Annotated in this window: 53 protein-coding genes (2 of these 53 cut by a window edge); 31 read left to right on the top strand and 22 right to left on the bottom strand. The window is 39.6% G+C overall.

Features of this window, described 5'->3' with window-relative positions; all coding sequences use genetic code 11:
• Positions 1-54: the end of an octaprenyl diphosphate synthase gene (ispB, locus tag H5118_RS04940; protein ID WP_024596483.1), read on the top strand. 918 nt of this gene lie to the left of the window's left edge; only the last 54 of its 972 coding nucleotides appear in the window; its start codon lies off the left edge, out of view; the stop codon is at positions 52-54.
• A 247-nt stretch (positions 55-301) separates the two neighbouring features.
• Here ispB and mdh read toward each other — a convergent pair whose 3' ends face one another.
• Positions 302-1,234 (bottom strand): malate dehydrogenase, encoded by a 933-nt coding sequence (mdh, locus tag H5118_RS04935; RefSeq protein WP_002957751.1) that lies wholly within the window; start codon positions 1,232-1,234, stop codon positions 302-304.
• 225 nt (positions 1,235-1,459) lie between these two features.
• On the opposite strand from mdh, the gene argR reads away from it, so the two are divergent.
• On the top strand, positions 1,460-1,927 hold the full coding sequence (gene argR, locus H5118_RS04930) for a transcriptional regulator ArgR (protein ID WP_002957753.1): 468 nt from the start codon (positions 1,460-1,462) through the stop codon (positions 1,925-1,927).
• A gap of 7 nt (positions 1,928-1,934) precedes the next feature.
• On the opposite strand, the gene H5118_RS04925 is transcribed toward argR, so the two are convergent.
• Genes H5118_RS04925 through H5118_RS04910 form a run of 4 tightly spaced genes read right to left on the bottom strand, consistent with a single transcriptional unit; the run spans position 1,935 to position 6,568 of the window.
• Positions 1,935-2,834 (bottom strand): Dyp-type peroxidase, encoded by a 900-nt coding sequence (locus H5118_RS04925; RefSeq protein WP_182747983.1) that lies wholly within the window; start codon positions 2,832-2,834, stop codon positions 1,935-1,937.
• Positions 2,835-2,882: 48 nt separating this feature from the next.
• Entirely contained in the window at positions 2,883-3,932 is a 1,050-nt protein-coding gene (locus H5118_RS04920) for an ABC transporter ATP-binding protein (RefSeq protein ID WP_182193971.1), read from the bottom strand.
• Complete coding sequence (locus H5118_RS04915) at positions 3,933-5,564, bottom strand: iron ABC transporter permease (RefSeq protein ID WP_182747981.1); 1,632 nt, start codon at positions 5,562-5,564, stop codon at positions 3,933-3,935. It lies immediately after the preceding gene.
• Positions 5,564-6,568, bottom strand: coding sequence for a Fe(3+) ABC transporter substrate-binding protein (locus tag H5118_RS04910; protein WP_182747979.1), 1,005 nt, complete (start codon positions 6,566-6,568; stop codon positions 5,564-5,566). The genes H5118_RS04915 and H5118_RS04910 overlap by 1 nt, the downstream gene beginning before the upstream one ends.
• A gap of 936 nt (positions 6,569-7,504) precedes the next feature.
• Here H5118_RS04910 and H5118_RS04905 point away from each other — a divergent pair.
• A complete protein-coding gene (locus H5118_RS04905; RefSeq protein WP_024604547.1) occupies positions 7,505-8,020 on the top strand; it encodes a hypothetical protein in 516 nt (171 codons plus the stop codon).
• A gap of 10 nt (positions 8,021-8,030) precedes the next feature.
• Here the strand turns inward: H5118_RS04905 and H5118_RS04900 are convergent, their stop codons facing one another.
• From H5118_RS04900 to ampD, 7 genes are all read right to left on the bottom strand, one after another.
• Positions 8,031-8,711 carry a tRNA-uridine aminocarboxypropyltransferase gene (locus tag H5118_RS04900; RefSeq protein WP_182747977.1) on the bottom strand — a complete coding sequence of 227 codons (681 nt, stop codon included), beginning with the start codon at positions 8,709-8,711 and terminating at the stop codon, positions 8,031-8,033.
• A 136-nt stretch (positions 8,712-8,847) separates the two neighbouring features.
• Positions 8,848-10,272 (bottom strand): dihydrolipoyl dehydrogenase, encoded by a 1,425-nt coding sequence (gene lpdA / locus H5118_RS04895; RefSeq protein WP_002957761.1) that lies wholly within the window; start codon positions 10,270-10,272, stop codon positions 8,848-8,850.
• 205 nt (positions 10,273-10,477) lie between these two features.
• Complete coding sequence (gene aceF, locus H5118_RS04890; RefSeq protein WP_182747975.1) at positions 10,478-12,394, bottom strand: pyruvate dehydrogenase complex dihydrolipoyllysine-residue acetyltransferase; 1,917 nt, start codon at positions 12,392-12,394, stop codon at positions 10,478-10,480.
• 10 nt (positions 12,395-12,404) lie between these two features.
• Entirely contained in the window at positions 12,405-15,071 is a 2,667-nt protein-coding gene (gene aceE / locus H5118_RS04885) for a pyruvate dehydrogenase (acetyl-transferring), homodimeric type (RefSeq protein WP_002957763.1), read from the bottom strand.
• Positions 15,072-15,161: 90 nt separating this feature from the next.
• Positions 15,162-15,911, bottom strand: a complete 750-nt coding sequence (gene pdhR, locus H5118_RS04880; protein WP_002957764.1) for a pyruvate dehydrogenase complex transcriptional repressor PdhR — start codon at positions 15,909-15,911, stop codon at positions 15,162-15,164.
• Positions 15,912-16,263: 352 nt separating this feature from the next.
• Positions 16,264-17,115, bottom strand: a complete 852-nt coding sequence (gene ampE, locus H5118_RS04875) for a beta-lactamase regulator AmpE (protein WP_182671424.1) — start codon at positions 17,113-17,115, stop codon at positions 16,264-16,266.
• A gap of 13 nt (positions 17,116-17,128) precedes the next feature.
• Entirely contained in the window at positions 17,129-17,683 is a 555-nt protein-coding gene (gene ampD / locus H5118_RS04870) for a 1,6-anhydro-N-acetylmuramyl-L-alanine amidase AmpD (RefSeq protein ID WP_182747973.1), read from the bottom strand.
• Positions 17,684-18,009: 326 nt separating this feature from the next.
• On the opposite strand from ampD, the gene nadC reads away from it, so the two are divergent.
• The 8 genes from nadC (at position 18,010) to yacG (ending at position 26,325) form a co-directional block, all read left to right on the top strand.
• A complete protein-coding gene (gene nadC / locus H5118_RS04865; protein WP_182682553.1) occupies positions 18,010-18,861 on the top strand; it encodes a carboxylating nicotinate-nucleotide diphosphorylase in 852 nt (283 codons plus the stop codon).
• Between the two features lie 483 nt (positions 18,862-19,344).
• Positions 19,345-19,767, top strand: coding sequence for a pilin (locus tag H5118_RS04860; protein ID WP_182747971.1), 423 nt, complete (start codon positions 19,345-19,347; stop codon positions 19,765-19,767).
• A 327-nt stretch (positions 19,768-20,094) separates the two neighbouring features.
• On the top strand, positions 20,095-21,174 hold the full coding sequence (locus tag H5118_RS04855; RefSeq protein WP_259397887.1) for an O-antigen ligase: 1,080 nt from the start codon (positions 20,095-20,097) through the stop codon (positions 21,172-21,174).
• Positions 21,175-21,260: 86 nt separating this feature from the next.
• Entirely contained in the window at positions 21,261-22,490 is a 1,230-nt protein-coding gene (locus H5118_RS04850; protein WP_024597567.1) for a type II secretion system F family protein, read from the top strand.
• A gap of 163 nt (positions 22,491-22,653) precedes the next feature.
• A complete protein-coding gene (locus H5118_RS04845; protein ID WP_182747967.1) occupies positions 22,654-23,547 on the top strand; it encodes an A24 family peptidase in 894 nt (297 codons plus the stop codon).
• Between the two features lies 1 nt (position 23,548).
• On the top strand, positions 23,549-24,190 hold the full coding sequence (gene coaE / locus H5118_RS04840) for a dephospho-CoA kinase (RefSeq protein WP_182747965.1): 642 nt from the start codon (positions 23,549-23,551) through the stop codon (positions 24,188-24,190).
• A gap of 126 nt (positions 24,191-24,316) precedes the next feature.
• The gene (gene pilB / locus H5118_RS04835) at positions 24,317-25,993 is read left to right on the top strand and encodes a type IV-A pilus assembly ATPase PilB (protein WP_007586143.1); all 1,677 of its coding nucleotides are present in this window, start codon (positions 24,317-24,319) and stop codon (positions 25,991-25,993) included.
• Between the two features lie 101 nt (positions 25,994-26,094).
• Positions 26,095-26,325, top strand: a complete 231-nt coding sequence (yacG, locus tag H5118_RS04830) for a DNA gyrase inhibitor YacG (protein ID WP_002957774.1) — start codon at positions 26,095-26,097, stop codon at positions 26,323-26,325.
• Between the two features lie 72 nt (positions 26,326-26,397).
• On the opposite strand, the gene H5118_RS04825 is transcribed toward yacG, so the two are convergent.
• Positions 26,398-26,886 (bottom strand): periplasmic heavy metal sensor, encoded by a 489-nt coding sequence (locus H5118_RS04825; protein ID WP_182695579.1) that lies wholly within the window; start codon positions 26,884-26,886, stop codon positions 26,398-26,400.
• A gap of 165 nt (positions 26,887-27,051) precedes the next feature.
• Here H5118_RS04825 and H5118_RS04820 point away from each other — a divergent pair, with 165 nt between their 5' ends.
• The 3 genes from H5118_RS04820 to H5118_RS04810 are packed head-to-tail and all read left to right on the top strand — an operon-like array spanning position 27,052 to position 30,085.
• Positions 27,052-27,741 carry a response regulator gene (locus tag H5118_RS04820; RefSeq protein ID WP_024597563.1) on the top strand — a complete coding sequence of 230 codons (690 nt, stop codon included), beginning with the start codon at positions 27,052-27,054 and terminating at the stop codon, positions 27,739-27,741.
• Positions 27,719-29,134, top strand: a complete 1,416-nt coding sequence (locus H5118_RS04815) for an ATP-binding protein (protein WP_154903595.1) — start codon at positions 27,719-27,721, stop codon at positions 29,132-29,134. Before H5118_RS04820 ends, H5118_RS04815 begins: the two co-directional genes overlap by 23 nt.
• A gap of 3 nt (positions 29,135-29,137) precedes the next feature.
• A complete protein-coding gene (locus tag H5118_RS04810; RefSeq protein ID WP_182747963.1) occupies positions 29,138-30,085 on the top strand; it encodes an alpha/beta fold hydrolase in 948 nt (315 codons plus the stop codon).
• On the opposite strand, the gene H5118_RS04805 is transcribed toward H5118_RS04810, so the two are convergent.
• The gene (locus tag H5118_RS04805; protein ID WP_182194048.1) at positions 30,048-30,911 is read right to left on the bottom strand and encodes a cation diffusion facilitator family transporter; all 864 of its coding nucleotides are present in this window, start codon (positions 30,909-30,911) and stop codon (positions 30,048-30,050) included. The two genes, H5118_RS04810 and H5118_RS04805, sit on opposite strands and share 38 nt — an antisense overlap.
• A gap of 160 nt (positions 30,912-31,071) precedes the next feature.
• Between H5118_RS04805 and trmL the strand changes: the two genes are divergently transcribed.
• Positions 31,072-31,536: a tRNA (uridine(34)/cytosine(34)/5-carboxymethylaminomethyluridine(34)-2'-O)-methyltransferase TrmL gene (gene trmL, locus H5118_RS04800; RefSeq protein ID WP_002957780.1), complete on the top strand. Its 465-nt coding sequence runs from the start codon at positions 31,072-31,074 to the stop codon at positions 31,534-31,536.
• 68 nt (positions 31,537-31,604) lie between these two features.
• On the opposite strand, the gene gpsA is transcribed toward trmL, so the two are convergent.
• Genes gpsA through H5118_RS04780 form a run of 4 tightly spaced genes read right to left on the bottom strand, consistent with a single transcriptional unit; the run spans position 31,605 to position 33,856 of the window.
• The gene (gpsA, locus tag H5118_RS04795; RefSeq protein WP_024597561.1) at positions 31,605-32,612 is read right to left on the bottom strand and encodes an NAD(P)H-dependent glycerol-3-phosphate dehydrogenase; all 1,008 of its coding nucleotides are present in this window, start codon (positions 32,610-32,612) and stop codon (positions 31,605-31,607) included.
• Between the two features lie 3 nt (positions 32,613-32,615).
• Positions 32,616-33,101, bottom strand: coding sequence for a protein-export chaperone SecB (secB, locus tag H5118_RS04790; RefSeq protein WP_002957782.1), 486 nt, complete (start codon positions 33,099-33,101; stop codon positions 32,616-32,618).
• Between the two features lie 34 nt (positions 33,102-33,135).
• Entirely contained in the window at positions 33,136-33,393 is a 258-nt protein-coding gene (gene grxC / locus H5118_RS04785) for a glutaredoxin 3 (protein WP_002957783.1), read from the bottom strand.
• A 31-nt stretch (positions 33,394-33,424) separates the two neighbouring features.
• The gene (locus H5118_RS04780) at positions 33,425-33,856 is read right to left on the bottom strand and encodes a rhodanese-like domain-containing protein (protein WP_024604567.1); all 432 of its coding nucleotides are present in this window, start codon (positions 33,854-33,856) and stop codon (positions 33,425-33,427) included.
• A 339-nt stretch (positions 33,857-34,195) separates the two neighbouring features.
• Between H5118_RS04780 and gpmM the strand changes: the two genes are divergently transcribed.
• From gpmM to H5118_RS04760, 4 genes are read left to right on the top strand one after another with little or no spacing between them, the layout of a single operon-like run.
• Complete coding sequence (gene gpmM / locus H5118_RS04775) at positions 34,196-35,740, top strand: 2,3-bisphosphoglycerate-independent phosphoglycerate mutase (protein ID WP_182747961.1); 1,545 nt, start codon at positions 34,196-34,198, stop codon at positions 35,738-35,740.
• Positions 35,741-35,743: 3 nt separating this feature from the next.
• Entirely contained in the window at positions 35,744-36,883 is a 1,140-nt protein-coding gene (locus H5118_RS04770; RefSeq protein WP_182747960.1) for a murein hydrolase activator EnvC, read from the top strand.
• Positions 36,884-36,917: 34 nt separating this feature from the next.
• Positions 36,918-38,183 carry a S41 family peptidase gene (locus H5118_RS04765; protein WP_024597558.1) on the top strand — a complete coding sequence of 422 codons (1,266 nt, stop codon included), beginning with the start codon at positions 36,918-36,920 and terminating at the stop codon, positions 38,181-38,183.
• Between the two features lie 50 nt (positions 38,184-38,233).
• Positions 38,234-38,995, top strand: coding sequence for a divergent polysaccharide deacetylase family protein (locus H5118_RS04760; protein ID WP_182720031.1), 762 nt, complete (start codon positions 38,234-38,236; stop codon positions 38,993-38,995).
• A gap of 344 nt (positions 38,996-39,339) precedes the next feature.
• Here H5118_RS04760 and rpoH read toward each other — a convergent pair whose 3' ends face one another.
• From rpoH to ftsY, 4 genes are all read right to left on the bottom strand, one after another.
• Positions 39,340-40,203 carry an RNA polymerase sigma factor RpoH gene (gene rpoH, locus H5118_RS04755; RefSeq protein WP_002957791.1) on the bottom strand — a complete coding sequence of 288 codons (864 nt, stop codon included), beginning with the start codon at positions 40,201-40,203 and terminating at the stop codon, positions 39,340-39,342.
• A gap of 314 nt (positions 40,204-40,517) precedes the next feature.
• The gene (gene ftsX, locus H5118_RS04750) at positions 40,518-41,504 is read right to left on the bottom strand and encodes a permease-like cell division protein FtsX (RefSeq protein ID WP_002957792.1); all 987 of its coding nucleotides are present in this window, start codon (positions 41,502-41,504) and stop codon (positions 40,518-40,520) included.
• The gene (gene ftsE, locus H5118_RS04745; RefSeq protein ID WP_182747958.1) at positions 41,501-42,178 is read right to left on the bottom strand and encodes a cell division ATP-binding protein FtsE; all 678 of its coding nucleotides are present in this window, start codon (positions 42,176-42,178) and stop codon (positions 41,501-41,503) included. Before ftsE ends, ftsX begins: the two co-directional genes overlap by 4 nt.
• Positions 42,179-42,265: 87 nt before the next feature.
• On the bottom strand, positions 42,266-44,263 hold the full coding sequence (gene ftsY, locus H5118_RS04740) for a signal recognition particle-docking protein FtsY (RefSeq protein ID WP_182747957.1): 1,998 nt from the start codon (positions 44,261-44,263) through the stop codon (positions 42,266-42,268).
• A gap of 207 nt (positions 44,264-44,470) precedes the next feature.
• On the opposite strand from ftsY, the gene rsmD reads away from it, so the two are divergent.
• The 12 genes from rsmD to H5118_RS04680 all read left to right on the top strand — a co-directional run.
• A complete protein-coding gene (gene rsmD, locus H5118_RS04735) occupies positions 44,471-45,076 on the top strand; it encodes a 16S rRNA (guanine(966)-N(2))-methyltransferase RsmD (RefSeq protein ID WP_182747955.1) in 606 nt (201 codons plus the stop codon).
• Positions 45,077-45,221: 145 nt separating this feature from the next.
• The gene (gene rpsU, locus H5118_RS04730) at positions 45,222-45,437 is read left to right on the top strand and encodes a 30S ribosomal protein S21 (protein ID WP_002957797.1); all 216 of its coding nucleotides are present in this window, start codon (positions 45,222-45,224) and stop codon (positions 45,435-45,437) included.
• A gap of 19 nt (positions 45,438-45,456) precedes the next feature.
• A complete protein-coding gene (locus H5118_RS04725; protein ID WP_182747953.1) occupies positions 45,457-45,903 on the top strand; it encodes a GatB/YqeY domain-containing protein in 447 nt (148 codons plus the stop codon).
• A gap of 244 nt (positions 45,904-46,147) precedes the next feature.
• Positions 46,148-47,899: a DNA primase gene (gene dnaG / locus H5118_RS04720; protein ID WP_165744708.1), complete on the top strand. Its 1,752-nt coding sequence runs from the start codon at positions 46,148-46,150 to the stop codon at positions 47,897-47,899.
• 389 nt (positions 47,900-48,288) lie between these two features.
• Positions 48,289-50,139, top strand: coding sequence for an RNA polymerase sigma factor RpoD (gene rpoD, locus H5118_RS04715; protein WP_002957800.1), 1,851 nt, complete (start codon positions 48,289-48,291; stop codon positions 50,137-50,139).
• A gap of 68 nt (positions 50,140-50,207) precedes the next feature.
• Positions 50,208-51,089, top strand: a complete 882-nt coding sequence (gene prmA / locus H5118_RS04710; RefSeq protein ID WP_002957801.1) for a 50S ribosomal protein L11 methyltransferase — start codon at positions 50,208-50,210, stop codon at positions 51,087-51,089.
• A gap of 282 nt (positions 51,090-51,371) precedes the next feature.
• The gene (gene dusB / locus H5118_RS04705; protein WP_024597553.1) at positions 51,372-52,343 is read left to right on the top strand and encodes a tRNA dihydrouridine synthase DusB; all 972 of its coding nucleotides are present in this window, start codon (positions 51,372-51,374) and stop codon (positions 52,341-52,343) included.
• A 19-nt stretch (positions 52,344-52,362) separates the two neighbouring features.
• Positions 52,363-52,653 carry a DNA-binding transcriptional regulator Fis gene (gene fis / locus H5118_RS04700; protein ID WP_002957804.1) on the top strand — a complete coding sequence of 97 codons (291 nt, stop codon included), beginning with the start codon at positions 52,363-52,365 and terminating at the stop codon, positions 52,651-52,653.
• A gap of 325 nt (positions 52,654-52,978) precedes the next feature.
• Positions 52,979-54,565, top strand: coding sequence for a bifunctional phosphoribosylaminoimidazolecarboxamide formyltransferase/IMP cyclohydrolase (purH, locus tag H5118_RS04695; RefSeq protein ID WP_024603688.1), 1,587 nt, complete (start codon positions 52,979-52,981; stop codon positions 54,563-54,565).
• Between the two features lie 106 nt (positions 54,566-54,671).
• On the top strand, positions 54,672-55,493 hold the full coding sequence (locus tag H5118_RS04690; RefSeq protein ID WP_024603687.1) for a class I SAM-dependent methyltransferase: 822 nt from the start codon (positions 54,672-54,674) through the stop codon (positions 55,491-55,493).
• Between the two features lie 15 nt (positions 55,494-55,508).
• Positions 55,509-56,792, top strand: coding sequence for a phosphoribosylamine--glycine ligase (gene purD / locus H5118_RS04685; protein WP_138489712.1), 1,284 nt, complete (start codon positions 55,509-55,511; stop codon positions 56,790-56,792).
• Between the two features lie 112 nt (positions 56,793-56,904).
• Positions 56,905-57,671 carry the 5' end (the start) of an EAL domain-containing protein gene (locus H5118_RS04680; RefSeq protein WP_182712046.1) on the top strand. 1,774 nt of this gene lie beyond the right edge of the window, so the window shows 767 of its 2,541 coding nt (coding positions 1-767); the start codon lies at positions 56,905-56,907; its stop codon lies beyond the right edge, outside the window.

Genomic DNA, 57,671 nt, shown 5'->3' with positions numbered 1-57,671 from the left:
TATAAGCAAGCACTTATAAGCCTTGCCCGTATTGCGGTTGACCGCGACCACTAGTTTTAACTAGTTACACAGTGTGACATTAATTCTGAGCAATAAAAAAGCCTGCGAATGCAGGCTTTTTTATATACCAATTTTATCAAAACATTAAGCATTCTTTCGGGCTAAATAACTCATTAGCTGCGTTAAATATTATTTATATAGAACAACTATACATCGTAATATTTGCCTTGCTAACGAGCTATTTATCCATCGTAATAACTGCTCATTTATTTAATGCAATTGGTATCGCTCAAACTGGCTATTACGCCATGAAATCAACACCTTCTTTGATGTCTTTTTTCAGAGTTTCAAGCATGTCATTTTTTGCTTTTGTTTCAAATGCGCTTAGTTCGCCGTAAGAAAGAATTTCTTCTACACCGTTTTTACCTAAACGTACTGGATGTGCAAAGTACTCTGCATCGCCATTTTCAACAGCAACGTAAGCGTAATCTACAACTTCTTCACCTTGTAGGCCTTTAACTAAAGACATACAAAAACGAGCTGCAGCAGCACCCATAGATAGCGTAGCTGAACCACCGCCTGCTTTAGCATTTACAACTTCAGTACCCGCATTTTGGATACGTGGAGTAAGTGCAGCAACTTCTTCATCAGTGAAAGAAACACCTTCAACTTGAGAAAGTAGAGGCAGAATAGTTGTGCCTGAGTGACCACCAATTACTGGTACTTTTACAGTTGCTACGTCTACGCCTTTAAGTTCAGCAACAAATGCTTCTGAACGAATAACGTCAAGCGTAGTAATACCGAATACGCGTTTAGCGTCGTAAGTACCTGCTTTTTTGAATACTTCAGCAACAATTGGAACTGTGCCGTTTACTGGGTTAGTAATAATACCTACTAACGCTTTAGGACAGCTGGCAACAATGCCTTCTGCTAAAGTTTTGATGATGCCAGCATTTACATTGAATAAATCAGCACGATCCATACCTGGTTTACGTGGCATACCCGCTGGGATAAGAACGATGTCAGAACCTTCAAGCGCTTTATTTAAATCGTCTGCGCCAAAGCCTGCAACTTTAACATCTGTTGGGATGTGAGAAAGGTCAACCGCAACACCTGGTACCACTGGTGCAACATCATAAAGTGATAATTCAGAGCCAGCTGGTAAGCCTGTTTTTAATAATAAAGACAACGCTTGGCCGATACCGCCTGCAGCACCTAATACAGCAACTTTCATTGGAATTCTCCGTAATTTGAGGTAGGAAACATTTGTGGCTCTTAAGATAATGAAATTAGCGACTAAAAACAAATTTATCCTGTCTATTTCAAGTATATTTTCGACCATAGTCGTAAACTTATGTGATTTAACGCATCAAACTGGCAAGTTAACTAAACAACTGCTGCATAATTATTCATTTTTGTGTAGAATTTGCAGCATAAATAACAAAAACGAATAAAGACTATGCAACCACAAGATAAACAAGAAGCACTGGTAAAAGCATTTAAATCACTATTAAAAGAAGAAAATTTTGGCTCTCAAGGCGAAATAGTTGATGCGTTAAAAGATCAAGGTTTTGACAATATAAGCCAAAGTAAAGTTTCACGCATGTTAAGTAAGTTTGGCGCTGTACGTACACGTAATGCCAAGCAAGAAATGGTTTACTGCTTACCTGCTGAAATGGGTGTACCTACGGCTAAAAGCCCATTACGCCAATTAGTAATCGACATTATGCACAACGAAATGATGATCATTATTCGTACCAGCCCTGGTGCTGCTCAGCTTATTGCACGTTTATTAGATTCATTAGGTAAAGCAGATGGCGTACTAGGAACTATTGCCGGCGATGACACTATTTTTATCGCTCCTGCTAAAATATCTGAAATAGATGTAACACTTGAACGTGTTCGCATTTTATTTGATACGGTTTAATAGCAAACTAAATTTGTTTTAAAAACCCGACTGAAGGCGCAAAGAAAGCAGAACCCATATCGGCTTGAGTAAAATCAAGCCAGTGGTCGTAACAATCCCCTTCCCCTAAACGACTATTAAGTACTTTTTCAAATGCGGTACCCGTACAAGCGCATGTAATTGATAACATTCCCTGCTCATATACATCGCCATAAGGCATGCTCTGATTTAATAGTAGCGGTTGTCCGTCTTCGTCTTTTAGCTCACTTCGCGAAGCATGGCTGGTTTCAATTGCGGGGGTAATTAGTGTGTTATCAAGGCGCGTACGCCCCATTATTTGTTCTTGCTCGCTCAATGATAAGTGCTGCCACATAGTTAAGTCATGCTTATAACGCTGTACATGAATATAACTTCCCTGATCTTCAAAGCTACCAGGGTTGCTGATTAAAGCCGTAGCGCGCTTTTTTCTTCCATGTGCGGTGTCGCCACCATAAATAAAACCGTTAAAATCACGACCATCTAAAAAGCGAAAATTCCGAATTTGCTCCACCAGCTCTACATCGGGGGCAAATAATTTTAAAATTTGCAGCGCAAATAAATGGTTAACATCTTCACGGTCAGAGCGAATTTGTACAAATAAATCACACGGTTGTACGCTCATTTGGTGATCGCTATGGGTTATATTGGGAAAGCTCTGTAATTCGCTTGGAATGTATTCAGGGAGGATATGCGGCCAGTATTGCGCACCAATAGCAACCATACAAGAGAGCATTGATTCTGAAAATTGATCGCTAAACTCTTCTTCTATAGCGCTTACTTGTTTTAACTTTGCGCGAAGTGATTCGTCTTGACCATCAAACACATTAAAAAATAAGTGCAAACCGTGTAAGTTTGCTTCAGCACAAATCCCTGATTGCGCTTGCGCCATTGTTATTCCTTAGTTTTACAGATAAAAACACAGCGAATAACAAATTAATTACGATTCGAAAAAATTCACCGTGTGAGGTTTTATTTTTATTATAACCTGATCATTATTTTCAAATGACTGGCCATATTGTGCAGCAACTTCAATTTCTTGTTCATCAATAACAAGCGAATAAACATACGCCGAACCAATAAAGCGACGACTTATGATTGTAGCTCGCTTGCTGAATTTGTCACTTTGGTTATCTGCCACTAATTCTATTTGATGAGGGCGCACATATATAAGCCCTGCACTTACATTATGCTTACTCTCAACATAAGATTCGACTAAACCAAATGGTGTTTTATATTCAGTTGCGGTTAACACTTCTGCGCTTAAGTATATGCCCTGACCCAGAAACTCTGCAACCTCCTTTGAACATGGAGCTGCAAAAAGCTGCTCAGGCGTGCCTTGTTGCTCAATTTTACCGCGATGCATAATGGCAAGTGTATCTGAAAACGCAAACGCCTCTTCTTTTGAGTGTGTAACAAACACAGCAGATACTTGAGTTGCCTTAATAATTCGACGTATATCGGCAATTAATTCAAAGCGTACTTGTGTGTCGATGTTTGAAAAAGGCTCATCAAGGAGTAATAAACTAGGTTTATAAGCTAATGCACGAGCGATAGCGACGCGTTGCTGTTGGCCACCCGATAACTGGTGTGGAAACCTGTCAGCACAGCCAATTAAATGTACAAGCTTAAGCATTTCATCAACGCGTTGCTGCTTTTGAGCTTTGCTCATTTTACTAAGCCCAAATGCGATATTATTTGCCACCGTTAAATGCGGAAACAGCGCATAATCTTGAAACATCATGCCGATGTTACGGTGCTCAGGTGAGACAAAAGATTGCTCATCACTCACTAATTTACCGTCTATAAAAATAGACCCTTGCTTAGCTTCAATTAAACCTGCAATCGCTTTTAACGTGGTCGTTTTGCCGCATCCACTCGCCCCGAGTAGACAAACAATTTCATCTTTACCCACCGTTAAATCTAAATCGTGAATAACCTTTGTGCCGTTATAGTGATAGCTCACGCCTTGTAAAATTAAACTACTCATTTAACTACGCTGCTCCATAGAACGATTAATAAAATACAAAGGAATAAACCCAACAATAACAATAAATAAAGCCGATATTGAAGCAAGCTCTAATTGCTCGTCACTTACATACTGAAATACATGAGTAGCTAAGCTTTCAAAATTAAACGGTCTGAGCAATAGCGCAGCCGGCAACTCTTTCATACACTCAATAAATACCAATAAGGCAGCAGTGAGCAATCCTCTTCGCAGTAAAGGTAAGTGCACTAAACGCAGCGTTTGCCCTTGGCTTTTACCCATTGATTGGCTTGCCATATCAAGTGATGGGCTAATACGTAAAAAACTCGACTCAATTGCTCCGTGTGCAATGGCGTAAAACCTAACAATATAAGCAATAATAATAGTAAGAATGCTACCTGTAAGCAGTAAGCCAATATCTAAATTATACGGCTCGAGCGCTGTGTTAATGGTGTTCTCTAATAATGTAAGGGGTAACAAAACCGCAATAGCGAGTACAGTTCCTGGCAACGCATAGCCTGTGCTTGCTAAACGCCCGGGAACAAGCGGATACGTTTGCTTTGCCACACGCTGATAAAAAACCACAAAAACACTCAATGTAATGGTTATAACACTTACAACCCCTGCCACTTTTAAACTTTGCCAAGCGTAACTAAAAAACTCTACATCCCATGCTTTATCAAAGTAGGTAATGGCGTAATTTATAAGTACTGCAATAGGAATTACAAAAGCGATAAGTAAAATAAAGCTACAAAATGCCGTTGCGAGCCAAGCAGACTTTCCTTTTAATACATAGAGCGATTCGCTATTTACGCTTGATTGGCGCTCAAATACCGCTTGGTTTCGGCGACTAAAGCGCTCTGCCATTAATGCTAAAAATAACAGTAATAACATCACACCCGATATTTTAGCGGCCGCTGTAAGTGAGTAATAACCAAACCACGTATCGTATACGGCGGTTGTTAATGTACTTACGGCAAAATAACTCACTGTTGCAAAGTCAGCCATGGTTTCCATACTTATAAGCGCAAGAGCCGCCACAATAGCCCCACGAGAGAGCACTAAACTTACTTTAAAAAAGCTTTGCCAAGGAGATAACCCCATTAACTGGCTAGCTTGCACTAATTTGAATGACTGCTCGCGAAGGGCCGTTTTAAAAATTAAAAATAAATACGGGTAAAGTACCAAGGCAATCATAGCGATGGCGCCGGGTAATGTACGTATATCAAAAAACCAATAGTCGCTAGGAGATTGCCAGCCAAACCATTCTCTCAGTGCTATTTGCACCGGACCCGCATAATCTAATAAGTCAGTGTATACATAGGCAATAATATAGGTAGGCATAGCAAGGGGCAGCATAAGTGCCCATTCAAACTGTTTTTTACCCGGGAAACTACAGTAAGCCGTCAGCCACCCAAGCGGCAAAGCTATGGCGCAGCTAAGGACGCAAACACCTAAAACTAACAATACGGTATTGGTTATGTAATCCCAAAGCACGGTATCCCACAGGTGAGAAAACACCTTAGAGCTACCTTGTAGAGATTCAAAAAGAAGAAAAAACAACGGGGCCGATAGTATTAAGCCAGTCGACCACGCAAAGAGCTGCCATTTAGACAGCTTAAATTTATTAGTCATTAAAGATCGAACTTCACCTCATCAATTAGCTTAAGTGCTAACGGACGATATTTACTAATCTCATCAAGTGGCAAGCTGTCTTCTTTAAAGCTACCCCAAGAGGCAACCAAAGTTGATAATTCAACACCCGACTTAACTGGATACTCCATATTTAATGAGGCATACATGTTTTGTGCTTTGCTGTCGGTCATATACTCGATGAGCTTTAATGCATTTTCAGGGTTTTTAGCATATTTGGTAATAACCGCACCCGAAACATTTATGTGTGAGCCACGATTAGTTTGATTCGGAAAGTTAATATTTACGGCCTCAGCCCAACCTTTTTGCTCTTTATCTTCTAGCATTTTGCCAAGATAGTAACTATTGCCTAATGCCAAGTTACATAAACCTTCTTTAACAGCTTTAACTTGAGCACGATCGTTACCTTGAGGCTTGCGCGCTAAATTAGCCTTCACACCTTCAAGCCACTCTTTAGTTTGCGCTTCACCATGGTGTGCAATCATAGAAGCTACTAAACCTAAATTATATGGATGTTTGCCTGAGCGCGTACAAATTTGTCCTTTGTATTTAGAGTCTGCTAAATCTTCATAAGTGAGCTTAGGTAACTCACCAACTCGCTCTTTTGATGAATACACATTACGCACTCGCTTAGTAAGCGCAACCCATTGGCCATCACCGTCACGAAAGGCGGCTGGAACATTATTATTTACACTGTCACTTTTTATAGTTTGTGTTAATTTTAAATCTTCTAATTGAATAAGCGCGCTAAAGTTAGAGGTTAATACTAAATCAGCTTTACTGTGCTTGCCTTCGCGTTTAACACGCTCAATTAGCCCTTTTTTAGCAAAAACAACATTGGTTTTTATGCCTGTTTGCTTTGTAAAGTCTTCTAAAATTGGCTGAATTAAAAACGGTTGACGAAAAGAGTAGATGTTAACAACATCGTTTGCAAAGACTGGTGCCGATGCAACTACCCCTAAAACAAGTGCAAATACTTTCTTCATTATTCCACCTAAATAACTGTTATTATCAACGAATTCTACCGTGCTCATTCTAAAAGTGCACACTTTAAATAAATGTAAATATGTAAATAACGCCCAAAAAGGAAATACGGTGTAAGAGATGTCTTACGGATGTGACAGCTAATGAGTAAAAAACAAGATAAAAAACAACGCAAAAACAATTAAACCTATGAATTATATGAAATTTATTTTTATTGCTATTGCAAAAACACTAATTGAATGTAGTTTTATCTCTATTTTAGTTGCTCTATTGCACTATAATTTACGCATCAACCAAGCAATGACGCTTATTGAGTAAAAGGAAATGGACTGCTTACTCAACCAACCAATGATTAGGTTATCAGGACAACACGGACTTTAGGACAGGCTCAGGATGAGTATCACAACGCAATGTTGTAAAAAGGACAGCGTCAAGAAGATGCGAAAAGGATAACAACAAGGCTAAGTTGTTCAACAGGATGTTGAAGGAATAAATGGACAGGCCTTTAAGGCAACACAAGGGATTGGTTAAAACAAGGATACGCTAGGAAGTGTAATTAAGGATTTGGTAATAGTATTTACCCTACAGGATGTTTAGGAATTAAAGGATACAGGCCCGGACGGTCTACATTACATAGAACTAAAAAGTAATATAGTAATAAACATGGATTAGTGAAAATTGGAGTTGATTAAGTTCAATTGCAGGATGCAGAAAATTAGAAGATTCCGCAAGCGCGCCTAGAGATAGAGCGCGCTTTTCTTTGCCTAAAATTTGGGTGAGTAAAGCACTGAGCAACTATCACTAATCTTTACTGAGTAATATCGCGTCACAGCAAATCAATGCTAAGACCTTAAAATACTTTATTAATATTTTAAATTTCGCTAAGTTTTTTATTAATTGCGCCGATAACTAAATAACGCAAGGATCATAAATACTCAATGGATATGAATTTTAAAACATCTCAAAGTAATACCTTTTTATGTAAAGTATCAGACGCAAGTACAGCAAAACCAATTGGTGTATTTAGTGCCCAAACCCCCAGCGAAAATCCCTATAAAGCTTTATTTAACCCCAAAGGTTATAACTTTTTAAATATGCCAATGAGTGAGTTTAAAAATATACTTAACGAAATTATTCAGTTAGAACGCGACATTCGTATTAGCAAGTGGGGTGAAGGTGCTCGACCTGATGAGTTTAGTTATCAACTTAATAGAATAGCAGACGCTATTGCAACGACTCAATTTAATGGCAAAATAGACATTAACTGCTACTTTTTAAAACGAGTTGAAGAAGCAAAAGAAATGATTGGTGAAGACTGTATCTCGTTTATTCAAGTGCATAATAGTATAAGTCAATTGTATAATACTGTTTTACAATTAACATCTGAAGAAGGCTTCAGAGCAATTCAAAATAAAGCACTTGCTCACTTAAAAAATCAGCAAGCATTTGCTTAACTTCGTAAAATTAACCTTCTAGCGGTCGGCCTTTATTGCGCTTACCCAATAAATACGCATCACGAAACTTAATAAAATGCTGCTCTAATTTTGTCGATGCATCCATTTCGCCCGCAAGTGCTAATACCATAATAGCCACTTCAGCAGTGCCTAGTTGATGCGCATGAGGGGCTACACGTAATCGGTAATCAGATAGTCTATCAGCAGTAACAGAAAGTACAGGCAAGTTATCTAAATAAGGGCTTTTGCGAATCATTTTTTTAGCTTCGCGCCACGTACCATCTAAGAATATAAATAGCGGCTTTTTACCTGATTCAATACTCACTTCTGTAATGGCTCTGCCCTCTTCTACATCTTCAGCAGGAAAGACGACCATAGGCTGATACTGCGAATCATTTATTAAAGCTAAAAGAGCGGGGTTAGGATCTGTTCTATCCCATCTAAATGCGTGGTTATCTGGCACTATTTCAGCAATTAAACGCCCTGTATTAGAAGGTTTAAAGCTTTCATTATGATACATCAGTAAGCACACAGCGGCCTTACAATCTGCATGCTCAACACCTTTGCAAATACAGTAGTGCTTAGCAATCAGGCATTGTTCACAGCGATCTAATTTACCGCCTCGAGCATTAAACTCTCGACGAGATTCACTTATTTGTTGAGCGCGTAATGCTAAAACTGAGTTTTTCACTGTATTTACCTTCAATTAATTAAGCGCGCATTGTAACGACTTCTTGTTATTTAATCTTATATTTATCTAAGTTAAAAATAGACATAAAAAAACCCAACCGAAGTTGGGTTTTTTAAGCAAATACTAAGAAGTTAAATTACTTCTTTTTAGCTGCTTTTTTGTTTGGTAAATCAGTGATTGAACCTTCAAAAATTTCAGCTGCAAGGCCGATTGATTCATTCAATGTTGGGTGAGCATGAATTGTAAGCGCTAAGTCTTCACCATCAGCACCCATTTCAATACCTAAACCGATTTCGCCAAGCATTTCGCCCGCGTTAATACCGATCATAGCACCACCGATTATACGGCCACTTTCTTTATCAAAGATAAGTTTAGTAGAACCTTCAGTACGAGCAGATGCAATTGCACGACCAGATGCTGCCCACGGGAATACCGCAGTTTCAACTTTTAAGCCTTGCTCTTTTGCTTCTTTCTCAGTAACACCTACCCAAGCGATTTCTGGGTCCGTGTACGCTATTGAAGGAATACATTTAGGGTCGAAGAAATGCTTCTGACCAGAAATAACTTCTGCAGCAACATGACCTTCATGAACCGCTTTATGCGCAAGCATAGGCTGTCCAACTAAGTCACCAATTGCAAAAATATGGCTTACGTTAGTACGTAATTGCTTATCAACATTAATAAAGCCACGCTCATCAACGTTTACGCCCGCTTTTTCAGCATCAAGTAAGTTACCGTTTGGAGTACGGCCAACTGCAACAAGTACTTTGTCGTAACGTACTGGTTCTGCTGGTGCGTTTTTACCTTCAAACGTTACGTATAAGCCGTCTTCTTTAGCTTCAACACCAACAACTTTAGTTGAAAGCATTACGTTGAATTTTTTGCTTACGTATTTTTGGTAAATTTTAATAATGTCTTTATCAGCTGCTGGTACTAATTGATCAGCAAATTCTACAACATCAATTGCAGAACCTAGCGCACGGTAAACCGTACCCATTTCAAGACCGATAATGCCACCACCAAGTACAAGTAGTTTTTCTGGTACGTCTTTAAGTTCTAATGCACCAGTTGAATCAATTACACGGTCATCTTCTGGGATGAAAGGTAAGTTAACTGGTTTAGAACCTGCTGCAATAATCGCGTTATCAAACGTGATAGTTGTAGCGCCGTCTGCGCCTTCAACTACTAAAGTATTGCTGCCAGTGAATTTGCCGTATCCAGATACAACTTTCACTTTACGCATTTTGGCCATGCCTTCTAGTCCACCAGTTAACTGGCCAACTACAGAATCTTTCCAAGTACGAACTTGGTCAAGATCGATTTTTGGTGCGCCAAAAGTAACACCGTGAGATGACATTTCTGCTGCGTCATCAATCACTTTAGCTACGTGTAAAAGTGCTTTAGAAGGAATACAACCAACATTAAGACATACGCCACCTAATGTTTCGCGAGATTCTACTAATGTAACTTCTAAGCCCAAGTCAGCAGCACGGAAAGCCGCAGAATAACCACCAGGACCACCGCCTAGTACAACAACTTGAGTTTTTAATTCGTTGCTCATGCTTTTACCTTAATTGTTTGAACGGGACACTGCCCTAAAATTTAACTGCCATGTTTCTGCAAGGCAGAAAGAGTGAGCAGCGCACAAAGTGATGCAATTCGTACAAAGATTGTATCATTGCAAATGGTAAAAATCCCAGCTAAAAACAACTGGCTGGGATTTGATTCTATTTATTTTATTGCGTATACCAATTTTACTAAACTGGTTACATCACCAACTGGCGAATATCGCTCATGTAACTTGCAAGAGTCACAGTAAAGCGTGCAGCTAATGCTCCGTCAATAACCCTATGGTCGTATGACATAGACAGCGGAACCATTAGTTTAGGTTCAAACTCTTTGCCATTCCATTTAGGTTTCATTTCAGATTTAGATACACCTAAAATAGCAACTTCTGGCGCATTAACAATCGGCGTAAATGCCGTACCGCCGATACCGCCAAGGCTAGAGATAGTAAAACAGCCACCTTGCATATCAGACGATGTAAGCTTACCGTCACGTGCTTTAACAGATACTTCCATTAGTTCACGTGATAATTCAATAATGCCTTTTTTATCAACATCTTTAAACACTGGCACTACTAAACCATTTGGCGTATCAACAGCAACACCGATGTTAATGTACTTCTTAAGAATTAAACTTTCGCCGTCGCTAGACAGTGAAGAGTTAAATGTTGGGAAGTCTGCAAGTGCTTTAGCCGCTGCTTTCATCACAAACACAAGTGGTGTGATTTTAACGCCAAGCTTTTTCTTCTCGCTAAGTGCATTTTGCTCTTTACGGAATACTTCAAGACTTGTGATATCAGCTTCATCAAACTGTGTAACATGTGGGATTTGTACCCAGTTACGGTGTAAGTTTTTACCTGATAGCTTTTGAATGCGAGACAGTTTTTTCTCTTCAATTTCACCAAATTTAGCAAAATCTACTTTAGGCCATGGAATAAGACCAAGCTCACTACCACCTGCGCTACTGCCTGCAGATAATTGACCAGATTCAACTTGCTTAACTAGGTTTTTAACGTAGTTTTGCACGTCTTCTTTAACTATACGGGCTTTGCGACCAGTGCCTTTAACGTTAGCTAGGTTAATACCAAACTCACGCGCTAAACGGCGAACAACGGGTGATGCATGAGCATACGCGCTGTTTTCTGTGAAGCTTTCATTACTTGCTTTTGCAGGTGCTGCTTGAGCCAGTGCTGACTCAGTTTTAGCCGCTGATGCAGGTGCTGATTTTGCAGCTGGTGCAGATGCTGCTGGCGCACTGCCTGCAACTTCAAATACAAAAATTAATGAACCAGTCGATACTTTATCGCCAGCGGCTACTTTAATTTCTTTAACTGTACCTGCAAATGGAGCTGGTACTTCCATTGCAGCTTTGTCGCCTTCAACGTTTAAGATTGATTGATCTTCTGAAACTTCGTCGCCAACGGCAACCATAATTTCAGTTACTTCAACTTCATCGCCACCAATATCAGGCACATTAACTTCTTTAGTGCTTGGTGCTGAACTTGCTGTTGAACTCTCAGCTGGCGCTTCTACAGGAGCCGACTCTTTAGCCGGTGCTGCAGATTCACTTCCTGCTACTTCAAAAACAAACACTAACGAGCCAGTTTTAACTGTGTCGCCAGCGGCTACTTTAATTTCTTTAACTGTACCGGCAAATGGAGCTGGAACTTCCATTGCTGCCTTATCGCCTTCCACGTTTAAGATAGATTGCTCTTCTTCAACGGTGTCACCAACAGCAACCATGATTTCAGTTACTTCAACTTCATCATCGCCAATATCTGGTACAGTTACTTCTTTAATTGAAGAACCTGTAGAAGCAGCTGGTGCTGCCTCTTCAGATTTAGCTGGAGCAGCGGCTGATGCTTTTTCTTCACCAGTGCTTTCACTCTCGCCTTTAAACAAAAATACTAAAGAGCCTGTTGTAACGGTGTCGCCAACGTTAACTTTAATCTCTTTTACAGTCCCCGCTTGAGAAGCAGGTATTTCCATTGATGCTTTGTCGCCTTCAACATTTAGTAATGATTGGTCAACATCTACTTTATCGCCAACGCTTACTAATATTTCGGTTACTTCTACTTCGTCGTCACCAATATCAGGTACTTTAATTTCAATACTCATTGCAAACCTCTTATGCGTACAGTGGGTTAAGTTTGTTAGTGTCGATGTTGAACTTTTTAAGTGCTTCAACAACTACTGACTTCTCAACTTCACCGCGTTTAGCAAGTTCAGATAACGTAGCAACAACAACGTAGCTTGCGTTAACTTCAAAGTGACGACGTAGGTTTTCACGGCTATCAGAACGACCGTAACCATCTGTACCTAACACTTTGTAGTTGCTGCTTGGAATGAATGAACGCGCTTGTTCTGCGTAGTTTTTCATGTAATCCGTTGCTGCAACAGTCACAGAGTCGTTTAATACGCTTGTGATAAATGCTGTTTTTTGCTCGCTTTCAGGATTAAGCATGTTGAAACGCTCAACATCTTGACCATCACGCGTTAGCTCATTGAAAGATGTTACTGAGTAAACATCTGATGCAATACCATATTCTTCGCTTAAGATTGAAGCAGCTTTGCGCACTTCAGTCATAATAGTACCTGAGCTTAATAGCTGTACGTTGGCTTTTTTACCTTCGTAACTTTCAAGCTTGTAAATACCTTTACGAATACCTTCTTCAGCGCCTTCTGGCATAGCTGGCTGATGGTAGTTTTCGTTCATAAGCGTTAGGTAGTAGTAAATATTTTCTTGGTCGTCACCGTACATACGACGAATACCGTCTTGTACAATAACTGCAACTTCAAACGCGTAAGTTGGGTCATAAGAAACACAGTTAGGAACCGTGTTTGCAAGAATGTGGCTGTGACCATCTTCGTGTTGTAAGCCTTCACCATTTAGCGTTGTACGACCCGCTGTAGCACCTAATAAGAAACCACGTGCTTGTTGATCGCCCGCCATCCATGCCATGTCGCCAACACGTTGGAAACCAAACATAGAGTAGTAAATGTAGAATGGGATCATTGGTAAATCGTTAGTGCTGTATGATGTTGCAGCAGCAACCCATGACGACATAGCACCTAACTCATTGATACCTTCTTGCAATACTTGACCTGAAGTTGCTTCTTTATAGTAAGAAACAATATCACGATCCTGTGGCGTGTAGTTTTGGCCATGCGGGTTATAAATACCGATTTGACGGAATAAACCTTCCATACCAAATGTACGCGCTTCATCTGCAATAATTGGTACGATATTTTTACCAATGCCTTTATCTTTTAATAAGATATTAAGTGCACGAACAAAGCCCATAGTAGTAGAAATATCACGCTTTTGCTCTTCAAGCAGTGGCTTAAATGCATCTACTTCTGGCAACGTAAGTTTTTCACTAAAACGTGGAATACGCTTAGGTGTGTAGCCTTTAAGCTCATCACGACGCGCATGTAGGTACTTGTACTCAGGTGAACCTTCTTCAAGCTCTAGGTATGGTAATTCTTTTAATTGCTCTTCAGATACTAAGTCATCAAGACCAAGGCGTGAACGTAAATGTGCAACATGCGACATGTCCATTTTTTTCACTTGGTGCGCAATGTTTTTACCTTCAGCTGCTTCACCCATGCCGTAACCTTTTACAGTTTTAGCAAGAATTACAGTTGGACGACCTTTTGTCTCTTCTGCTTTTTTAAATGCAGCAAATAGTTTTGATGGCTCATGACCACCACGCTTAAGCGCAAAAATTTCGTCATCTGTCATATCTGCAACAAGGGCAGCTGTTTCAGGGTAGCGACCAAAGAAATGCTCACGCACGTATGCGCCATCTTTAGCTTTGTATGTTTGATAATCACCATCAATTGTTTCGTTCATCAATTGTAGTAATTTACCTGTTGTGTCTTTAGCAAGCAGAATATCCCAACCGCTGCCCCACACTAGTTTAATTACGTTCCAGCCAGCGCCTTTAAACAAGCCTTCTAGCTCTTGAATAATTTTACCGTTACCCATAACTGGGCCGTCTAAACGCTGTAAGTTACAGTTAATTAAATAACAAAGGTTATCTAGTTTTTCACGTGCAGCAAAAGAAATAGCACCACGTGATTCTGGCTCATCCATTTCACCGTCACCTAAAAACGCATATACACGTTGGTTTTTAGTGTCTTTTAAGCCACGACCATCTAAGTATTTTAAGAAGCGTGCTTGATAAATTGATGAAATAGGACCTAAGCCCATTGATACCGTAGGGAACTGCCAAAACTCAGGCATTAACTTAGGGTGTGGGTACGATGGTAAGCCTTCGCCATCAACTTCTTGGCGGAAGTTATCTAGTTGCGCAGCCGATAAACGACCTTCAACAAATGCTCGTGCATAAATACCTGGAGAAATATGACCTTGGTAATAAACTAAGTCACCACCGTCTACATCATTTGGTGCTTTAAAGAAGTGGTTAAAACACACTTCATAAAAAGCAGCAGATGATTGGTAAGACGCCATATGGCCGCCTAAGTCGAGATCTTTTTTAGATGCACGTAGAACGATCATAATCGCGTTCCAACGTATAATTGAACGAATACGACGTTCAAGATTTACATCACCTGGGTAAGCAGGCTCTTGATCTACAGGAATAGTATTAACGTAGTTCGTGGTAATACCCGTTGGCATATCAACGCCGTCTAAACGGGCTTGCTCTAATACTTGCTCAAGTAAAAACTGAGCTCGTTCAACACCTTCTTCGCGCACAACTGATTCAAGAGCTTGTAACCACTCTTGTGTTTCTAGCGCGTCTACGTCAATTTTATTGACTTCAGACATATGGAGGTTTCCTTATGTTTAAAATACGAATATTGTTAATTTAATATCACAGCTACTTAATTTGTGTGTTCAAAGTAGTTATGTACTAACTTAATTTTGTTTAGTGCGTCTTAAACTACGTTCAATTCGCGAATGTTCTTTGCCTGCTTCAAGTAGTGCTTCTTCGATAAATGCTAAGTGCGCATTACTTGCTAAACGGGCTTGTTCTGGATTACCGTCAATAACGGCATCCATTAATAAACGCCTGTGTTGGGCTAACTGACTGCTAATATCTGACTTTTTTAATAGAACAGTTAAATTTTGCAATACATTTTGCTCAAGCAGCGCTTTCATACCTCTAACTAAATGCAGTAACACCACGTTGTGCGAGGCTTCTGCCACGCTAAAGTGAAATGCATTAATTGCTTTTGCTTTTTGCTGTAAATCATCATTAACTAAGGCAATTTCATCAAAGCTTTGTTTTACTTTGCTAAAATCGTTGCTGGTCCCGCGCAGTGCTGCGTAGTAAGCAGCAATCCCTTCTAATGCATGACGAAATTCAAGTAAATCAAACTGCGACTCAGGGTGTTTACTAATCAAATCAAAAAGTGGATCAGTAAGCCCTTCTTCGAGCTGATTTTTTACAAACGTGCCGCCACCTTGGCGACGCGTAACTAAACCTTTAGCTTCTAATTTTTGAATTGCCTCACGCAGTGACGGGCGAGACACTTCAAATTGCTTTGCTAGTTCACGCTCTGGTGGCAACTTTTCACCTGGTGCTAACGAGCCTTCAAGAATCATATTCTCAAGTTGCTGTAAAATAACATCAGATAATTTTGCCGCTTTAATCTTTAAAGACATGAATCAACGTCCGCGTTGTATAAATACCAAGAGCCCATAAAACGGGGCTTTAAGTAGTATGATTTACCCAAAAGGTAAATTGGTCATACCAAAAATTTTCAATACGGTATCAAAAACACTATTAGCTGTCAATTTACAGGTAGTTTGAGCAATTAAAGTAGCGTAACGCATTTTGAACGAAGATCAAACAATGCGCAATTTACAAAAATTGTTATAACGTATTTGGGATGAAAACAATTGGTCTGACCAGAATGAATTAGAATATTAGCTCTATTTTATTGTACTTAAAAACTGCAGGAAGAGATTAAAGCACCTTACATTGCATAAGGTACTTTATTAAAAAAGTATTAACTTAAGACAGCCCACCAAATAATGTAAGCAACGCTATAAGTACTAAGTAAAATAATACATTACGCTTAACAAGCTTAATCATACACGTGGCTTCGTAGGTACAGCCGTAATAACGCTTTTCAACTTGCTCTGCAGCAAGTGCAGTACATGTTACTACTTCGCGATTTGGAGACTTAAAGTTAAGCACGTAACGTAGCCAACAACTTGTGCCTTTATTAAAGTTACCTATTACTAAATAGCCAAAGCTGGTGATGCGTGCAGGCAACCAGTCAAGCCAGAACAGTAGTTTATGTATAAGTTTAAAACGCTTAGCAAATATTACTTTATGATCTTCTCGTACTAAATCAGCTAAAGTACGTACCAGTGCATATAAAACCGCGCCTGGCGCACCTAAAACAACAAACCAAAAAATCACCGCACAGTAAAATCTAAAGTTTACCCATGCCAATGTTTGCCCAAAGGTTTCGCCACCATCTTGATCATCAGTACGCTTTTGACCTATTTGCAGCGCATATAAAGATGCAGCAGTACCATCATCTCGCGTTAAGGCATTTAAGTAAGACTTATATAAAGCACGCTGCTTGGCACAACCAAAGCAAACCAAAAGCACAGCAATATTAATAGCTAACTGCCATAGTACAAAATCAGATAAACAATAAATAAACGCTATTGCTATTACTGGAAGTAACAGCCAAATTAAAAAGCCCGGAGCAGAACTGAATAAGCCTTTGTCACCTAGTAGCTTATTAGAGCGATTTAAATAACCATTTGTGTAATAGCTTATCTGCCAGTAATTAGACCGAGCCCCTAAACGCTCCAGAATTAATGCAATTATTATAGAAACTAAAATCATGGGAATAACTCTCTTAACTTAGTTGTTCAAGCATATTAAAAAACAATGGCCAATTAAAGCTACTGCCAGGATCGGTTTTACGTCCCGGGGCAATATCGCAATGCCCAACAATACGCGAAGGGGTAATTTTTGGATAGCGTTGTATTATAGATTTACTAAGTGTAGCTAATACTTCGTATTGCGCTAAAGAGTATGGCGTGGTGTCGGTACCTTCAAGCTCAATCCCAATGCTAAAGTTATTACAAGCAGATACGCCCTCAAACTCAGATTGCCCGGCATGCCAAGCACGTTTTTTAAAAGGCACGTATTGTATAACCTCACCGGTGCGCTTTATAAAGCAATGGGCCGACACACGTAAATTTTTTAAGTCACTAAAACTCGAGTGAGCATTGCAGTCAATGCTACCCATAAATAACTCATCAACAAAAGAGGTACCAAACTGCCCTGCTGGCAATGATATATTGTGAATAACCAATAAAGAAATATCAGCCTCATCAGAGCGTTCATCAAAATGCGAACAAGGCCGCTGCGCTACAGTACTTAAAACACCGTTTAAATCTATTTTCATGATACGTTTATTATATAAATATCAAGATATACATAGCACTGATGCTAAAGGATTTATTAAAACAATGATAGTGACAAACAGGTATAAAACCCTACCTGCAAATAATTCAAACCCACACTTAGGTGCTAATTTACATCCGCTCATGTAACGTAAATTTTGAAATTAAAAGCGAGGTATAAAACCTCACCTACAGATAATACAAACCCACACGTAGATACTAATTTACTATACGCGCTTATCTTTATATTGGTGAAAAGGCAATCGCTTCTCTTTCTTTTATAAACATAGTAAAATTTGCCTAATTTATTAACGCTTATGAGCATTCCATGTCTATCTCGCACACTCTTATTACTCAGCTTGTTACTCTTGCACTTGACGAAGATTTAAATTATCAAACAGCACAAGAAGGCGATATTACCGCGCAATTGATCCCTCAAAATGAGCAAGCAAACGCTAAAGTAATCACTCGCGAAGACTGCATTTTTTGTGGAAAAGACATCATCCTTGAAGTATTTAAACAAGTAGACCCAAGCGTTAAGGTTAATGTACTTATTAATGATGGCGACGCAGTTAAAGCAAACAGCACATTATTTACAGCCACTGGTTCAGCTCGTTCAATATTAACTGCCGAGCGTACTGCACTTAACTTTGTACAAACGTTATCGGGTACAGCCACTACTACAGCACATTATGTAAAAGAGCTAAGCGGCACAACAACGCAACTACTCGATACACGCAAAACCATACCAGGCCTTAGAGCACTTCAAAAATACGCAGTAAAATGTGGTGGGGGTGCAAATCATCGTATTGGTTTATTTGACGCATTTTTAATTAAAGAAAATCATATAGCGGCTTGTGGCACAATAAACAAAGCCGTAACTCAGGCTAAACAAAATCACCCAAACAAACCTGTCGAAGTAGAAGTAGAATCACTCCCTGAACTTAAGCAAGCAATTGAAGCTGGCGCCGACATAATTATGCTCGACAACTTTAGCGTAGAGCAAATTAAGCAAGCTGTAATTTTAACCAATAAGCGCGCAAAATTAGAGGTTTCAGGCAATATGACCCTAGAAACGCTCAAAACTTATTCACAAGCAGGTGTCGATTTTATATCAAGCGGGGCATTAACAAAAAACTTACAATCAATCGATTTGTCGATGCGTTTTGAACAATTTTAAAGCAATAATGGGTAATTAATACCGCTAATCAATTGACAAGTTAAGTAAAAAAGCATTAAATAACCCAAAAGGCTTACTTTGTAACAAATTGTTAAATAAAATCGCTTTTTTATAAGAAGATACGTGCTAAACACTAAAATAAAATGGTAGACTAATTCTGTTGTACTATTTTATTAAAAAAGGTAGTCATAAATAACTAGTGCCTTTGGTTTTTAAAGACATAATTAAAAACTAAAGCAACTAAACTACTTACTTTATGCCTATACTATTTGCTGCTACAACATGTAGTGCACTTAGTAAACTTTTATAATTAGTACTAAACATAATGAATTCACATTCGGCTTTTGTGTTTCATACTCTAAAGCTAAAGTGTAATAAAATTAATTTTAAGTAAAACTGTAAAGTAAATCAGTTAAATTGAGTGAGGCATTTTGCCGCTTAAGTGATTTAAGTTACAAAAATCTATCCTTTAGGAGAGGAAACATGAAAACAATGACTCAAAAACAACAGGGTTTCACCCTAATTGAATTAATGATTGTAGTAGCAATCATCGGTATTCTTGCAGCAATTGCATTGCCTGCTTACTCAAACTATCAAGCGTCGTCTAAGTTAACGGCTGCCTTAGCAGAAATCTCAGCAGGAAAAACAGGCTACGAAGTTGCGGCAAATTCTGGTGAGACTACAATTAACAATGCAACAGTCGGATTACAAACAACCACTGGAAATTGCACTATATTAACTGACAGCTCAGGAATCTTGTGTACAGTTTTAAACGCCCCTACACAAATTGCTGGCGCAACAATAAAGTGGACTAGAGATGCAAACGGCTCATGGTCATGCGCAACACAGGGCATTACAGGCGCTGACAACCAAGCTTTAGCACCAAAAAGCTGCCCATTTTCATAATTCATAATTCATAATTCATAATTAGAAGCGCCTTAATTGGCGCTTTTAAAAGACAAGAAGCTTGTGAGCTTGGAAAAATTTATAATATTATTACTTTTTAGTTTGTTCTTTCTGCTTTCACTAGTTCCATTAATACCAATAACCTCATATGATTACCACAATCATCAGCGAATCTCTCAAATATTTTTTTTGCTTTGCATTAACTTTTTATTTATTTATTGCTTTCTAAGCAATAATGATTCTCCTAAAAGGCTTTCACAAAATAAAAGACACTTTCCCCTTTTTATAACTTTCATATTTAGTGGTTGCTTATCATCATTAATGAGTATGGAGCAAAGTTTTAGCCTGCTGTACACGTTTCATATAAGCTTACTTATTTTAACTATGTACTATGTAAGCACTATAAATGATAAAAAACCTGTTTTATTTATCATTTATGCATTATTAATAACCCATACAAGCTTAGTTTTAATATGCCTACTTAATATAATTTTTACGCTATCAGAACAACAGCCCTTAAACCCCTACATAATCTATTCCGGTTTTATTAACATTCGCTTTTTTAATCAAGTACAGGTATTTATTCTTCCATTTTTAGTGTTACTCCTAAAATTTAAAAGCATACAGCGTATCGTATTTATTATTTTATTTTTAAACTTATTACTTATATTTATTGGCCAAGCTCGTGGGGCTTTACTCTCATTTTTAGCCATCTCTATTTTTGCTCTCGCTTTAAAAACTACATTAAAAAAACAAGTGCTTATTGGATTAGTCTGCCTTGCTTTAAGTTGTATTACTTTTTATGCCCTGGATTCATTAAATAAAGGAGGTACTGAAATACTACGCACATCCTCCTCAGGCCGTATCGAGCTATGGTTTAATACTTTTTCTAACCTATCTTTAAAGCATTTATTTATCGGCAATGGTCCTGGAGTATTTGAAATGTCACTTGGCAGTTCAGCCCCTTTTAGTCACCCCCACAATTCATTAATTGAAATTTTAAATGAATGGGGTCTTATCGCCCTTATATGTATTTTAACCGCTGTTTTTACAACATTTAAAAAAGCGATAACACATTTAAAAAAGCATAAAAAAGACATCATTACTGAAAGCCTCTTTTACTCTTTTGCTATAGGAATTACATACTCACTATTTTCTGGTGTGCATGTAATGCCGGTTTCGCAAACACTCTTATTTATAATGTGGGGGTTGCTACTTGGTAGAATCAATAAAAAAAGTATCCAAAGCATTTCCATAAATAAATACTTAAAAGCTTTAATAGCCATTTTATTTATTTTTGCATGGTACCTTTACTTACAAAAAGCGATAAGTATTTATAATAATATTGACCCTGATAAGGGCTACATTTACGGGCCTAGATTTTGGTCCGTTGGGCAACGATTTTAAAGCGTCCAACTTTTCTACCAAGAATCATTAGTTTAAGTTATGCTTGTAATAATGAAGTTTAAACCAAATTCAGCTGGGTACTCTTAATGGCAAAAAAACAACAAGATAAAGGCCTCGATACTTTTCAGTGGGTCGGTGTAAGTGCACGAGGGAAGAAACTTGAAGGCGAGCTTACAGGTAATAGTATTGCATTAGTAAAAGCTCAGCTTCGTAAGCAAGGTATCACTCCTTCAAAAGTGAAGCGTAAAGCAAAACCACTGTTCGGTATTCAAAGTGTTCAAAAGGTAACCCCTAAAGATATAGCACTACTTACTCGCCAAATTGCGACTATGTTGATGGCGGGCGTTCCTTTAATACAGGCCATTGAAATGATTGGCTCTGGCTCGACCAATAAAAGTGTCGCCAAATTAATGGAAACTATTGCTGATGAAGTAAAAGCGGGGCAACCACTATCTACTGCACTTAGAAAACACCCACGTTATTTTGATGATTTATATTGCGACCTTGTAGCCTCTGGCGAGCAATCTGGTGCACTTGATAAAATATTTGACCGAGTTGCTTTATATAAAGAAAAGTCCGAAGCGCTAAAATCAAAAATTAAAAAAGCGATGTTTTATCCTATTTCAGTATTAGTAATCGCCGGCATTGTAACCTCAATACTATTAATATTTGTAGTGCCGCAGTTTCAAGATATATTTGCAGGTTTTGGGGCAGAGCTTCCTGCATTCACTTTGTTTGTTATTGGCATATCAGACTTTATGCAAGCATATTGGTGGATGATACTAATCGCTATTGTAGCTTTTGGATACGCTTTTAAAGAAGCCAAGCTTAGAAGTTTAAAGCTCAGAGATGCAACCGACCGAGCTATACTAAAACTGCCAGTAATTGGTATGATTTTAAACAAAGCAGCTGTTGCTCGCTATGCACGAACTCTGTCGACTACGTTTGCTGCAGGTGTGCCGCTGGTTGATGCGCTTGACTCTGCCGCAGGCGCTTCAGGTAACGCTGTTTATCGATATGCCATTTTAGATATTAAAGTTGAAGTGAGCTCTGGTAATCAAATGAACTGGGCAATGCGTAACTCAAAAATATTCCCTGATATGGTAATACAAATGGTTGCGATTGGTGAAGAATCTGGCTCACTAGACGGTATGCTTGCTAAAGTAGCGACTATTTACGAGCAAGAAGTTGATGATGCAGTAGACGGCCTTTCAAGCCTGCTTGAGCCACTTATTATGGCTGTACTAGGTGTACTTGTTGGTGGCTTGATTGTTGCGATGTACTTACCTATTTTCCAACTTGGCTCTGTTATTTAATTACCAAAAATAACAATTTACAGGAAATAAAAGAGAGGCTTACTTTTTTGATAAGGTATGGCTATTAATGTCTTCTCATTTACTCTCTTTCACTTCTCTATGTGATAAATACTTCACTTAATTTTTAAACGCTTAATTTTTAAAATAATTTTCAGGTAATATGATGCAAAGTATTATTGAAGTAATGCAAAGCCAGTTGTGGTTTTATTTAACCACTATTGGCTTAATTAGTTTATGTATTGGTAGTTTTTTAAATGTGGTTATTTATCGCTTACCACTGATGATGCAACGTGAGTGGCAAAGCGAATGCCGCATATTGCTAGATGATGAGCTTACAGCTAATAAATCTAAACAAGCCAATATCAATAAGCCTTTTAACTTAGTAAAACCCAACTCTACCTGCCCTAAATGCAAAACAGCCATTAAGCCTTGGCAGAATATTCCTATTATTAGTTGGTTAATACTTAAAGGTAAATGCGCAAGCTGCAGTAATCCTATTTCGGCCCGTTATCCTGCTGTAGAGCTAATTACTGCCCTATTAAGTTTAATTGTTGCCTATAGCTTTGGTGCGACCGAGCAAGCCCTTTTATATATTTTTGTAACGTGGATATTGGTAGCTCTGACCTTTATTGATATTGACCACATGTTACTGCCAGATCAACTTACACTTCCGCTAGTATGGCTTGCACTCATTGCCTCGGTAATGGGTTACACAATTACACCAACCGATGCCATTATTGGTGCGGCTTGCGGTTATTTAAGCTTATGGAGCGTGTTTTGGTTATTTAAGTTACTAACCGGTAAAGAAGGCATGGGTTATGGCGATTTTAAGTTGCTTGCTGTATTTGGGGCGTTACTTGGCTGGCAGTCATTGCTTACTATTATTCTGCTTTCGAGCGTAGTAGGTGCCATTATAGGTATTACGCTGTTGAGCATACAAGGTAAAGACAAAGCGACCCCTATCCCTTTTGGCCCTTATTTAGCGATAGCAGGCTGGATCACCATGCTTTGGGGCAACCAAATTCAAGGCGCTTATTTTAATTTAATAGGTTATTAAAATGAGTGAGCAAATAACTAAAGTAAACAGCTGGGTATTAGGCTTAACAGGCGGTATTGGCTGTGGTAAAACGGCCATCAGTAACATGTTTGAAGAGCTTGGTATTACAATAGTTGATGCCGATATAATTGCGCGTGAAGTCGTACTCCCAAATAGCAAAGGGCTAAAAGCGATTACAGCACACTTTGGCAAAGATATTTTATTGCCTGATGGCACATTAAATAGAGCAGAATTGCGCGCAAAAATATTCACTAACAACAGTGACAAAGAATGGCTTAATGCGTTGCTACACCCTCTTATTCGCGCAAAAATACTAAACGATTTAAATAATGCAACTAGCCCTTATGTTGTTTTAGTAGCGCCTTTATTGTTTGAAAACAACCTTGATAAATATTGCGACCATACCTTACTTATTGACGTACCAACCTCTGTACAAGTAGCGCGTACAGCAAAACGTGACAACACAAGTAGTGAGCAAGTTAAAAGTATTATTGCCTCGCAAATGTCACGTGATGATAAGCAACAAAAAGCGGATGATATTTTAAATAACGACCGTAGTTTAAACCTAGTGAATATAGAACTTGTTGATCTTCATAAAAAGTACCTACAATATGCATTACACAACAAAACTAACTCACAATAACACTGTCCTAACTCACACAAACTCGTATTTTAGTTAGTAAAATCACAACAATGAATGAAAGGTGATGTAATCCCCTTCTTTTTTCTGATAAATTGCTTACTATTGAAGGAATAAAACAGGTGCGCAATGAATATTAACTCACCGTTATTGAGAAAATTTATAACCCTTGGCCGCATTGATGCCGACACGGTTAAAAACAAACAAAATGAATTTGCCTCAACAGCTGAGCTTATTTCTAAATGTGGAAAAATCGATAGTAAAGATTTAGCTGAACAATGTATCGACTTGTTTCGCGTACCTTATTTTGATTTAAAAGACTTTGATCCTACAAGAATCCCGGCCGACCTCGTAAAAGAAAAACTTATACGTAAACATCATATTTTGCCGCTTGTTCAAAAAGATCGAAAAGTTTATATAGCAGCATCAGACCCAACAGATTACGGCGCATTCGAAAACTTTGAGTTTAGTACCGGTCTTTCATGCGAAATTGTTGTTGTTGATTATATTCAACTCGATACCAAAATAGAGCAATTACTAGATGCCACTGGCAGCTTAAATCTAACTGATGACGAGTTTCAAGAATTTGCTGACTTAGACTCAGAAAGCCAAAGAGATACAGCACCACAAGATGACGATAAAGATGATGCGCCTATCATCGTATACATCAACAAAATTTTAATGGATGCCATTAAAAAAGGCGCCTCTGATTTACACTTTGAACCGTATGAGCACAAGTACCGTATTCGCTTTCGTATTGATGGCATTTTGCATGAAGTGGCAAGCCCACCTAATACATTAGCCACCAAGCTTTCTGCGCGTATTAAAGTAATGTCGCGACTCGATATTGCCGAAAAACGCAAACCACAAGATGGTCGTATAAAGCTAAAAATTACTGAACGCAAAAGTATCGACTTTCGTGTAAGTACCATGCCTACCTTGTGGGGCGAAAAAATAGTAATGCGTATCCTTGATTCATCAAGCGCTATGTTAGGCATTGATGTATTAGGCTATGAGCCTGAGCAGAAAAAGCTTTACATGGATGCGCTTGCCCAGCCTCAAGGGATGATACTTGTAACAGGGCCAACGGGTTCTGGTAAAACAGTATCGCTATACACAGGTTTAAATATATTAAACCAACCTGAGCGTAATATTAGTACTGCGGAAGATCCGGTTGAGATTAACCTTGAAGGTGTAAACCAAGTACAAATAAATATTAAAGCCGACATGACTTTTGCCAACGCACTGCGCGCATTTTTACGTCAAGATCCTGATGTAGTTATGGTAGGTGAAATACGTGACTTAGAGACCGCAGAAATATCAATAAAAGCGGCGCAAACAGGTCACTTGGTTTTATCAACATTGCATACAAACTCAGCGCCGGAAACAATCACTCGTTTATTAAATATGGGTGTACCTGCTTATAACGTAGCAAGTTCGATTAGCTTAATAATAGCCCAGCGTTTAGCACGTCGCTTGTGCCCTAAATGTAAAACGCCAGAACAACTTCCGAGTGAAGAACTGGCTCGCCAAGGATTTAGCGCCGAGCAAATTGAAGAAATGACGTTATATATGCCTAAAGGGTGTGATAGCTGTACTGATGGTTACAAAGGGCGTGTGGGTATTTACGAAGTAATGCAAATTACTCCTGAAATTGCCCAAATTATTATGCGCGGTGGTAACTCGCTTGAAATAGCAGACGTATCACTTAAAGCCGGTTTTAATAATTTACGTTTATCGGGTTTACGCAAAGCAGCCGATGGCCTTACATCCCTTGGTGAAATAAACCGCGTAACCAATTTTTAAAGTCCCACAGTAAAAGATAAGGCTCTAAGCTCAGAGCCTTATAGCTAGAGACTCATATATAAGTAATGTAATATGCACCAAAAATTTGTAGAGAGTAATTTATGCCTACTGTTGTAAACTGCCCAACCTGTAAAACTAAAGTTGAATGGTCAGAGCAAAGCCCATTTCGCCCTTTTTGCTCAAAGCGCTGCCAACTAATTGATTTAGGTGAATGGTCGTTCGAAAATAATAAAATTTCTGCACCAATCACCTCGGCTGAAGAGTTTAGCCAAGACATGATAGAAGATATTGAGGCAATGATGGCTAAAAATGAAGATGACTTTTTTAAGTGATTTATCTTCATAATGCCCTAAATACAAAAACCAGCATTACGCTGGTTTTTTAGTATTTACAAAAAAGTAAAATTAACTTTTTTGTTTACGGTGCTTTTTATTCATACGCTTTTGCATTTTAGCAAACTTCTCTTTTTGCTCAGCGTTAAGCACTTGCATTACTTGGTGTTGTGTTTTTAGTTTAATTAAACCAAATTGCTCACCTTTTTCGCGGCGTTCATTTAATAGCTCTTTTGCTGCATTTTCGTCAAATGTCGCAGCCGAAAGTAATGCATCCATTTTTGCTTTGTGCGCTTCACGCATCGCTTTACGGGCTTCTTTATCGTCGCCACGCAGAGCTTTCATTTGTGTTTTTTGCGCTTCAAAAATAGCCTTTAGCTTAGTTTGCTGCTCATCTGTTAGGTTTAATTTTTCAACGCCGCGCTCAGAAAGTAAAAAACGAGCTTGAGAATGGCCTTGCTTATGTCCGTCGCCTTTAGCTAACACGCTACCAGCACCAAGCGTTGCTGTTGCTAAGCCACAGATAAGTACTAATTTTGAAAGTGTGTTTAATTTAGTCATAATCATTACCTTAATATTGGGTTGGTTGTGGCTGCTAAGCCAGTGAGTTAACTATACCTAACTCAACGCAAAGTAACGCAAAGCAGTGTAAAGGTTGTGTAAAGATTCACCTTTGCACTATTTAGCGGGTAAAATAACGCTATAAACAACTCTAAGGGTTTGTAAATGAGACTATTAATGATTGATGACGACACTGGCCTTTGTGAGCTATTAAGTGAATATTTAACTGTCCAAGGCTTTGAAATACAAAGCGTACACGACGGTGAACAAGGCCTTAAACTAGCACAAGCAAATGACTACGCCCTTATATTGCTAGATGTAATGTTACCAACGCTTGATGGTTTTGAAGTACTTAAACAACTTAGGCAAACAAAACTCACACCGGTAATAATGCTTACAGCAAAAGGTGAAGACTTTGACCGTATTTTTGGTCTAGAGCTAGGCGCTGACGATTACATTCCAAAGCCTTTTAATCATCGTGAATTACTAGCCCGCGTAAAAGCGATAACTCGCCGTATAGAGCACATTAATAGTTTAAATATAGCTACAACGAGTAAGTTACTCGTTAATGGCATTACTGTTAACCTTGCAGCTCGAGAAGCCTCAATAGACGGCTCTACACTAACGCTTACTGGTACAGAGTACGAAATACTCACGCTATTGTGTAAAAATGCAGGTGAAGTGGTTAGTAAAGAGCAAATTAGTGAAGAAGTACTAGGTAGGCGTTTAGCTTCTTTTGATCGCTCTATCGATATGCATGTAAGTAATATCCGCAAAAAAATAGCAGAGCATATTCCAGGTGAGCGAATTAAAACAATGAGAGGTACGGGTTATGTCTTTATCCAAGGCGAATAAAAGCACTTACTTTGCTTGGTTAAAACACCCTGGGCACTACCTGTTTTTTAAAATATTTATTTGGTTTTGGTTAACTATAATCGGCACCGTTGCAGCGCTTATATTTTTAAGTAACATTACCGCTATTAACGCGGTAACTAACGAGCCGCTTTATGGCCCGATGAAAAAAAACTTAATATATACCGCTAAAAGTATTGAGCGCACTGCTATTAAACATAAGCGCAGCCTAAGCGATGTATTAGTACACCCTCGCCTATCAAAGCGTAAACTTTTATACTTAAGCGCAGCTCAAAGCGAAGACTCCCTTAGTAGTAAAGAGGTGCCAGAGAGCATCGACTTAAGTTTATTAAACTTTACTCAAAATATGTCACCACAAATTATTTTTACTGAAAAATATCAAGCCTTCGGCCCTGTTAATATAAACGTGCCTGAAGGGAGTTTTTATCTTTATGAAATAGATATTAACCATCAACCGCCGCTATTAATGCGCTTTAAGCTTATGCCTAATTGGATGAAAATAGTCATCGCAATTGTTGCCTCTCTTATTTTAAGCTTTGTATTTAGCCGTAACTTAATAGCCCCTATAAATAGTCTTAAAAAAGCAGCTATTAAACTATCAGCGGGCAACCTAAGCGCAAGAGCCGACATTTCTGTAAACCGAAAAGATGAGCTGGGAATACTTGGGCGAGACTTTAACAGCATGGCCAATCAGCTAGAGCTTTTAATTAGTTCACAAAAACGCTTATTAGCCGACATATCACATGAGTTACGCTCACCCCTTACGCGTTTAAAAATGGCTACCGGTCTTGCGCAAATGCAAGCTAACGACGCTAGCCAATCGTATTTATTACGCATAGAAAAAGAAGCAAACCAACTTGATAAGATGATTGCAGACGTGCTGCAAGTTTCTCGCTTAGAAGCAAAAAGCCAAGCGCTTTCACTGCAAAAACAATCATTACAAATAATTGTAGATCACGTTATTAACGATGCGCAGTTTGAAGCAAAACAAAATAATAAGCAGCTAAATATAGTGGGCGCTGTAGAGGTAAATATTAATTGCGACGAAACACTTATTGCCAGTGCGCTTGAAAACCTACTTCGTAACGCTATTAAATACGCAAACAATACAATTAGCATTACTCTAAAGCACACAGATGCCATTTATATAGAAATATGTGATGATGGCTCTGGTGTGCCCGATGATCAACTGAGCAAGCTTTGTGAGCCCTTTTTTAGGCAATCAGATGCGCGGGATCGCGTAAGTGGTGGTACGGGTTTAGGGCTGGCGATTGCTAAAAATGCTATTACTGCGCATGGTGGCAGTCTAGTATTATCAAATAAAGAACTAGGTGGCTTGTGTGCTAATATAACCTTGCCATTAATAAAAGAGTAAAGCATGTTTTATAGTTCAGAAGCCCAGCTTGAGAGCAATCAAGAGGCCATTAATGTTTTTTATACTTCAAATTTAATTAAAAGCTACTTAGATACGCCATCAGGAAAGCTATTTTACGCATACGCAATCCCTAAAAACGCGACAACCGCAATAGTAGTAAGTACAGGGCGTATTGAAGGCCTAGAAAAATATAAAGAACTGCTCTGGGAGCTGTATTGTAATAATTTTGCTGTGTTTATTATGGATCATCAAGGTCAGGGCCGCTCTTACAGGCACCTTAAAAATAAACATAAAGGCTTTGTAAAACATTATAATAACTACAGCAGTGACCTAAATAACTTTGATCAGCAAATAGTTTCAAAGCATTGGCAAGGTAAAAAAGTCATGCTGGCTCATTCAATGGGTGGCGCCATTGCTATTGATTATTTAGCAAAATTTGAAAATAGCTATAAAGGCGTGTTTTTGTCTGCTCCTATGTTTGATATTTTTACAAAAGACGTACCAAAAATACCAACGAAGTTTATTGTTAAATTAGCCTCTTTACTTGGTTTACACTCTTGCTATGCATTTGGGCAAGGCAACTACAACCCGATCCCATTTGCCGAAAACGTACTTACTAGCAGCGAGAAGCGTTACACCTACTTTAGGCAAACCTATAAATTAGAACCTAACATACAATTAGGTGGCGTTACGTTTGGCTGGCTAGCAGCTACAATATCGTTTTTAAAGTCTGTTGATAACCTAAACGTACCAATCCCTTTGTTTATAGCAAGTGCAGCTAGCGATACAGTGGTAAACAACGAAGCACAGTACAGTCTTGCAAAAAGGCATGCTCATGCAACGATTGAGAGTTTTGAAGGCGCTAAACACGAGCTACTTTTTGAACGTGACGAAATTCGAAAGCCGCTATTAACTAACTTTTATCAATTTTGTGATTCGGTGACGGCTTAACAAGTACTGACAAAGGGTCGAGGTGGATCAGTATATCTACCTCCGACTCAAAACGTTCTTTGAGCATTGCCTCTACTTCATCAGCCACATTGTGCGCGCGAATCAAGCTTAAATGATCATCAAGCTCTAAGTGCATTTGAATAAACTTAACTTTACCGCCTTGGCGAGTACGAATGTCATGCACGCCATGCACATCAGCATGGGCTCTGGCTATGTCAAATATGCTTTGTTTTTCGTCATCCGGGAGCTCTTTATCCATTAAGTGATCGGCACTATCGCGAGCTATATCCCAACTGTTATAAAGTAAGTAACCCGCTACACCTATTGCAAAAATAGGATCTGCATACAACACGCCATAATAAGCTAACAAAATAGCTAACAGCACCGCAGCGTTTAATATTAAATCGCCTTTGTAATGTACTGAGTCGGCTTTTATAGCAATTGAATCGGTATACTTAACCACTTTGTTTTGTACAAATACAATGACAAGCGTACACGCAATAGCAAAAATACTTACCCACACACCTAATAAAGAATGGCTTAACTGTATAGGGTTAAATAATCGCTCAATACCATGAAAAGCAAGTAGGCAACCTGAGCCTGCAATAAATGCGGCTTGGCCTAGTCCTGCAAGTGCTTCAGCTTTTCCGTGTCCAAATCTATGATCATCATCCGCTGGGCGCAGTGCGTAACCCAACACTAAAAAGCTCATTGCGGTGGCAGTAATATCCATTAACGAATCAGTTAACGAGCCAAGCATTGAAGCTGAGCCAGAAGCCAGCCAGGCCCATGTTTTTGCGCCGATCATTAAGCTAACCATGACCATGGTAACAATGCTGGAAGTTTTAACCCAAAATTCGTAGCTACGGTTATGCACGCGTGTATCCATTAATCACTGTATTGAATGTGTTGAGTATATCATTTTTTTAAAAGGTTTCGTGTATACTGCCCTTCGTCAAACTACAGATTATTTTATAAGGCTCATTATGCTGGATATTGTTTTATACCAACCTGAAATACCGCCTAACACAGGTAATATTATTCGCCTATGTGCCAATACTGGCTATGCATTACATTTAATTGAGCCATTAGGTTTTGAATGGGACGATAAACGCGTGAAACGTGCGGGCCTTGATTACCATGAATTTAGCCATGTTCAACGCCATGCCTCATTTGAGGACTACCTTGAGAAATGCAAACCTAAAAAAGTGTATGCCTGTACAACTAAAGGCAGTCAATTTCATCATGAAGCAAGTTACGAAGCTGGCGACTGCTTGGTATTTGGTCCTGAAACACGCGGCCTGCCTGATGAAATGATTCAAGCATTACCAAACGATCAGCGTGTACGTATTCCTATGCAAGCAAATAGTCGTAGTATGAACCTGTCAAATGCAGTCGCCGTGTTTGTTTACGAGTCGTGGCGTCAGTTGGGCTTCCCTAACGCCCAGTAAATATAATCCGTTAGGCAATAAAAAACCGACATAGTGTCGGTTTTTTAGTTAAGGCCTAGCTCAAGCGCTTATTCAGCGCGTTGTTCTCGTCCTAAAAGAGCCATAGCGGCTTCTTTCATGTCTTTATTTTCATAAAGTACTTTATAAATTTGCTCAGTGATTGGCATTTCTACGCCAGCACGCTGCGCTAGTAAGTACACTTCTTTAGTGTTTCTAAAGCCTTCAACTACTTGGCCAATAGACTCAATAGCAGCATCAACGCTCTCGCCTTTACCTAACGCCAAACCAAATCGACGATTACGTGATTGGTTATCTGTACAGGTTAGTATTAAATCACCAAGGCCTGCCATTCCCATAAAGGTTTCTGGCTTAGCACCCAAAGCACAGCCTAAACGAGTGAGCTCTGCAAGGCCTCGGGTAATGAGCGCGGTACGCGCATTAGCACCAAAACCTACACCGTCCGAAATACCGGCGCCAATTGCAATTACATTTTTAACCGCACCACCGAGCTGTATACCAATAAAGTCATCATTGTTATACACACGGAATGAGCGACCACAATGAAGTAAATCAGCCAGTTGCTGCGCAAATTCAGGTGACGTAGAAGACACTGAAATAGCTGTAGGTGACCCCATCGCCATTTCTTTTGCAAACGTAGGACCCGAAAGTACCGCAAGTGGTATGTCATCACCCAATTCTTGCAAAGCAACTTCTTGTAACAAACGTCCAGTATTAGGCTCAAGCCCTTTAGTTGCCCACGCTACTTTAGCACCCTCTTGCAATGCAGGTTTTATCTGCGCAAGCGTGTCGCCAAAAGCATGGCTTGGCACAACAACAAGTACAATAGCACTGCTAGCAACGGCATGTTGTAGGTTAGCTTCAAGAGTAAGAGTATCTGGGAAAGGAGCATCAGGTAAGTAACGTTGATTTTTCCGCTCAGCTGCAAGCGTGGCAACGTCGTCGCTATTTCTTCCCCAAAGTGTCACCTGGTGACCATTTCGGGCTAAACAAATAGCAAGGGCGGTGCCGTAAGACCCCGCCCCTAATACAGTAACAGCTGTAGTTGCTGTACTCATAAGTTATGCGTCTGCTGAAGCCTGGTCAGCTTGCGCAGTACGTTGTTGCATGTATTGTGCAAATAACGCATCAAAATTAACTGGCGCAAGGTTAAGCTGTGGGAAAGTACCACGGTTAACAAGATTTGAAACAGCTTCACGTGCATATGGAAATAATACGTTAGGACAAAATGCACCTAGCATGTGCGCAAGTTGCACTTCTTCAACTTCAGCAATAGTAAAAATACCTGCTTGTTGAATTTCACATAAGAACGCAGTTTCTTCACCAATAGATGCAGTTACAGTTAGCGCTAAAACAACTTCAAATACACCTTCGTCCAACTTGTTTGAGCGTGTATCTAGGTCTAGCTTAACTTCTGGTGTCCATTCTTTTTGAAAGATGGCCGGAGAGTTTGGCGTTTCAAACGATACATCTTTAGTGTAAATGCGTTGAATAGTAAATTGTGCGCCAGCTTCTGCAGCTGCTACGTTTTGATTTTCTTCGTTCATTGTTATTCCTAACTTGTTCGTTATTATAATTAAATTAAGCGTTTAGCTTAGCGTCAAGTTTACCTTGCGCTTCAATAGCCATCATGTCGTCGCAGCCACCGATATGTTCATCATTAATAAAAATTTGCGGTACTGTGCTTGCACCACCTGCTTTGGCAATCATTTCATCGCGTAGCTCAGGCTGCACACCAATATCATAATTTGTGTATTCAACGCCTTTGCTGTTTAAAAGCGAAAGAGCACGCTGACAAAATGGACAATACGCCTTGGTGTATAAAACAACATTACTCATAATAAATCCTCTATCGGCCTAGCTAAACTGATTAGCGACCTGTTGTAGTTGGTAAGCTGGCAGATTGCCACGCACCCATGCCACCTGCTAATAAGTAAACTCGTTCAAAACCAGCTTTACTCATAGCGGCTGCAGTACCTTGGGCAGTCATACCTGTAGTACATACAACTATAATGGGTTTAGTCTTGTACTTTTCAAGGCTTGAAAAGTCAGATTTTTTCGCATTCTCTGGGCTTAAGTGCTCAGCACCAGAAATACGCCCTGCATTAAACTCTTTTTGCGCACGTATATCGATTACTTGACCGTCATCACGGTTAATAAGTAACGTAAGCTGCTGGGGATTTATTTGACGAACAGCTGAAAGCTTACTTTTTATCCAGCCACTAACAATAAGGAAAACAATACCAACCCAAGCAAGGCTTAAAATGGGATGATTTGTAATAAATTCAATATATTGTTCCATTCTACTTCCACTATGAAATTATGTTTTAAAACGTGATGTTTTAAGGATTTTGTACTTTAGCCACGCAAGTATACCCAAACCAACCTAAAATGCGAGTTTAGGAGCACTTAGAGGCGTTTAAAAAACGATAAAGCCCCCCATATATAGTTAACAAGAACTCTGGATAATAAATCTATCTCAAGCAGAGTTCAGGTTAGTCAATGAGGTATAAGTGAAAAAATTTAATATCTTGTTTTCAATGCTGATCCTAGCTTAAAAACACGGTATGCTAAAACCACGCTAATAAACCTTTTTAGGTGCACAGTATCCATCAACAGATACTAATTTTCAGGAGCTATTATGACAGAGCATAAAAAACCACTGGTATTAATGATTTTAGACGGTTGGGGACACCGCGAAGATACGCAAAGTAATGCTATTCTTGCAGCTAACACACCTGTATTAGACAACTTATGGGCCACCCGCCCACACACATTAATATCGGCTTCGGGTTTAGATGTTGGTCTTCCTGATGGTCAAATGGGTAACTCAGAAGTTGGCCATGTAAACTTAGGTGCAGGGCGCATTGTGTATCAAGATTTTACCCGTATCACCAAAGCAATTAACGATGGCGAGTTTGATTCAACCCCAGCCTTAGTTGAAAACATAGACAAAGCAGTAAGTGCTGGTAAAGCGGTTCACATAATGGGTCTTTTAAGCCCAGGTGGTGTGCATAGCCATGAAGATCATATAGTTGCAAGTATTGAGCTGGCGGCAAAACGTGGTGCTAAAGAAGTCTATTTCCATGCATTTTTAGACGGCCGTGACACACCTCCACGTAGCGGAAAAGCATCAATTGAACGAATTGAAGCGTTATTTAGTAAACTTAAGTGCGGACGTTTAGCATCACTTATTGGCCGTTACTACGCAATGGACAGAGACAACCGTTGGAACCGTGTAGAAAAAGCTTACAACGTAATGACGCTCGCCGAAGGCGACTTTAATTTTGATAATGGTGTTGAAGCACTTAATGCAGCGTACGAGCGCGACGAAAACGACGAGTTTGTAGCAGCTACGACCATTACGCCGACAGGTGCCACTCCGGCTTCAATAAACGATGGTGACACCGTTATTTTTGCTAACTTTAGAGCAGATAGAGCCCGCGAAATTACCCGCGCTTTTGTTGAGCCTGAATTTGATGGTTTTACTAAAAAAAGAACGCCAGAGCTTAGCGCATTTGTAATGATGACAGAGTATGCAGCCGATATAGACGCACCTGTTGCATTTGGACCTACACCACTAATAAACGTACTCGGTGAATGGTTTGAAAAAAATAATAAAACACAGCTTCGTATTTCAGAAACCGAAAAATACGCACACGTTACATTTTTCTTTAGTGGCGGACGTGAAAGCGAATTTAAAGGTGAAACACGCGAGCTAATTCCTTCGCCGCAAGTAGCAACCTACGACCTACAACCTGAAATGAACTCAGAAATGCTAACCGACAAACTGGTAGAAGCAATTAAAAGCGGTAGATACGATGCTATTATTTGTAACTACCCTAATGGCGATATGGTTGGTCACTCAGGTGTATTTGAAGCCGCTGTTAAAGCTTGTGAAGCTGTAGATAGCTGTATCGGACGTGTTGTTGATGCGCTAGAAGAGTTTGGTGGTGAAGCACTAATTACAGCCGATCATGGTAATGCTGAGCAAATGGCTGATCTCAAAACAGGCCAAGCACATACTGCCCACACTAGCGAACCGGTGCATTTTATTTATGTTGGTCGCGATGCAGAGCCAATGCAAGGTAAAGCCTTGAGTGATGTAGCCCCAACAATGCTTCACTTAATGGGTATGGAGCAACCAAAAGAAATGACTGGTACGCCTATCATGATGTTGAAATAACACATGAACAAACGTATTAACCGGTTAATTAAGTGCGGTTTGATACTAACTTCATTAGTGGCTGCATCTGCAGTTGCTAATGAAGATCGTACTAAAAAAGACTTATCAGAGGTTCAAAATGCACTTGAGCAAAGCCAAGCTGAATATAACGCCCAAAGAAAAAAAATAGCGTCGCTACAAAAAAATCTAAAAAGCCATGAACTCGATATAGCTAAAAATGCTAAAGCACTTAACATGGCAGAGCAATCCGTAAAAGAGACTAAAACACAGCAAAAAGAGTTACAAAGTAAAGCCGATGAGCTTGATAAAAAACACACTCAGTTTCAGAAAATTTTAGCCGCGCAACTCAAAAGTGCCTATATGGCCGGTGGCGACGACTACTCTAAAATGCTGTTGAATCAAGAAGACACAGCCAAGTTTGAGCGCACACTTAGCTATTACAATTACTTAAATAAAGCCCGTATTGAACAAATCGAAGATCTAAAAGATCTTCAACAGCAAATAGTACAAAACCAAGAAGAGCTCGTTAAAACGCAAGAAAAACTAGAGCTTTTATTTGATGAACAAAAAAGGCGCCAAACTGCATTACTTAATGCACAAAGTGAACGCCAAGCTAACCTCAAAAACTTACAAGCTCAGCTCAACAGCACTAAAAGCTCAATAAATTATTTAAAAGAAAACCAACAAACTTTAGTAACAACGATTAAAGAGCTCGAAAAAGAAAAAACACAAAAAATAGAATTACTTGGCCTAAATAAGAGCAAGGGCAAATTAGACTGGCCGAGCAAAGGCAAGTTAGAGCACACATTCGGCCAACGTAAGCATGGTGGTATTGATTGGAAAGGCGTGTTAATTGGTGCAAAAGAAGGCACTAATATTAATAGCGTGCACAACGGCCAAGTTGTATTTGCCGATTGGCTAAAAGGTTATGGATGGGTAATTGTTGTAGACCATGGTGAAGGTTTTATGAGCCTATATGGCCACGCTCAAACGCTACTAAGAGATGTAGGGGATATGGTACGTGAAGGCGAAACCCTCGCTTTAGTAGGCCAAAGCGGCGGACAGGCAAGTTCTGGTCTATACTTTGAAATACGGCACAAAGGACGCGCAGTAAATCCTGTAAAATGGTGCATACGTATTTAATTAGATAAATCGCTGCACCGCCTTGGAGCAGCTGATGACAACTAAAAAACACACAATAAATACCGTTAATAAAAAAAGTGCAGACTTTTATATAAGTCTGTACTTACTTGTATTACTAACCCTAATTACCTTTACTAGTAATGCACTAGCAAGCTCAATTAAAGATCTTAAAAGACAACAAATAGACGAAATACTCTTTAACATTCATACCTATTACGTTGAAGATCTCACCTTACAAAATAGCCACCATATTAAATATAACAACCAGCAGTTTGAGCGTTTATATTCAAAACTCGACTCCTATTCTAAGTACTTAAATGAGTATGAGTTAGCCTCATTATTTGATAATACAAATGGTCGTTACACAGGTATTGGTATAGAAGTTAAGAACATAGACGAGAATATGACTATTGTTAACGTGGTTAATAATTCGCCCGCAAAAGCAGCAGGTATTTTACCAGGCGATATTATTGTAAGTGTAAACAACAACGCAGCTCAAAACCGTACTATCGACGAAGTAGCAACACTAATAAGAGACAGTGAATTTTCGAATATAGATATAATTGTAAATCGCGATAACAATAAAAACCCACTCACTTTTCATGTCACACGTCGCCAAATAAACCTCGAAAGTGTAACAAGCGAACTTTTAGATTTTGGAACTGGTTACATAGCTATTAATAACTTCTCTAACCACACATTACATGAAGTTGCACTACAAGTTGCCGCCCTGCAAAGCCATTTTGGCTACCCACTTAAAGGCTTAGTAATTGATTTACGTGATAACCCAGGGGGGACATTACAAAGCGCAGTGGCTGTATCAGACCTATTTTTACAAAGTGGCACTATAGTAACGACTAAAGGACGTTTTTACGATGCTAACCAAGCATTTTATGCAAAGCGTGGAGACATTCTAAAAAATGCGCCCATAGTTGTGCTTATAAACGAAAATTCTGCCTCTGCAGCCGAAATACTTGCAGCAGCACTTAAAGATAATAACCGAGCAACCATTGTTGGCAGCCAATCTTTTGGGAAAGGCTCTGTACAATCACTCATTCCACTCGGTGATGGCAATACCGCATTAAAGCTCACCACAGCGAAATACTTCACACCGTTAGGTAAATCGATTGATGGAATAGGAATAACCCCAGATGTGGCGGTTAATCAAACAAACCTTTCACAAAGTAATAAAGCCGTTATAATAAAAAATGAACACACTAACAATAATGCGCAATTACTTACTGGTAATCTAACCGATTTACAGTTGGTTAAAGCCAAACAATTACTCAGCATGCAATAGCTTGTATAAGCTGTATAAATAAAGCTAAAAAGATAATAAAAACTATAAACGTGAAAATAATAAAATGGCTAACATTAGCTATTTGTTTTAGCTCTGCAACAATTAGCGCCAAGCAAATAGCAATAGTGATAGACGATATAGGCTATCATCAACGGGACTTAGAGTTCCTTTCCTTACCTGGGCAATTGTCGTATTCAATTTTGCCCCATACCCCTTATTCGCAAATTTTTGCAACACTTGCCAGTCAATCAAATAAAGAGTTATTGCTTCATGTACCTATGCAAGCACTTAACGGTAAAGAACTAGGGCCTGGTGCGCTTACTTTAAATATGAATAAAGAGCAGCTTCAGCAAACTCTTGGAACAGCTCTCGCTAGTTTACCGCAAGTTAAAGGCGTTAATAACCACATGGGCTCAGCGCTTACGCAAAAAAGCCAAGCTATGAAGTGGACAATGGAAGTACTTAAAAAGCGTCATTTATATTTTTTAGATAGTCGCACAACCGATTTGAGTCAGGCACAAAATGCAGCTAACTTTTTGGGGGTTGCTAATATTAGTCGCCAAGTGTTTTTAGACAACATAACTACACCAGAACAACTGCAGCTAAGGCTTGAAGAGTTAAAACAACTAGCCATTTCCCATAGCTTTGCCATTGCAATTGCTCACCCCTACCCTGAAACCATCGAGTTTTTACGCCATGCCTTACCAGAGCTAACTAAGCAAGGTTTTGAACTCGTACCTGTTTCGCAATTAGTTGAACGTAAGTACATTCAGTTAGCGCATGCTGAGAGAAAGGGAGTGAGTGCTAGGTAATATAAGCTTTAAATAATGCTATATCCGAATAATAAACTAATACCAATTCGCTTAATTAAGTGGTCTATTTTGAGGGCGGAAAAACGTGTTGATAGCTAGGCAAAAAATTCACTATTCAGTTGTTCTAAATGAGACTTTTTTAACGCAGGTAGCGACACGTTTAGCCCCGCAAAATGATTAAGTATTATTGCGGATTGGTATAACCATTCGATAATGCAGAGTATCGGTATTACTTGATTAGATATTTTATCGTTGGGTTTCGCTTCGCTCAAACCAACCTACTCAAAAGCAAAAAGCCCCGCATTTTCATGCAGGGCTTTTTAAATTTTGCTGCTTGAGCAATATTAGCTCATAGCGCTTTGTAACTTTTTCATCGCTGTTTTTTCAAGCTGACGAACACGCTCAGCAGATACACTGTACTTTTGTGCAAGCTCCTGAAGGGTTGCTTTATCATCAGACAACCAACGCGCGCTAACAATATCTTGTGAACGTTCATCTAGTGTTTTAAGTGCGCTAAATAAACGGGTATGCGCTTGCTCTTTCCACTGCTCTTGTTCAACGTCGTCAGCTAAGTCAGCTGCGCCATCTGTTAAATACTGTACTGGAGAGTATGTACTTGTTGGTGCATCGTCGTTATCGTCACCAGTTAGGTCAAAGCCCATGTCTTGGCCGCTCATGCGCGATTCCATTTCACGTACTTCTTTTTCACTCACACCTAGCTCGCTAGCAACAGTGCTAACCTCAGCTTGGTTGAACCAGCCTAAACGCTTTTTGTTTTTACGAAGATTAAAAAACAATTTACGTTGCGCTTTAGTGGTTGCAACTTTAACTATGCGCCAGTTTTTAAGAACAAACTCGTGAATTTCGGCTTTAATCCAATGCACTGCAAACGACACTAAACGTACACCCACTGTAGGGTCAAAACGTTTAACCGCTTTCATCAGGCCTATATTACCTTCTTGAATAAGGTCAGCTTGTGGTAAGCCGTATCCCGAGTAGCTTTTAGCAATATGTGCTACAAAGCGTAAATGCGACATAATGAGTTGCTTGGCAGCACTAAGATCGCCTTCTTCCTGAAGTCTTTTAGCAAGTTCTTGCTCTTGTTCAACTTTAAGCATAGGAATAGTGCTTACCGCTTGAAGGTAACCGTCCATGCTTGCGCTTTGTTGTCCGACTGTAAGTGCCATTGCGTATAAATCTTTACTCATTTTTCACCTCGGTGATAAACATTTGAAACTATCTTAGCACTCTTTCTCTAAGAGTGCTAACCCCAATTTAAAACTTTTTAAAAGTATAAATCAAGCAGTTTTTAGTATGTGTTTAGTCTACTACAAGCGACTGAATAAGTGATGAATTGAGGAGTTACAGCCAATTAACCTAACCGCATCACCTTATTTACAACTCATTACTTTATGGGAGGATAGTACACAAATATGACAGTTTTAATAATGGGAGGTACAACCCAGTCCGATACGATACGCATATCAAGCTGGGTTCGTTCACTTATAGTTTGCAGGGTTTTTTATACTTTATCGGGTTCTATTTCTTTAATATATCGATTTACAGAAAGGTACGAGCCTACAAATCCTAAGCTTGTTGCAAGTAACACTAAAAAGCCGAGTTCATTAAGCGATAATCCTATTAACGAAAAGCTTGTTTGATACACCCCCGCCACACTGCTCACAGCGCTTGAAAGCCACCACATCATCAGACCTACGCATATAAAGGCAAACAAACCACCTATTACACCATACCAAATACCGGTCCACAAAAATGGGGCATGTATAAAGGTGTTCGTTGCGCCTACTAGCTTCATTACTTGTATTTCTTCTTTTTTATCCATGATCGACAAACGAATGGTGTTACCAATAATAAGTGTCACTGAGGTAAGTAGTAATAATGCGATAGTTATTACACTTTCTTTGAGTAAATCTAGTAATGCATTTAAACGCTCTAACCAGGCTATATCGAGCTTACCAAAATCAACTTCACGTTCACTTTCTAATTTAGTTAGCAGTACTTTAGCTGCATTTGGATGTCTGTGACGTTTTGTTGGAGTAACGAGTACCACATCCGGTAATGGATTTTTATCTAAATACTCCAAAGCTTGCCCAAAGCCAGATACGTCTTTAAATTCTGTTAATGCCTGTTGTTTTGAAATAAACTCAACACTTTCCACTTCTGGGTAAAGTGCTAAACGCTTTACTAATGTTTGCGTTTCTTGCTCGTTCATACTTTCTTTTACAAACAACGATATTTCACTCGCCTCTTCAAAGCCACTACTCACTTGCTGTACGTTTTTAACGACTAAGTAAAGTGTTGCAGGTAACGTTAGGCTCAAACCAAGTACAGCGATAGTCATCATAGACGCAAGCGGCGTGCGCCACATTTCACCTAAGCTATGCACACCTTGGCGAAAAATATTAATAATAAAAAAATAACCGCCAGCTAATACTGATTTTTTTTGCTTGTCGTTACTATTTTGGCGACCTTTAAAAAGTAAACTCATAGTGCCCCCTCAGCAAGCGGGTCTTGAAGCATACGGCCATCTTTTAAGGTTAAGCTACGATACTTCATACGTGCAACCAAACCCAAATCATGCGTTGCGATAAAAACAGTGGTACCGTGTTTATTAAAGTCTTCAAACAACTTGAGTATTTCCATTGAAAGCTCTGGATCAAGATTACCTGTTGGTTCATCAGCTAGTAAAATTGGTGGGGAGTTTACAATAGCTCTGGCAATACCAACACGTTGTTGTTCGCCTCCAGAGAGCATTGAAGGATGACATTTCACTTTGTCAATTAGGCCTACCTTGTCAAGCGCACCATGGACCCGTTTAGCTATTTGCTTATGGTGAGTCCCCTCAATAATGAGAGGTAATGCCACGTTATCAAAAATAGTGTAGCGCTCTAATAACCTATGGTTTTGAAAAATAATACCTATATCACGACGAGCATAAGGAATTTGACGCGAGTTTACTTTGTTTAAATCAACACCGTTGATAAATACACTACCTGCTGAAGGACGTTCCATTAAGCTAATTAACTTAAGCAACGTACTTTTACCCGCACCACTGTGGCCAGTTAAAAAGGCAAGTTCACCCGGTTTAATATGAAAATTAACTTTTTCGAGGGCGCGGTGCCCTCCAGGATAGGTCTTACTTACTTGCTGAAAATTTATCATCTTTTTATTATGCCAACTCCATTAACACATTAATGAAATTAGTATTCCTCGCAATTAAAAAGGGAGCTAGCTCCCTTTTTTGGTAAATTAAACGTCGTCCTCATCTTGGCTAAATAACGCATCAATAAAATCATCGCTTTTAAAAGCGCGTAAATCATCAATACCTTCACCAACACCAATGTAACGAATTGGAATATTAAACTTATCTGCAACCGCAAAAATAACACCACCCTTTGCAGTTCCATCAAGTTTTGAAAGCGTAATACCAGTTAAACCAACACATTGATTAAACAGGTTTACTTGGCTAATTGCATTTTGCCCTGTGCCTGCATCGATAGTTAGCATCACTTCGTGCGGCGCATCAGGATCAATCTTTTTCATTACACGAGCTATCTTTTCAAGCTCTTGCATTAAATTATCTTTATTTTGCAAGCGCCCAGCTGTATCAGCAATTAACACATCTATATTACGTGCTTTGGCCGCTTGGAATGCATCAAACACAACTGATGCACTATCTGCACCTGTATGCTGTGCAATAACGGGAATGCTGTTACGTTCTCCCCAAACCTGAAGCTGCTCAACAGCCGCCGCTCTAAACGTATCACCAGCAGCCAGCATAACCGACTTACCTTCGTTTTGAAATTGCTTAGCCATTTTACCAATAGTCGTTGTTTTACCAACACCATTTACACCTACCATTAAAATAACAAACGGCTTTTTATCTTCGCTTATGACTAAAGGCTGTTCTGCCGTTTTAAGCATCGCAGCCATTTCTTGTTTCATTAACTCATAAAGCGCATCACCATCTTTTAACTGTTTACGGTTCGCTGCATCAGTTAAACGATCAATCAACTTCATGGTAGTATCAACGCCTAAATCGGCGGTGAGTAATTGAGTTTCAAGATCTTCAAATAATTCGTCGTCTATTTTTTTTCCACTAAAAATAGACGCAAAACCAGAACCTATATTAACGCGAGTCTTTAACAAGCCTTTTTTAAGACGAGAGAAAAACCCTTCTTTTTTTGGCTTTTCGGCTTTTTTAGCTTCTTCAATTGCAAGTTCTGCTGTGATACGTTCTTGTTCTAAACGCTCATTTTCTGCTTCTTCAGCTGCAATACGTTCTTGCTCTAAACGCTCATTTTCTGCTTTTTCAGCCGCAAGGCGTTCTTGCTCTAAGCGTTCATTCTCTGCTTTTTCAGCAGCAAGGCGTTCTTGTTCTAAACGCTCGTTTTCTGCTTTTTCAGCTGCAAGGCGTTCTTGCTCTAAGCGTTCATTCTCTGCTTTTTCAGCTGCAATACGTTCTTGCTCTAAACGCTCGTTTTCTGCTTTTTCAGCTGCAAGGCGTTCTTGCTCTAAGCGTTCATTCTCTGCTTTTTCAGCTGTAAGGCGTTCTTGCTCTAAGCGTTCATTCTCTGCTTTTTCAGCTGCAAGGCGTTCTTGCTCTAAACGCTCATTCTCTGCTTTTTCAGCTGCAATACGTACTTGCTCTAAGCGTTCATTCTCTGCTTTTTCAGCCGCAATGCGTTCTTGCTCTAAAAGCATCTGCGCTTCTTGTTCTGCTAAGCGCTTCGCTTGCTCTTGCCTTTGAGCTTCAGCATCCGCTTGTTCTTTTGCTAATAACTCAGCATTCGCTTGCTCTATTGCAAGCTTTTCGGCTTTGATTGCCTCATCTTGTTTTTCAAGGCGTATTTGCTCTAGTCGCTCAGCCTCTACTTTTTCTGCCGCTAATCGTTCTTGCTCTAAGCGCATCTCTTTTTCTTGATCGGCTAAACGTTGCGCATGTTTTTGTCTTTGCGCCTCGGCATCTGCTTGCTGTTTTGCAAGCAATTCAGAATTGGCCTGCTCAATGGCAATCTTTTCCGCGTTTTCAGCACGCTGGCGTTCTTGTTCTAAACGCTCTGTTTCAGCCTCTGCTTTTAACCGTTCAGCTTCAGCTTGCTCTTGCGCTAGTTTTTCTTGCTCTAGCTTCTGGGCCTCTTCTTGCGCTAATACTTGTTGTTTATCAGCTGCTGCTTTTTGCTCTGCTTCTTTTTTATCTGACTTGCCAAAACCGAGCCACGACATGAATTTACTTTTTTTTGTCATACTTGCTAATAACCACTTATAAAAATCTGATAAACTAAAATTTGAAATAGCTTGGCAATGCCCAGCAATAGTTGCTAATAAATACAACCATTCAAAACGTAAGTGTTCAATAGTAACACTTTTAATGCGGTTGAAAAATGAAGCTACACGTAATCGCCCATAATATTATCTGAGCTAGATACCATATACCATTTTTTAGTGAGCTAAATGAGAAAAAAAACAACGCAAAATAAAGCTACTAACAAGCCAAGTGATGGCTTTATTAGAGTGATTAGTGGTCAATTTCGAGGCCGTAAACTCCCGGTTAAAAACGTAGAAGGCTTGAGACCTACTACCGATCGAATTAAAGAAACTGTATTTAATTGGCTAATGCAAGATACGCGTGACGCAAATGTACTTGATTGTTTTGCCGGTTCTGGTGGATTGGGATTTGAAGCACTATCTCGATTTGCTAAAAGCGCTACATTTATCGAGCTCGACTCATTAGCTGCTAAGCAATTAGAACAAAATATTAGCACTTTAAAGCTCGACAACGCATACGTTAAACATACTAATTCGCTCTCCTTTTTAGAGCAAAAAAACACAAACGAAGCTTTTAATCTTGTATTTGTTGACCCACCATTTCGTAAAGATTTAGCGCAAACAACCTGCGATTTATTAGAAAAAAACCAATGGTTAAGTAACGACGCATTAATTTATGTTGAAGTAGAGGCAGAGCTAGCTGCCTTAGAAACACCAACCAACTGGTTGTTAATTAAAGAAAAAAAGGCAGGACAAGTACTTTGCCAACTGTACCAGCGACAAGCAAATTAATACTGTTTAACGTAATGCGTTTCTGTTAATATTGTCCTTTACATGTGGTGTTGCTTCGGATTACAATACCGCACCATTTTTGAACCACTTGATCAATGTTTGATCAACTTGAGCAACGCTCATAATTTAGGTAGGTGAATTTTTAATGCCAGTAATTAAAGTAAGAGAGAACGAACCGTTTGACGTAGCACTTCGTCGCTTCAAGCGTTCATGTGAAAAAGCAGGAATCCTTTCAGAAGTTCGTCGTCGCGAGCACTATGAAAAACCAACAGCTGAGCGTAAGCGTAAAAAAGCTGCTGCAGTTAAACGTCACATGAAAAAACTTTCTCGTGATAACGCTCGTCGCGTTAAATTATACTAATATATTAGGTCTTGTATAAATGAGCCTTTTAATAACGCTAAAAGATGCGCAAAAAGATGCGATGAGAGCTAAAGACAAGCAACGTCTTAACCCTATTCGTATGGTACTTGCTGCAATCAAGCAACGTGAAATTGACGAGCAAATAACGCTAGACGACGCAGGTATTACCTCCGTTATAGTGAAGCTTGTTAAACAACGTCGTGACTCTTACACTCAGTACAAAGATGCTGGGCGTGATGATTTAGCTGATATTGAAGCCAATGAAATAGTAGCGCTTGAAACTTTTTTACCTAAACAATTGAGTGAAGAAGAAATAATTGCTCTCATTGACGCGGCTATTGCTGATACTAATGCAGCAGGTATGCAAGACATGGGTAAAGTAATGGGTATAATCAAAAGCAAAGCTGAAGGTCGAGCCGATATGGGTAAGATTTCTGGTTTAATTAAGCAACGATTAACTGCCTAATACTCCCACATACATTAAAGTATGATTGAAGTAAACCGAGCCTAGCGCTCGGTTTCTTTGTTTTTAACTTTAATAAAAAGTACACCGATTAGGTTACTTTAAAATGAAATTTTTTATAGCTTCCCTATTTATTTCGCTGTCATTTTGGTAAGTTAAAGCACACTATATTTTGCATCAAGCAAGTATAAAAAAGTAAATTTCATATTCGTTCTTCTTCTTATTATTTCAGGACTGTATTTTACTAATGGCCGGAAAGATCCCACGTAACTTTATAGACGATTTACTTGCCAGAACCGATATTGTCGACCTGATAGACTCAAAAGTAGGTCTAAAAAAAGCAGGTAAGGATTATCAAGCTTGCTGTCCATTTCATAACGAAAAATCTCCCTCATTTACTGTATCGCAAGACAAACAGTTTTATCACTGCTTTGGGTGTGGCGCTAATGGTAATGCAATTTCGTTTGTAATGGAGTACGAAAAGCTAGAGTTTGTAGATGCTATTGAAGAAATAGCCAGCATGCTTAACTTAGAAGTACCTCGAGAACAAGGCGCAAATTCAGCACCAGAGCGTACGGCTGCGCAAAAGCGCTCCGATTACGACTTAATGCTTCATACTGCTCGCTTTTATCAGCACCAATTAAAACACCATAGTAATTCTGCTGCTGTTATTGAGTATGTTAAAGGCCGTGGTTTAAGCGGTGAAACTGTTAAAAAATTTATGATTGGCTACGCTCCCAGTGAATGGGATGGGCTATGCCTACAGCTTGGTCGTAATAAAGAACAAAAAGAGCAATTGGTTGAGCTAAAGCTAGCTTCAGAAAAAACACCAGGCAGACAATTTGATTTTTTTCGCGATCGCCTAATGTTCCCTATTCGCGATAAACGCGGACGCGTTATTGCATTTGGTGGGCGTGTAATGCAAGCCGACCAAGGGCCAAAATATCTAAACTCGCCAGAAACCCGAATTTTCCATAAAGGCTTTGAGCTTTATGGGCTTTACGAAGCAAAGCAAGCCCATAAAAAACTTGATCATGTAATGATTGTTGAAGGTTATATGGATGTTGTTGCCTTAGCTGAACAAGGGATTGAATATGCAGTTGCATCACTGGGGACAGCAACAACAAGCGAGCACATGCACACTTTATTTAGAACTACTGATAAAGTAATCTGTTGTTACGATGGCGACAGGGCTGGCCGTGACGCTGCTTGGCGGGCACTTGAAAATGCACTCCCTTATTTAAACGATGGTAAAGCACTACAATTTGCATTTTTACCAGATGGCGAAGACCCTGACTCGCTTGTACAAAAAGAAGGTAAGGAGCAATTCGAATTGCGCCTAAGCCAAGCAGATGACTTTACCAAAGTATTGTTTAATAAATTAAGCCAAGAGGTTGATTTAACACTCGATTCAGGAAAAGCTAAACTTCTTAGTGCAGCACTTCCACTAATTGAAAAAATTCCAAGTGAGTTTTATCAAGAAAACATTCTTGAACAATTAGGACGCTTAATTGGCAGAACGCGTGAGCAGTTGAATAGCCGTTTAAAAACGCCTAAACAACAACACTCTATTGAACGTAAATTTAAAATAACACCTATGCGCCAAGCTATCGGTATATTGATCCAGCACCCTAATTTAGCTAAAAGTGTGCCGTATTTACCTGAGCTTGCACAAATGAACATTGCTGGCATAGGGCTGTTATTACGATTACAAGAACAAGCTTTAGAAAAAGAAAATGTGACCACTGCGCAACTGCTCGAGTTTTTTCGAGGAACTGAAGATTACGAGCCATTAATCAAGCTTGCAACGTGGCAACATGAGATAAATGAAGAACGTCTAGAGACGGTTTTTAAAAATACTTTCAAGTTTATTGAAGATCAGTGTTTAAATTATCGACTCGAGACCCTATTAATAAAGGACAAGACACAAGGCCTTAGTAGCGATGAAAGGCTTGAGTGTCATTTGTTAATGACAGCGTTAAAAGCGACTAACAGTTAGGGTCTGTTTATCTTTCGAGGTTAAGTTTACAGCAGTGTGTTTGGTATTTAGACAAGACAGAGCTTATGTAGTGTGGTTATTCCACATAAATAGGCGATAACGCAGCATAAATACCAAACACGCGCTGCCCTTTGGGTTCGACCCAAGGGAGGTTTACTCTTTGTTGCTCGGTTTTACTTAGCCCACTAGGTTACAAACCTCGCGCCGCGATTAAACCACCCTTGGATAGAACAAACTTTAATCCTGAAAGACTAACAGACCCTAGTCAAAATTGATTTAAACTGTTATACTGTGCTATTCACTGCGTCACATTATTCTAGTTAGCTTTAATGCAAACTACATGATGGCGCCTGTTGTATCAACTTATCAGAGTGGAAGAAACAATCTCTATGGATCCAACTCCTCAGTCACAATTAAAACTTCTGATTCAGAAAGGTAAAGAGCAAGGCTACTTAACTTTTGCAGAAGTAAATGATCACCTTCCACAAGACATTATAGACTCAGATCAAGTAGAAGATATCATAAGCATGATTAATGACATGGGTATCAAGGTTAGCGAAAACGCGCCTGATGCTGATGAATTAATGATGCAAGAAACAACGACAGACGAAGACGCAGCTGAAGCTGCCGCTGCAGCCCTTGCGACTGTAGAAAAAGAAATCGGCCGTACAACGGATCCAGTTCGCATGTACATGCGCGAAATGGGTACTGTTGAACTTCTTACACGTGAAGGCGAAATTGTAATCGCTAAACGTATTGAAGAAGGCATTAATCAAGTACAGATTTCTGTTGCAGAGTACCCTGAAGCAATCACTTACCTACTAGAGCAGTGGGATAAGTTTGAAGCTGAAGAAATGCGTTTAAGCGATATTATCGTTGGCTTTATCGATCCTAATGAAGATACAGCGCCAATTTCAGCAACTAACATCGGTTCAGAATTAAGTGCTAAGCAACTTGAGGACGACGATAAAGATGACAAAGATGATGCTGATAGCGATGATGAAGATGAAGAAGAGATAGACACAGGGCCAGATCCTGAAGAAGCTCGTATTCATTTTGAAAATTTACGTGATTTATATAATAAAGCACGTGATACGTTTGAAGCTAAAGGTCGTTCGCATCCTGAATCACAAGCAGCCATTTTTGAAATTGGTGAGCTTTTCAGAACATTTAAATTAATACCTAAACAGTTTGACCGCATGGTAAATAACATGCGTGAAATGATGGATCGTGTTCGTGTTCAAGAACGCCTAATCATGAAGCAAGCTGTTCAAATTGCTAAATTACCAAAGAAAACATTCGTTAAGCATTTTGCTAATAACGAAACTGACGCTTCTTGGGTTGATTTAGAAATTTCAGGTAACGAAAAGTATTCAGCTAAACTTGAAGAAGTTAAGCCAGAAATCATTCGTAGCATTAATAAATTATCTGTTATTGAACAAACAACAGGTTTAAGCATTGAGCGTATTAAAGACATCAACCGTCGAATGAGCATAGGTGAAGCGAAAGCACGCCGTGCGAAAAAAGAAATGGTTGAAGCTAACTTACGTCTTGTAATCTCAATTGCTAAAAAATACACAAACCGTGGCTTACAATTCTTAGATTTAATCCAAGAAGGTAACATTGGTCTGATGAAAGCGGTTGATAAGTTTGAATATCGCCGTGGTTATAAGTTCTCTACTTATGCTACGTGGTGGATACGTCAAGCAATCACACGCTCTATTGCTGACCAAGCAAGAACAATCCGTATCCCTGTGCATATGATTGAAACGATTAATAAACTTAACCGTATCTCTCGTCAAATGTTACAAGAAATGGGTCGTGAGCCAAATCCAGAAGAATTAGCAGAACGCATGATGATGCCTGAGGATAAAATCCGTAAGGTACTTAAGATTGCTAAAGAGCCAATTTCAATGGAAACACCAATCGGTGATGATGAAGATTCTCACTTAGGTGACTTTATCGAAGATACAACTATTGATTCGCCAATCGATTCGGCAACAATGGAATCTCTTCGTGGCGCAACTAACGATGTACTTGCAGGCTTAACAGCTCGTGAAGCTAAAGTACTACGTATGCGTTTTGGTATTGATATGAATACCGACCACACCTTAGAAGAAGTAGGTAAACAGTTTGACGTAACACGTGAGCGTATTCGTCAAATAGAAGCGAAAGCGCTGCGTAAATTACGCCACCCTTCTCGCTCAGATTTACTGAAAAGCTTTTTAGACGCTAAATAATTTTAGCGCTACTATATAAACTAAAAAGGCCGCTATAGCGGCCTTTTTTCTATTTGAAGGAAATAACCATGGCTTGGATCCAAATTCGTATTAATGCCAATGCTGCAACAGCTGATGCCGTAAGCGATCTATTAATGGAAGCGGGTAGCGCTTCAGTAACCTTTATTGACGCAAAAGACACCCCTATCTACGAGCCTAAAATTGGCACCGTTGTGTTCTGGGCTGATACCACAGTTATTGGCCTGTTCGAAGCTAATCATGATATGAACGCAGTCGTTGCGTTATTGAAGCGCCATGATGAGCTAAAAGACAATTTAGTATACAAAATCGAGCAACTTGAAGATAAAGACTGGGAACGTGAATGGATGGATAACTTCCACCCTATTCAATTTGGCGAAAAACTATGGATTTGCCCAAGCTGGCGCGACATTCCTGACCCTGATGCTGTAAATGTATTGCTAGACCCTGGCCTTGCTTTTGGCACGGGTACGCATGCAACAACGGCCTTGTGCCTTAAATGGTTAGAAAGCCAAGATCTGACGGGTAAAACGGTTGTTGATTTTGGTTGTGGCTCAGGCATTTTAGGTATTGCAGCTATAAAACTAGGTGCAGAGCGTATGATTGGGATAGATATTGACCCTCAAGCGCTTGAAGCTAGCCTTGATAACGCGAACCGAAATGGTGTTGCAGACAAACTCGAAGTATACCTTCCAGAAAACCAACCTGAGTTTAGTGCAGATATAGTAGTGGCCAATATTTTAGCCCAGCCACTTCGCGAATTACATAGTGTGATTTTAGGGTTATTAAAGCCAGGTGGTAAAATTGCCATGTCAGGTATTTTAGAAGAACAAGCACAATCGGTTGCTGACATTTATGCACCGTTTATTGAACTAGATGACATTGCCGTTGAAGGTGATTGGACTCGAGTAAGTGGCACTAAAAAAGCGTAATAAATCGAACAATCAAATCTAGAGCATTAACTCAAAACATGCATGTAAAGCCTGTATTTAACAGGCTTTACTATTTTTTTACATATCCAAAAATTTTCTAGTTGTCTTGTAAAAAATAAAATCTGTATGAATTTCAAACAAATCAACCTACTTGTCATGTGGTTATCAAATGTCAATACGAAAAGGGCAAAAAAAAGTTACTTTTGTTCAATTTATAGCCTTTGATTTTTGTGAAAAAAACCGTAAACTTAGCGCCCCTTGAAAAGAGGCCTATTGAATATAGTGCGTATCGGTAAATACCAACTTGAGAATAATGTAATTGTCGCGCCAATGGCAGGCATTACAGACAGACCATTCAGACAACTTTGTCGACGCTTAGGTGCGGGCTTAGCTGTGTCTGAAATGCTATCGTCAAATCCTAAGGTTTGGAAAACAGAAAAGTCGATGAACCGTATGGATCACAGCGGTGAGTCGGGTATACGCGCGGTGCAAATTGCAGGAGCAGATCCTGAGCTTATGGCGCAGGCCGCACAATTCAATGTTGCTAATGGTGCACAGATCATAGATATCAATATGGGGTGCCCAGCAAAAAAAGTGAACAAGAAACTCGCAGGCTCTGCCTTATTACAGTTTCCTGAACTTGTGGAAGAGATTATTGATGCAGTCGTTAATGCTGTTGATATACCTGTGACACTTAAAATCCGTACAGGATGGGATCCGGATAACCGTAATGGTGTAGAGATTGCGAGAATAGCTGAACGTTATGGCATTGCATCACTTGCTGTACATGGGCGTACGCGCGCATGTATGTACAAAGGTGAGGCTGAGTACGCCACGATTAGGGATATAAAACGTTCAGTGTCGATTCCTGTAGTTGCCAATGGTGATATTACATCACCAGAAAAAGCAAAACAGGTTTTAGACTATACGGGTGCAGATGCCATTATGATTGGCCGAGCCGCCCAAGGTCGCCCTTGGATATTTAGGGAGATAGACCACTATTTGCGAACTGGGGAACATTTACAGCCACCTGCTATTGCAGAGGTGCGCAGTATATTAATGGAGCATTTAACAAACCTCCATATGTTTTACGGTGAGCCAATGGGAGCGCGAATTGCTCGCAAACATGTATCTTGGTATTTGCAAACCCATGACAGTGATGGTCAGTTTAGGCGAGTATTTAATGCGCTCGACAACCCACAGGCACAGGTCGTCGCATTAGAGCAATACTTTAAAACACTAGCAGCTAACTAAGAAAGAAAGAGACTTAATAATGTTCGAACAAAACGTGACTTCTCCATTTATCACTAACCCTCATGTTCAGTCACACGAGAAACCGCAGCCATTGCGTGATGCAGTAAAAAAAGCTGTTCACCACTATTTAAAGCAGCTTAACGGTCAAGATGTGCAAGACGTTTACGACCTTGTTCTTTCAGAGCTAGAAGCGCCATTACTTGAAGAAGTAATGACATATACACGTGGTAACCAAACTCGTGCAGCAATTTTACTAGGTATCAACCGTGGTACTTTACGTAAAAAGCTTAAAAAATACGGCATGAACTAATACTAATTATATTGAAAGCGTAAGTATTCTAACGAGCTAAACAAGCCCATAACGTCGTTAAAAGTTTTTTATGTAGAATAACTACACTGCAAAATTTTTGCCTTGTTATAGACTTGTTTTTCTATCGTTATTACTACTTACTAATCCAATACAACTGGTATTTTGCAAAAAAAGCACCTTAGGGTGCTTTTTTTATGCCTACAGTTTATTAACTAAATTGCAAAATGCTCACGCTTATTGAGCCTTTATAAGTCGTTTTTTGAGTAGTAATCAGTTAAAATGCCCGCTTCTAAGCTAGCTCATTAACTGAGGAAATCAAACTACAATGGATACTCATCGTCCCATTCGTCGCGCACTATTAAGTGTGTCTGATAAAACCGGTATTGTTGAATTTGCCCGCGCACTTGAAGCGCAAGGCGTTGATATTTTATCAACTGGCGGCACATGTAAACTACTTGCTGATAACGCCATAAAAGTGACTGAAGTATCAGATCACACAGGCCACCCTGAAATCATGGATGGTCGCGTAAAAACCCTTCACCCAAAAATTCACGGCGGCATATTAGCCCGTCGCGGACAAGATGAAAGCGTAATGGCAGATAACAACATTTCTGCTATCGACATAGTTGTAGTTAACTTATACCCCTTTGCGAATACAGTCGCTCAAGAAAACTGCAGCCTTGAAGATGCCATTGAAAACATTGATATTGGCGGCCCTACAATGGTTCGTGCAGCAGCTAAAAACCACAAAGATGTAACAATCGTGGTAAACGCGAGCGACTACGACCGTGTTATTAGCGAAATGCAAAACAACAATGGTTCAACAACGTACAAAACACGTTTTGATTTAGCGATTGCCGCCTACGAGCACACTGCACAATACGATGGCATGATTGCTAACTACTTCGGTAAAATGGTGCCTGATTACACCGAGGAAGCTGCTGTAGAGACTAAATTCCCACGTACTATCAATATGCAGTTCACTAAAAAGCAAGATATGCGTTACGGTGAAAACTCACATCAAGATGCTGCTTTTTATGTTGAAAATGACATTGCTGAAGCATCAGTTGCAACAGCAACTCAATTGCAAGGTAAGGCCCTTTCGTTTAACAACATTGCAGATACCGATGCAGCACTTGAATGTGTTAAAGAATTTGACGTACCTGCGTGCGTAATTGTAAAACATGCTAATCCGTGTGGTGTTTCAATTGGCGACAATATTCTACAAGCATACGAGCGCGCTTTTAAAACAGACCCTACATCAGCATTTGGTGGCATTATTGCCTTTAACCGAGAGCTAGATGCAGCAACTGCACAAGCAATTGTTGACCGTCAGTTTGTTGAAGTAATTATTGCACCTAGTATTTCGAGCGACGCTGCAAAAATTGTTGAAGCTAAAAAGAACGTGCGCCTATTAGAATGTGGACAGTGGACAGGTAAAGCAGCTGGCCAAGATATTAAACGCGTTAACGGCGGTATTTTAGTTCAAGACCGCGACTTAGGCATGGTAACGCAAGGCGACTTAAAAGTTGTTTCTAAGCGCCAGCCTTCTGAGCAAGAACTTAAAGATTTACTGTTTTGCTGGAAAGTAGCTAAATTTGTTAAATCAAACGCAATTGTTTATGCCCGTGACGGTATGACCATTGGTGTAGGCGCAGGCCAAATGAGCCGCGTATACTCAGCTAAAATTGCAGGTATAAAAGCCGCCGACGAAAACCTTGAAGTTAAAGGTTCAGTTATGGCGTCTGACGCATTCTTCCCATTCCGTGATGGCATTGACGCAGCCGCAGCCGCTGGCATTACTGCGGTAATTCAGCCTGGTGGCTCAATGCGTGATGAAGAAGTGATTGCAGCTGCTGATGAAGCTGGCATGGCAATGGTACTAACTGGTATGCGCCATTTCCGCCACTAATCACACAAAGGGTTAAACGTTGGTTTAACCCTTTTTGTTTGCTATAAATTCACGTATTCTGATTATTCAATAACCTATTTAAAATTATAATGTGAAGGAACAAACAATGAAATTTGCGCTAAAATCGCTACTTGTAGCCACACTAACAATGACATCGACTATGGCGCTTAGCCATAACCACGAATCAAGCCTTGAACATGCACTTCAATCAAGCGAACGCAGTGCTAAAAACAGCGCTCGTGATGAATATCGTCACCCAGCTCAAACACTTGCATTTTTTGGCTTTAAACCAACCATGACAGTTGTTGAAATTGCACCCGGTGGTGGTTGGTATAGTGAAATTTTAGCGCCAGCATTAAAAGAACAAGGCACTTATTTTGCCGCGCACTTTCCTGCTGATTCATCAGTTGGCTACTACCAACGCTCTCTTGCAGGCTTTAAACAAAAAGTAGCAGAAGATGAGCGCTTTAGTAGCGTTAAAATTACTGAGTTTGCACCTGTAACACATTTAGATATTGCGCCAGCTGGCAGTGCCGATATGGTTTTAACATTTCGTAATGTACATAACTGGTATATGGGCAAAGATAAAAGCGGTGCACTAAGTGCATTCCAAGCTTTTTATAAAGCCCTTAAACCAGGCGGTACATTAGGTTTAGTTGAACACCGTTTAGCTGAAGAGCGTGCTGATGAAGATCAAAAAACATCAGGTTATATGAAGCAGAGCTACGTAGTAGACCTTGCTGAACAAGCTGGGTTTGAATTAGTAGCAAGCAGTGAAATAAATGCAAATCCAAAAGATACAGCCGATCACCCTAAAGGTGTATGGACGCTACCACCAAGCTTAAGACTCGGCGAACAAGATGCTGACAAATATAAAGCCATTGGTGAAAGCGACCGCATGACGCTGAAATTTAAGAAACCGCTTTAAATAGGAATTTTCGCCATGAATGTTTTAGTCATTGGCAGCGGCGGCCGCGAACACGCACTTGCGTTTAAAGCCGCTCAAAACACCAAAGTAAATACTGTATTTGTAGCCCCTGGTAATGCAGGTACTGCACTTGAACCAAAACTTGAAAACGTAGCAATAAACGTTGACGACTTAGATGGTTTACTTAGTTTTGCACAGCAAAATAAGGTAGAGCTTACTATTGTAGGTCCAGAAATACCGTTAGTACTGGGTGTTGTTGATAAGTTTCGTGAACATAACATGGCTATTTTTGGACCAACGGCGGGCGCAGCTCAGCTTGAAGGTTCGAAATCGTTTACTAAAGACTTTTTAGCACGTCATAAAATCCCAACGGGCGACTACCAAACGTTTGAACAAATTGAGCCTGCCCTTGCTTATTTAAAAGAGAAAGGCGCGCCAATTGTTGTAAAAGCAGATGGTTTGGCTGCGGGTAAAGGCGTAATTGTAGCCATGACGGAGGCCGATGCCGAAGAAGCTATTCGCGATATGCTTGCGGGTAATGCTTTTGGCGATGCGGGAAGTCGTGTTGTTATTGAAGAGTTTTTAGACGGTGAAGAAGCGTCTTTCATTGTAATGGTTGATGGTAAAAACGTATTACCATTTGCAACAAGCCAAGATCATAAACGCGCTTACAATGGCGATGCGGGTCCTAACACGGGTGGCATGGGTGCATACTCACCTGCGCCAGTTGTTACTGATGAAATCCACCAGCGTATTATGAACGAAGTGATCTACCCTACGGTAGAAGGCATGGCAAGCGAAGGCCATCCGTACACCGGCTTTTTATATGCAGGTTTAATGATTGACGAAACAGGCACCCCTAAAGTAATTGAGTACAATTGTCGCTTTGGCGATCCTGAAACTCAACCAATGATGCTACGTTTGCAATCAGATTTGGTTGAATTGATTGAAGCTGCTAACCGTGTAGAACTTGATAAAACAACAATTGAGTTTGACCCACGCGCAGCCGTTGGTGTTGTACTTGCCGCTAAAGGCTACCCTGGTGATTACCCTAAAGGTGACGCTATTTCGGGGCTAAAAGTGGATTACCCTGCAGGTGAAAAAGTGTTTCATGCGGGTACTAAACAAAGTGGCAATGACGTTGTAACCGCAGGCGGTCGCGTATTATGCGCAACAGCACTTGGTAACACTGTTACGCAAGCGCAGCAACGCGCCTATGAGCTTGTTAAACAAATTAGCTGGGATGGTATGGAATATCGTACAGATATAGCTTACCGTGCTATTGCACGCGAGCAATAGCCTATAATACCTATTCATTGGTATAACCAATTAATTTAACTAAAAAAGCGCAGTTTCCCTGCGCTTTTTTAGTGCTACACTAATTAAAAGGTTTTTTAAAAGTAAATTAACGTTGGAACTAAGAACTTTACGTTACCATGCAATTGCTGTTGCCATACTGATTTTTATATTTTTTATAATCAGTACATTGGCATCAAACTTAGTCGTGCCTACACGATATACAATTGATAAAACGGCTCCAATGTACCTCGATTACGCCTACTATATTGACGAAACCAAAACTAAAAAATTCGATACCATCATTAACCAACCTGAATTACTTACTCATCAACCATTTTCAGATGTTCCATGGAGCTTTAGCCAACAAAATTATTGGTTGTTTCTTGATTTAGAAAATAAAAGTCTTAACAAGCAAAATGTTGTAGCACATTTTGACAACCCTATGGTCGATCACCTTACGGTTTATCGCCTCGATAAAAATAACAAACTAATTGAAACATACAAACTCGGCGATAAAGAAGAAGCCCTCTCTTTGTTTGAATACAGCGTACCGCATATTCGCTTTTTAGTAGAAAGAAAATCATCACAACGCCTAGTAATAAAAATAGACACAATAGGCATAAGTAAAACACCTGTAAACTTGTATCGTGATAAAGAGTTTATTGACTTAGTACGCTCTCAAACTGGGATCTGGGGTATTTTTGTAGGCGTGCTATTGATGGCTGCGCTTTACAACTTGGTGCTTTATTTTGGTATAAAAGACCGTGTTTATTTAATTTATATTGGCTACATCGTCAGCGCTATTACACTAATGGGTGCAGTACTGGGCTTTGGTTTTTATTTATGGCCTAAGCAATGGCAGCTCTTTATTCACGAACA

Source organism: Pseudoalteromonas sp. SR41-1, assembly GCF_014164015.1.
Classification (GTDB): domain Bacteria; phylum Pseudomonadota; class Gammaproteobacteria; order Enterobacterales; family Alteromonadaceae; genus Pseudoalteromonas; species Pseudoalteromonas distincta.
The sequence above is the reverse complement of the archived record's forward strand: the minus strand, read 5'-3'. Positions and strand labels throughout refer to the sequence as shown.

Excerpts from the sequence above, each read along its gene's own strand:
- mdh (WP_002957751.1), bottom strand. The coding sequence starts at position 1,234 with ATGAAAGTTGCTGTATTAGGTGCTGCAGGCGGTATCGGCCAAGCGTTG.
- argR (WP_002957753.1), top strand. The coding sequence starts at position 1,460 with ATGCAACCACAAGATAAACAAGAAGCACTGGTAAAAGCATTTAAATCA.
- H5118_RS04925 (WP_182747983.1), bottom strand. The coding sequence starts at position 2,834 with ATGGCGCAAGCGCAATCAGGGATTTGTGCTGAAGCAAACTTACACGGT.
- H5118_RS04920 (WP_182193971.1), bottom strand. The coding sequence starts at position 3,932 with ATGAGTAGTTTAATTTTACAAGGCGTGAGCTATCACTATAACGGCACA.
- H5118_RS04915 (WP_182747981.1), bottom strand. The coding sequence starts at position 5,564 with ATGACTAATAAATTTAAGCTGTCTAAATGGCAGCTCTTTGCGTGGTCG.
- H5118_RS04910 (WP_182747979.1), bottom strand. The coding sequence starts at position 6,568 with ATGAAGAAAGTATTTGCACTTGTTTTAGGGGTAGTTGCATCGGCACCA.
- H5118_RS04905 (WP_024604547.1), top strand. The coding sequence starts at position 7,505 with ATGGATATGAATTTTAAAACATCTCAAAGTAATACCTTTTTATGTAAA.
- lpdA (WP_002957761.1), bottom strand. The coding sequence starts at position 10,272 with ATGAGCAACGAATTAAAAACTCAAGTTGTTGTACTAGGCGGTGGTCCT.
- aceF (WP_182747975.1), bottom strand. The coding sequence starts at position 12,394 with ATGAGTATTGAAATTAAAGTACCTGATATTGGTGACGACGAAGTAGAA.
- aceE (WP_002957763.1), bottom strand. The coding sequence starts at position 15,071 with ATGTCTGAAGTCAATAAAATTGACGTAGACGCGCTAGAAACACAAGAG.
- pdhR (WP_002957764.1), bottom strand. The coding sequence starts at position 15,911 with ATGTCTTTAAAGATTAAAGCGGCAAAATTATCTGATGTTATTTTACAG.
- ampE (WP_182671424.1), bottom strand. The coding sequence starts at position 17,115 with ATGATTTTAGTTTCTATAATAATTGCATTAATTCTGGAGCGTTTAGGG.
- ampD (WP_182747973.1), bottom strand. The coding sequence starts at position 17,683 with ATGAAAATAGATTTAAACGGTGTTTTAAGTACTGTAGCGCAGCGGCCT.
- nadC (WP_182682553.1), top strand. The coding sequence starts at position 18,010 with ATGTCTATCTCGCACACTCTTATTACTCAGCTTGTTACTCTTGCACTT.
- H5118_RS04860 (WP_182747971.1), top strand. The coding sequence starts at position 19,345 with ATGAAAACAATGACTCAAAAACAACAGGGTTTCACCCTAATTGAATTA.
- H5118_RS04855 (WP_259397887.1), top strand. The coding sequence starts at position 20,095 with ATGGAGCAAAGTTTTAGCCTGCTGTACACGTTTCATATAAGCTTACTT.
- H5118_RS04850 (WP_024597567.1), top strand. The coding sequence starts at position 21,261 with ATGGCAAAAAAACAACAAGATAAAGGCCTCGATACTTTTCAGTGGGTC.
- H5118_RS04845 (WP_182747967.1), top strand. The coding sequence starts at position 22,654 with ATGCAAAGTATTATTGAAGTAATGCAAAGCCAGTTGTGGTTTTATTTA.
- coaE (WP_182747965.1), top strand. The coding sequence starts at position 23,549 with ATGAGTGAGCAAATAACTAAAGTAAACAGCTGGGTATTAGGCTTAACA.
- pilB (WP_007586143.1), top strand. The coding sequence starts at position 24,317 with ATGAATATTAACTCACCGTTATTGAGAAAATTTATAACCCTTGGCCGC.
- yacG (WP_002957774.1), top strand. The coding sequence starts at position 26,095 with ATGCCTACTGTTGTAAACTGCCCAACCTGTAAAACTAAAGTTGAATGG.
- H5118_RS04825 (WP_182695579.1), bottom strand. The coding sequence starts at position 26,886 with ATGACTAAATTAAACACACTTTCAAAATTAGTACTTATCTGTGGCTTA.
- H5118_RS04820 (WP_024597563.1), top strand. The coding sequence starts at position 27,052 with ATGAGACTATTAATGATTGATGACGACACTGGCCTTTGTGAGCTATTA.
- H5118_RS04815 (WP_154903595.1), top strand. The coding sequence starts at position 27,719 with ATGTCTTTATCCAAGGCGAATAAAAGCACTTACTTTGCTTGGTTAAAA.
- H5118_RS04810 (WP_182747963.1), top strand. The coding sequence starts at position 29,138 with ATGTTTTATAGTTCAGAAGCCCAGCTTGAGAGCAATCAAGAGGCCATT.
- H5118_RS04805 (WP_182194048.1), bottom strand. The coding sequence starts at position 30,911 with ATGGTCATGGTTAGCTTAATGATCGGCGCAAAAACATGGGCCTGGCTG.
- trmL (WP_002957780.1), top strand. The coding sequence starts at position 31,072 with ATGCTGGATATTGTTTTATACCAACCTGAAATACCGCCTAACACAGGT.
- gpsA (WP_024597561.1), bottom strand. The coding sequence starts at position 32,612 with ATGAGTACAGCAACTACAGCTGTTACTGTATTAGGGGCGGGGTCTTAC.
- secB (WP_002957782.1), bottom strand. The coding sequence starts at position 33,101 with ATGAACGAAGAAAATCAAAACGTAGCAGCTGCAGAAGCTGGCGCACAA.
- grxC (WP_002957783.1), bottom strand. The coding sequence starts at position 33,393 with ATGAGTAATGTTGTTTTATACACCAAGGCGTATTGTCCATTTTGTCAG.
- H5118_RS04780 (WP_024604567.1), bottom strand. The coding sequence starts at position 33,856 with ATGGAACAATATATTGAATTTATTACAAATCATCCCATTTTAAGCCTT.
- gpmM (WP_182747961.1), top strand. The coding sequence starts at position 34,196 with ATGACAGAGCATAAAAAACCACTGGTATTAATGATTTTAGACGGTTGG.
- H5118_RS04770 (WP_182747960.1), top strand. The coding sequence starts at position 35,744 with ATGAACAAACGTATTAACCGGTTAATTAAGTGCGGTTTGATACTAACT.
- H5118_RS04765 (WP_024597558.1), top strand. The coding sequence starts at position 36,918 with ATGACAACTAAAAAACACACAATAAATACCGTTAATAAAAAAAGTGCA.
- rpoH (WP_002957791.1), bottom strand. The coding sequence starts at position 40,203 with ATGAGTAAAGATTTATACGCAATGGCACTTACAGTCGGACAACAAAGC.
- ftsX (WP_002957792.1), bottom strand. The coding sequence starts at position 41,504 with ATGAGTTTACTTTTTAAAGGTCGCCAAAATAGTAACGACAAGCAAAAA.
- ftsE (WP_182747958.1), bottom strand. The coding sequence starts at position 42,178 with ATGATAAATTTTCAGCAAGTAAGTAAGACCTATCCTGGAGGGCACCGC.
- ftsY (WP_182747957.1), bottom strand. The coding sequence starts at position 44,263 with ATGACAAAAAAAAGTAAATTCATGTCGTGGCTCGGTTTTGGCAAGTCA.
- rsmD (WP_182747955.1), top strand. The coding sequence starts at position 44,471 with ATGAGAAAAAAAACAACGCAAAATAAAGCTACTAACAAGCCAAGTGAT.
- rpsU (WP_002957797.1), top strand. The coding sequence starts at position 45,222 with ATGCCAGTAATTAAAGTAAGAGAGAACGAACCGTTTGACGTAGCACTT.
- H5118_RS04725 (WP_182747953.1), top strand. The coding sequence starts at position 45,457 with ATGAGCCTTTTAATAACGCTAAAAGATGCGCAAAAAGATGCGATGAGA.
- dnaG (WP_165744708.1), top strand. The coding sequence starts at position 46,148 with ATGGCCGGAAAGATCCCACGTAACTTTATAGACGATTTACTTGCCAGA.
- rpoD (WP_002957800.1), top strand. The coding sequence starts at position 48,289 with ATGGATCCAACTCCTCAGTCACAATTAAAACTTCTGATTCAGAAAGGT.
- prmA (WP_002957801.1), top strand. The coding sequence starts at position 50,208 with ATGGCTTGGATCCAAATTCGTATTAATGCCAATGCTGCAACAGCTGAT.
- fis (WP_002957804.1), top strand. The coding sequence starts at position 52,363 with ATGTTCGAACAAAACGTGACTTCTCCATTTATCACTAACCCTCATGTT.
- purH (WP_024603688.1), top strand. The coding sequence starts at position 52,979 with ATGGATACTCATCGTCCCATTCGTCGCGCACTATTAAGTGTGTCTGAT.
- H5118_RS04690 (WP_024603687.1), top strand. The coding sequence starts at position 54,672 with ATGAAATTTGCGCTAAAATCGCTACTTGTAGCCACACTAACAATGACA.
- purD (WP_138489712.1), top strand. The coding sequence starts at position 55,509 with ATGAATGTTTTAGTCATTGGCAGCGGCGGCCGCGAACACGCACTTGCG.